The sequence below is a fragment of the Mesorhizobium sp. M0244 genome (assembly GCF_040321795.1).
Lineage (GTDB): Bacteria > Pseudomonadota > Alphaproteobacteria > Rhizobiales > Rhizobiaceae > Mesorhizobium.
In genome coordinates this window covers 1-53431 of sequence record NZ_JAMYSE010000032.1, presented here as the reverse complement: position 1 = coordinate 53431, position 53431 = coordinate 1, and the positions used below count along the sequence as shown (strand labels likewise).

The following is a 53431-nucleotide window of genomic DNA, read 5'->3' as shown; positions in this document are numbered from 1 at the left end:
GGATCCCAAAGGCATCGACAATGTGCCGGCCTTCGACGAGCGACAATTCGTCGAGACCAATGTGCCTGGTTCGGGCCATGGCTACGGATGTGCGTGCATGACCGTCGTAACCAACGCCAAGCAGCAAAAGATCACCAGGGTGATCTCGGGCGAAATCCTTCCGCTAGCGCGCTGTCGCAACGACAGATCGCTGCCTAACCCGGACGGATAAGCATGACCAGGAACCAGTGACAGTCAGGAAATGGCGCCTCTTTCCAGGCAGCAATGCCTGGGATAATTGTGCTCCAATCTCTTCTGGATCGAAGGGACGGACCAGCGGTTCGGAGGTGTCATGCGCGTAGTGGTGCTGGGTGGCGGCGTCGTCGGTGTCACGACGGCCTATCAACTGCAACGCGACGGTCACGAGGTCGCGCTCATCGAGCGCAACGCGCAGGTCGCTGCCGAGACGAGCTGGGGCAATGCCGGCATGATCGCGCCCGGCCATTCCTTCGTCTGGTCGTCCCCCAAGGCGCCGATGACCTTGCTGAAATCGCTGCTGCTCAAGGACCAGGCGCTGCGCTTCAAATTCTCGGCCGACCCGCGGCTCTATAGCTGGTCCTGGCTGTTTCTGATGGAATGCACGGCTCCGAAGGCGCGCCGCAACACGCTGCTCAAGCATCGCCTTGCCGCCTACTCGCAGGCTGTCTTGCGCGAGGTCGTCGCGGACGAGGACATCGACTACGACCGCAACGATCGCGGCATCGTCTATTTCCACCGCAGCCAGCAGGCGCTCGACAAGGGCGTCGAGCACATGAAGCTGCTCCAGTCGGACGGGCAAGAAATCGAGGTGCTCGACCGCGACGGCATCGTCGCGCTCGATCCGGCGCTGGCCTCCGCTAAGAACAGCATTGCCGGAGGCATTTACTGTCCGACCGACGAGACGGGAGACCCGGCAAAGTTCACCAGGGCTCTCGCCGCCAAGATCATTGCCAGAGGCGGTGCCATCCACACCGGCACGACGATCATCGGGGTCGAGACCTCAGGCGACGGCATCACCCAGGTGCTCACCGACAAAGGCGCCTTCAAAGGCGACGCCTATGTGCTTGCGCTCGGATCGCACAGCCCAACGCTTGCAGGCAAGATCGGCATTCGGCTGCCGATCTATCCGATCAAGGGCTATTCGCTGACGATCCCGATCGGCAACCGCCCGCTGCCGCCGACCATCGCCTCGGTCGACGAGCACAATCTGGTCGCCATTTCGCGCTTCGGCGACCGCATCCGCGTCACCGCGACGGCGGAGTTCGCCGGCTACGACACCAGTCACAAGCCTGCCGATTTTGCCTTCATGAAGGGCGTGACGGAAGAGCTCTACCCAGAAGGCGCCGATTACGACCGCGCCGAAATGTGGGCTGGTCTCCGGCCAATGACGCCGAACAATCTTCCCGCCTTCGGCCGGCAACGCTTTCGCAACCTCTTCCTCAACACCGGGCACGGCCATATCGGCTGGACCATGTCGCATGGCTCGGCCCGTATCACCGCCGATCTGATCGCAGGCCGGACTCCGGCGATTGCCATGGATGGTCTGCTGAACTGAAAGGGAACGCCATGTCTCTCAACGTTGCCGCCGTTCCGTCTTCCGGATCGACCAATCGCAAACCGGTGGACCTCGGCGTGCTGCCGTCCGAACTCGACGGCGGTCTGGCCTCACGGGCGGCGATCGGCCTCGTGGTGCTGGCCACCGACCAGACACTGGAGCATGAATTCCGTGCGCTGGTGCGCATGCCCGGCGTCGCCTTCTACGAAGCTCGCGTCTTCAGCGACAACGACATCACGCCGGACACGCTGCGCGCCATCGGCCCAAGGATCGCGCCCACCGTCGACCTCATCCTGCCGAGCATCCCGCTCGACGTCGTCGGCTTCGGCTGCACCTCGGCAACGATGGTGCTCGGCGAAGAGGCGGTTTTCGCCGAGATCAGGAGAGCGCGGCCTGGCGTCGCCTGCACCACGCCGGTCACTGCCGCGCTTGCGGCATTCAAGGCTCTCGGCGCCAAGGGCATCGGCCTGCTGACGCCTTACGCGCCTCAGATCAACGAAAACCTCGTCGCCTATTTCAATGGGCGTGGCCTCGACATATCAGCCGTCGCCACGTTCGACCGGCGCGACGACCGCGACGCCGCCCGCATCTCGGTCGCGTCGATCGAGGCCGCAGCCGAGCGCATGGCTGCCACGCCGGGGGTGGATGCGATCTTCATATCCTGCACAAGCCTGCGCGTCGCCGAAGCCGCGGCAAGGCTCGAGCAGCGCATCGGCATCCCGGTCACTTCGAGCAACCACGCCATGGCCTGGCATTGCCTACGGCTCGCCGGGGTGGATGATGTCGTGCCGGCTGGGAGACTGTTTGGGTTGTCGGGCAACTGACGATTATGTTTGGCGAGACCGGCTCGCGGCGCCTCGGTTCTGCAGGCACCGAACCTTCGTCGCAAGCCAGTGTTTCATCCCAGAAACAAAAACCGCCGCTCCTTTCGGTGCGGCGGGACGATCACGGCGTTGCACCAAGCGCGCTGGGCGGGGGGCGGTTAGGCTGCGCCTGGTGAGCGCGGACCGTGAGTATTCATAGGCGCGCCAGCTGCCTTGCGTCTACCAACCGCCAGTTGGAACGATCCCACAATATTTGCGCTGCGTGCTGCAGCCAAACAGCCAGCCGTCTCAAGTTACGACGATAGGTGGCAGACCCCTCGGATATCCCGCCCTGGCATGAACTTAAGATTGCTCTCGCCAAATCTGCAACGAGGATTCGACAGTGTCATTGGCCGAGGCTAGGCTAACCTTCGGGGTACTCTTGGGCCATGTCTCGCATCTCTTCCGTTCGCGTCCTGTTGTTTATTGCATCGGTGCTGCTGGGAGCTACCGCGGCCCATGCTGGTTTGCAGTTCCAAGCCGGGCAGACCGATTCCGGATTCCGCTATATCCTGATATCGGGCGATTTCGCTTCTCAGGACGACCTGTCGGTTTTCGAGGCACTGGCACGGTCCAATGCATCAGTCGCTGTCACGTTCCAGTCGCCAGGCGGCAACATCCAGAAAGCAATGGAGCTCGGCCGCCTCATCCGCAGGCTCGGCCTCAACACGGCTCAGTTCAGGGCCGCCGAGTGCGCCTCGGCGTGCTCCCTGGCCTTCCTCGGTGGCGTCATGCGCTATGCCGATCCGGGTTCCATCGGCGTCCATAAGTCTTCTTTCGGCGGTGACATCCCGATAGGCACCCGGGATGCGGTTTCCGCTGTCCGTTACCGCCGACATCATCACCTACATGATCGAGATGGGCGTCGACCCGACTCTGCTTCAACTTTCGCTTCAATATGACAGTAACGACATTCGCTATCTGTCCATGAGCGAGATGGCGAAATACAGGGTCACCACCTTGGACACTGGAGCAAGCCAGCCGCCAGTCGCCAGCCAGGCACCATCCTTGCCGCCATCGCCTAAGCAAGTGCCGTCTGAGCCTCCTGTCGCCTCGTTGCCGCCGGCTTCCGCGAATCCGTCACTCATGATTCCCCAGGCCCGCTCGGGCCGCATTCTCCGCTCCCAGGGTGCGGCGCCGTTGAAGGCGCTTCCAGAGGTAAAATCCGCCACGCTCACCAATGTGCGAAACCGCAGCGCGGTGGCGATCCTCGGCAATGTCGGGCGATGGTACCGTGTCCAGGCGGACGGTCAGGTCGGCTACATGCATGATACCTGGGTCTACGTCGACCAATATGAGAGCGGCCCCTTCGGACAGCGCCATATCCAGGTCAAGAGTTTCGACAATCTGGCCGAGACTGAGGCCTATGTGCGATCCGCATCGATCCCGCTTGTCGCCTACCTTGCCACCAACGGCTGGTTCGCCATTACGCTACGCGGAACCTACGCGCAGGACGTTGCCAAGAACCTAGCCAGGGTGATGAAGGAAAACGGCGCGATCCCTGACGACGCCTACGTCACTTATGGCAACACCTATGTCCGCAATGTCTGCTGCTGCTAGCCGGCACGTTAGCTACCGTATCGCCATTCCTGATTTGACCTCATCGAGGCGTTGATGAAAAACGAGCAGTTGGTGCTGCCCAAGAGCATGAGAAGCGTGGGACGGACCAGCCGATTATTGTACACCTCTGCAATACACAGTGCGAGTGCAACGAATGAACAAGCTATCTTATTGATCCCGTTGGCAGTCGGGATCGAATGGTGCCCAGAAGAGGACTCGAACCTCCACTCCTTGCGGAACACGGACCTGAACCGTGCGCGTCTACCAATTCCGCCATCTGGGCTGGTGCGCGCTCATTAAGCGGGCGAGGGATGAGTGTCAACGCGCTTTTTTAAAGCATGATCCCGAACCGAAGGTCCGCGTCAGCGAAAAATGGGGAACAGGTTTCGGAAAAGATCATGCTCAATCAAGAAACCCGCTCGCCGGCTCAGTCCTCCAGCACTTCCTTCGACGCCACCGTCGAATCGGCGTTGAGCGTGTAGATGATCGGCACGCCGGTGCCGACCTCGAGCTTGACGATCTCCTCGCCCGATTTGCCGTCCAGCGCCATGATCAGCGCGCGCAGCGAATTGCCGTGCGCCGCCACCAGCACGGTGCCGCCGCGCAGCACATGTGGCTGCAGATCGTGCAAATAATAGGGCCAGACGCGCGCGCCGGTGTCCTTCAGGCTTTCGCCGCCGGGCGGCGGCACGTCGTAGGAGCGGCGCCAGACATGCACCTGCTCCTCGCCCCATTTCTTGCGCGCATCGTCTTTGTTGAGGCCGGAGAGATCGCCATAGTCGCGCTCGTTCAGCGCCGGGTCGCGAATGGTTTCGAGATCGCTCTGGCCGACGGCGTCGAGAATGTGCTGGCAGGTCTTTTGCGCCCGGATCAGCGACGAAGTGAAGGCAATGTCGAATTTCATGCCACGCGCCTTCAGTTTGGCGCCCGCTTGCTTGGCCTCGGCATGGCCCAGTTCGGTCAGATCGACGTCGCGCCAGCCGGTAAATAGGTTCTTCAGGTTCCATTCGCTCTGGCCATGACGCACGAGCACGAGAGTTCTCGACATATTTGCTCCTTCAAATTTTGTGGATCAGCTGGTCAGGCCGAGCACGTCCCGCATCGAATAGAGGCCCGGCTTGCGGCCGCGCGCCCACAGGGCTGCCTTGACCGCGCCGCGGGCAAAGATCGCCCGGTCTTCGGCGTGGTGGGCGAGCGTGATGCGCTCGCCGGTACCGGCCAGCACCACACTGTGGTCGCCGACCACCGAGCCGCCGCGCAAGCTGGCGAAACCGATCGAGCCTGCCTTGCGCACGCCCGTATGGCCGTCGCGCACGCGCACATCGTTGCCGGCAAGCGATACGCCGCGCCCGATGGCGGCGGCTTCGCCGAGCAGCAGCGCCGTGCCCGACGGCGCATCGACCTTGTGCCGATGGTGCATTTCCAGGATCTCGATGTCGAAATCGTCGGCGTCGAGCGCGCGCGCCGCCTGCTCCACCAGCACCGCCAGCAGATTGACGCCGAGGCTCATATTGCCGGATTTGACGATAGTCGCGTGGCGCGCCGCCGCCGCGATCCTGGCATTGTCTTCGGCCGAGCAGCCGGTGGTGCCGATGACATGGGCGATGCGCGCCTGCGCCGCATAGCCGGCGAATTCGACGGTCGCTGCCGGCGTGGTGAAATCGAGCACGCCGTCGGCCTTGGCGAAGGCCGGCAGCGGATCGTCGCCGATCGCCACGTCGAGCCTGCCGACGCCGGCCAGTTCGCCGGCATCCTTGCCGATATGGGGCGAACCGGCCCGCTCGATCGCGCCGGCGACACGGGCGCCCGGTATCGTGTGGATGGCGCGGATCAGCGCCTGGCCCATGCGGCCGGCCGCGCCCACGACCACGAGGCCCATTTCACTAACGGTCGGCGTGTCACTCATGAATGTCTCCCGGCCGCCTTTTTCGCGCGAACATTTTGCGCCGCAGTCTGGATTGGCTTGCCGTCATCGACAAGCCCCAGCCCTTTCCTGCCTTGCACCCGGTGGAACCGCGTATAGACGCTGTGCGGGTCGGCCATCAGCGAGGCATGCGTGCCCTGTTCGACCAGCCGGCCCTGCTCCAACACGATGATATGGTCGGCATTGACCACCGTCGACAGCCGGTGCGCGATGACAATGGTTGTGCGCCCTTCCATGACATGGGTCAGCGCCTGCTGGACGCGGGCCTCGGCCTCGTTGTCGAGCGCCGAGGTGGCTTCATCGAGCAGCAGGATCGGCGCCTGCCGAACGATGGCGCGGGCAATCGATACGCGCTGGCGCTGACCGCCCGACAGCGTCACGCCGTTCTCGCCGACGGGCGTGTCGTAGCCTTGCGGCTGCTGGCGGATGAAATCGTCGGCCGCGGCCTGGTGGGCGGCGCGTTCAATCTCGGCGTCGGTGGCGCTCAGTCGTCCGTAGCGGATGTTGTCGCGGATGGTGCCTTCAAACAGATAGGGCTGCTGCGAGACATAGGCGATCGATCCGCGCAGCGAATGCTTGGTGACCTTTGAAATGTCCTGGCCGTCGATTTCGATGCTGCCCGACTCGACATCGTAGAAGCGCTGCAGCAGCGCAACCAGCGTCGTCTTGCCGGCGCCCGAGGCTCCGACGATGGCGGTCACCTTGCCGGCGGCGGCGACAAAGCTCAGATCCTGCAGGACCGGCGCCTCTTCGACATAGCGGAAAGACACGGTGTTGAAGCGCACTTCGCCAGAGGTGAATTTCGCCTCGGCGGCTGCCGGCACGTCACCCTGCTGCGGCTCGAGGTCGAGAAGCTCGTAGATCATGCGCGCGTTGACCAGCGACTTTTCCATGCCGACCTGCATACGCGCCAGCCGCCTGGCCGGATCATAGGCAAGCAGCAGGGCGGTGATGAAGGCAACGACGGCGCCAGGCGGCTGGCCGCCGACGGTTGCCCGGTAGCCGGAATAGGCGATGACGCCGGCGACGGCGAAGCCGGCCAGCATGTCGGAGATCGGCGTCAACCGTTCGGAGACGCGGGCGATCTTGTTCGACCGCTGCTCGGCGCCGGCGACGAGGCCGCCAATGCGGCGCGACAGCTCGTCCTCCAGGGTGAAAGCCTTGACGATGGCGATGCCTTGCGTCGCCTCCTGCATGGCGCCGATCAGCCGCGAGTTGATCTGCACCGATTCGCGGGTGATGCGCCGCACCCGGCGCATCAGATAGGTGACGGTGTAGATCAAAGGCGGCCCGATCAGCAGCGACATCGCCGAGAGCACCGGGTCCTGCCAGATCATGACGCCGAGCAGCGCGACAAGCGACACGGCATCGCGCGCCAGCGACGTCAGCGTCATCGACAAAAGATCACGAATGCCGTTGACGTTCTCGTTGATCTGCGCGGCGAGCCGGCCCGACCGGGTGTCGTTGAAAAAGCCGACGCCGAGCTTCATCAGATGGTCGAAGATGCGGCGCTGATAGCGCGCCACCAGATTGTTGCCGATCTTGGCCAGCGTCACTGCCTGGCCGTAGCTGGCCAGCCCGCGCAGCATGAAGGCGGCCAGGATCGACACGCTGATCAGCGCGATAAGATCGCCGCGCTGCTTGTAGAAAATCTGGTCGACGACGTCCTTCATGATCCATGCGGTGAAGGCGGTCGTCGCCGCGATCGTCACCAGGCACAGCACGGCAAGAACATAGTACCAGCGGTATTCGCGGCTGTTCTCGGCGATGATGCGGCGGATCACCGCCACGATTTCGCCGGGCCGGACTTTCCCTTTGGTTGGTGCTAGAAGTGTCAATTTGGAGCGCTTTGTGGTTTTGGCTTCGGCCGGCTGCAATTCGGCAACCTCTTAACGCTCCAATGGCGGCTTGCCTATGGCCGAGGACGGCGAAACTTCGTCGCGGCGCAGGTTGCAGCCTAGACCTGCCAGCGCCGCCCCGCCGTCTGCACGCCGAACAGCGACGGATTTCTGGCATAGGCGGCCAGCCCTAAAAGCGCCGCCAGCGGATGGGTGATGACATAGACCGGCATGCTGCGCATCAGGGCGCTGTGCGGCGCCTTGTCCTCGAAGGCGGCGCGGAAATTGCCGGTCCGCAGCGCCGGCAGGATTTTTTGCGCGATGCCGCCGGTGAGGAAAACGCCGCCGCGGCTCATGAACACCAGAGCGAGGTCGCCGGCGGTGCGCCCCAGGCAGGTGACGAAGATCGACAGCGCCTCTTCGGCTACCGGATCGGTCTTTGCCAGCGCCGCGGCGGTGATCTCGGCCGGCGTGGTGAACGGCGACGGCTTGCCGTCCGCCTTGGCCACCGCCCGGTAGGCATTGACCAGGCCGCGTCCGGACAGGATCTGTTCGCCGGAGATGCGGCCCTCGAGCTTCTCGATATGCGGAAAGACCTGGAAATCGCGCGGCGAGCGCGGTCCGATATCCATATGGCCACCCTCGCCGGGCACCGGTATCCAGTGATGCAGCGCATAGACCAGCCCGGCGACACCGAGCCCGGTTCCCGGACCGAGCACCACCCGCCCGGAATTCGGTTCCGGCGCGTCACCGCCGATCTTTTCCATATGCTCTTCGCCGAGCGCGACGACAGCCAGCGCCTGTGCCTCGAAATCGTTGAGCACCACGACATCGCTGAGGCCGAGACTGGCGAACATTTGTCTCGGTTTGACGATCCATGGGCAATTGGTGAGCGGGATCTCGTCGCTGTCGACAGGGCCGGCTACCGCCAGCACAGCCGAATTCGGCCGGACCGACGAGCGGTCGAGCACGGCCGCCTGGATCGCCTCATCGATCGTGTTGAAATTGGCGGTCTGGACGATGGTCGGCTCGCCGGCCTCGGAATTCGCGTCGAGCACGATCGAGAAGCGCGCATTGGTGCCGCCTATGTCGCCGATCAGGATCGGAAACCGCAACAGAGTGTCGTCGTCGCTTACGCCTGGCATGCTCTCGTCCGTTCCCACTCCTGTTGACTAGCGCATGACCTTGGAAAGGGAAATGGGTTTTCGAATTGGACGATGCACGGATGCAAACGGCGAACACGCAATCCGCGTCAGTGTCCCGGTCGTGGCCGCGGCAGCGGAATGCCGATCTCGGGGGTCGCCACAAAGGCATTCGCCGAGGCCGGAAGCGCTGCCGCGCCGGCTGCGACGGTCGGCTGCGGCGGAGGTTCTGCCGCGACAGCGGGTGCGGCCGCGATCGGCACGCCGTCGCCATAGTAGGTGACTGCTTCCACCGAGGCCGGAGCCGGCGCGTCGAGCACGAACTGGCATTGTCTGGGCAGGTTCGCCATCGTCATCACGTCGCGTGCCTTCGGCTTGTCCGGGTTCTTGTTGGGGCGCCACGGCTCCTCGGTGAACCACCAGGCCAGCGCCTGGTCGCACCCATCGCCCGGCGCCGTCGCTTCCTGCGCCCTGCAGTCGGGTGATCCAGCCTGGCAGCCGATGCGAATGTGGAAGTGGTAGTCGTGGCCCCAGAACGGCCTGACCTTGCGCAACCAGCTGCGGTCGCGCTTGACCGTGTCGCAGAGCTTCTTCTTGATCCCTGGATTGACCAGGATGCGCTCGACTTCGGGATAGCTCGCGGCGCGCTTCAACAGCCGCGTATGCATCGGCGTCCACACGCCGTCCTTCACCAGGTGGGTTTTTTCATCGACCATTAAGCTAGCGCTGATGTTTTCGCGCTCTTCTGTCGAGAGCTTGCGGTCGGGCATCGGCGTCAGCCAGATGTCGGCGTCGAGGCCGATCTGGTGCGAGGCATGACCGGTCAGCATCGGACCGCCGCGCGGTTGCGAAATGTCGCCGATCAACAGACCCGGCCAGCCGTCGGCGGCGGCGTCGCGTGACAATTTCTCGATCAGCGCGATCATTGCCGGATGGCCCCAGCGGCGGTTGCGCGAAGGCCGCATCACCTCCCAGTGCCGGCCATCCATGGGAAGCGCGACGCCGCCGGAAAAACAGCCCTTGGAATAGAAGCCGATCGATTGCGGCGCAGCGAGCGCCGGTAGCTCTTTGGCGCCGAACAGGGCTTTTGCCCGTTGCTCCGCGCCCGCCGGCTGCTCTGCCAGTGCCGTCAAGCTGGCGACGGCCAGTGCTGCCGAAAGCAGGCGCGCTCCTCCGGACAAGGATCGCTTCAACATCTTCACCAAGCGGGACCCCTCCCTGATTTGAATCACATCATACCACGGCTCGCGCAACGCATCGATCACGACCGCTTCATCGGGCTGCGCGCCTCGCCGTCGCGCCAGTCGCCGCTGGCCCACATGGCATCGAGGGCCGAGCGATAGTCGGGAAAGCGAAAGCGATAACCGGCCGCTTTGATCGCCGCGTTGGCGACACGCTTGTTCTCGCCATAGAAGGACCGCGCCATGGGCGAAAGTTGGGCGGTCTCGAACGGGATTTCCGGCGGCGGCTCGATGCCCATCAGAGAGGCGGCATAGGCGACGACGTTCTGGGGCGGCGCCGGTAGATCGTCGGTGACGTTGAAGATGCCGCCGCGATTGCCTTCGGCGAGATGCCAAAGCGCACCGGCAATATCGTCGCAATGGATGCGGTTGAACACCTGGCCCGGCTTGACCAGCCGCCGGGCGGTGCCGTTTTCCAGATTGACCAGGGCGTTGCGGCCCGGTCCGTAAATGCCGGAAAGCCGCAGAATCGCCACTGGCACGAAAATCGTCTTACTGCCAAATTTCAGCCATTGCCGTTCGGCCTTTACCCGCATGATGGAGCGCTTCGATACAGGCCGGCAGTGGGATGTTTCGTCCACCCAATCGCCGCCATGATCGCCATAGACACCGACAGTGGAGAGATAGCCGACCCATTCGAGCGCCGGCATCCATTGTTCGATCGGCTCGCTGAATGTTCCAAGAATGGGATCACCAGCCTCGTCCGGCGGAACGGAAATGATGAGGTGCGTCACCGCACTGATCTCGTCCAGGATACCGACCGTATTTTCGAACAGAATAGGCGTGATGCCGGCCTCCCTCAGCGCTTCGAACTTCTCCTGAGAGCGCGTGGTGCCGACGATCGTTGTACCTGGATCCTTGTTCGCCCGTGCGAACGCCATGCCTGAATAGCCAGCGCCAAATATCAGCACCTTCTTAATTGTCATACGCGCATCTCAGCCTGCATTTGGGGGTCTCGTGACGCAAAATGCCACTCGTTTCTCACAGCCTCGTCGGTCTCTGTTTTCACGGCAGAAATGGCACGTTCAGCGAATTCGGTCCCCGGCACAAGCCGCGACAGTGCCCATACAGCCGCCCCGCGAACCAGGGGCGAGGCATCGCCGAGCAGCGTGCGAACGGCGTCGGCAAGCGACAAATCGCCGGAATTGCCGGCGGCGGTCAGCACGTTGCGGATAAAACGGTCGCGGCCGATGCGCTTGACCGGCGAACCCGAAAAAAACGCGCGGAAGGCGGCGTCGTCCAGACGCAGCAGCTCGGCGAGCCGCGGTTCGCGCAGATCGTCGCGGGCGGCAAGCTTCGCCTCCGAGGCGGCTTGGGCGAACTTGTTCCATGGACAGGCAGCCAGGCAGTCGTCGCAGCCATAGATGCGATTGCCGATCCTTTCGCGGAACTCATGCGGGATCGGCCCCTTGTTCTCGATGGTGAGGTAGGAAATGCAGCGCCGCGCATCGAGCCGGTAGGGCGCGGGAAAGGCGTCGGTCGGGCAGACGTCGAGACAGGCGCGGCAGGAGCCGCAATGGTCGTCCTCGGGCCCGTCCGGCACGAGCTCGGCCGTCGTGAAGATGGTGCCGAGGAACAGCCAGGAGCCGTGCGCGCGGCTGACCAGATTGGTGTGCTTGCCTTGCCAGCCGAGGCCGGCGGCTTCGGCCAGCGGCTTTTCCATCACCGGCGCGGTGTCGACGAACACTTTCACGTCGCCACCGGTGCGCGCCACGATCTTGCCGGCGATCGCCTTCAGCCGGCCTTTCATGACGTCATGGTAGTCGCGGTTCTGCGCATAGGCCGAGATCGCGCCGCGGTCGCGCTTTGCCAGGATTTCGCGCGGGTCGTGGTCGGGGCCGTAATTCATCGCCAGCACGATGATCGAGCGGACCTCCGGCCAAAGTGCCGTCGGTTTGCCTCGCCGCTCGAGCGTTTCGGCAATCCAGCCCATCGAGCCGTGAAAGCCGTCGGCAACGAATTCGGCCAGCCGCGCCGGCGCCTGCGGGATCGCATCGGGCGTGGTGACGGCAACGGCGTCGAAGCCGGCGTTCCGCGCCTCGCGGTCGATCAGCGCGCGCAGCTTTGCCGCGTCAGAAATCGAGGTCCGCATAATGTGACACCGGCGACAGGCCGCGCACCCGGTCGGACAGGAGCGGCCGGAACGAAGGCCGTGATTTCACCCTGGTATACCATTCGCGCGCAGCGGTGTGTTCGCGCCAGTCGATCTCGCCGAGATAGTCGAGCACCGACAGCGTCGCCGCCGCCGCGAGATCGGCATAGGTGACCTTGTTGCCGGCCAGCCAATGACGGGTGCCGGCCAGCCAGTTGGTGTATTTCATATGCTGGCGGATGTTGGCGCGGGCGGCGCGGATCGCCGCCGAATCGGGCGAGCCGCCGCCCGCCGTTTCCGGCATGACCGGCTTCAGCACGCGCTCGCGAACCAGATGCCGGGTGACCTCGCTTTCCGCCTTGTTGAGATACCAGTCGGTCAGCCGGCGGATTTCGGCGCGCTCCATCGGGTCTTCGGCGAATAGCCGCTTGTCGCGCTTCAGCACGCCGCGCGTCTCATCGAGATATTCGGCGATGACCCCTGCGCCGACGATCGGCACGTCGCCCTCGGCGAGCAGGATCGGCAGCGTGCCGGCCGGGTTCAGCGCCAGGAACTCCTTGCGCCGCGTCCACGGCTTCTCTTCGATCAGCGCCAGTTCCTCGCCATACTCGCCAAAGGCGAGGCGGACGAAGCGGCAGCTGGCGAACATCGGATGGTGGAAAAGCGTCAGCATGGTCCCGCGATAATAGAGCGCACTGGCAAATTGCCGGCTGCGCCGGTAAGTCTTGATCGCCCGATTCACCGGGCTGTCAGGGTGCTGCGACCTATAGGGGGAGTTCCGCGCTGTGACAAGCAAGCCCTTTTCTCAAGCCCTCACCCCAACGCCGAGGTTGCCATGGAAAGCCAGACCGTCGTCGAAGCGCTGCTGCTCGGGCTGCTCGAGGGGTTGACCGAGTTCATTCCGGTGTCTTCGACCGGCCATATCCTGCTCGCCGGCCATTTCCTCGGCTTCCATTCGACCGGCAAGGCCTTTGAGATCCTGATCCAGCTCGGCGCCATATTGGCGATCCTCAGCGTCTATTTCCGCCGTCTCTGGAAGATGCTGCTCGAACTGCCCTACGATCGCCTGACGCGGCATTTCGTCCTTGGCATCCTCATCGCATTCCTGCCGGCGGCCGTCATCGGCGCGCTGGCGCATGATTTCATCAAGACGGTGCTGTTCGAATCGCCGCGGCTGATCTGCATCATGCTGATCATCGGCGGCGTCATCCTGCTGCTGGTCGATCGCATGAAGCCGAAGCCGTACTACCACGATGTCGAGCGGTTTCCGACCAGGCTCTATCTGCAGATCGGGCTGTTCCAGTGCCTGTCGCTGATCCCCGGCACGTCGCGCTCGGGTTCGACCATCGTCGGCGCGCTGCTGCTCGGCGTCGACAAGCGGGCGGCGGCGGAATTCTCCTTCTTCCTTGCCATCCCGACGATGGTCGGCGCCTTCGCCTTCGACCTGTTCAAGAACCGCAACGTGCTGAGCAGCGCCGACCTGCCCATCATCGCCGTCGGCTTCGTCGCCGCCTTCGTCACCGCATTGATCGTCGTGCGCTTCCTGCTCGACTACGTCTCGCGCCACGGCTACGCGCTGTTCGGCTGGTGGCGGCTGGTCGTCGGCATCGTCGGCCTGACAGCACTGGCCATCTGGGGGTGAGCCGGCGCAACCATTCGGAACGGTCGCCCTGGGGAGGCCAAGAGGTGCATCAAGGCGCGCGATCGGTCAGCGCGCTTGCACCTTCCTCCGCGGCGCAATGTGCGCAGCAGTAGATGATGTCATCCTGTTCGACGCCATGTCCGATGATCCGGCATCCGCAATGCGGACACGTCGGAGCAAGTTTCTGGATCGCGCATTCGAAGCTGTCGAAAGTGTAGGTCACCTCGGCCATCGTCACTTTGAAAGCCTTGTCGTAGTCATTCCCGCATTGATCGCATCTGGCCATAGTTCTTTTCCTTCTTTCATTGGCCTCAAGCTCGACCAACCTGTCGCGCGGCGATAGGTTCCCGTCAGGATCATAGGGCCTTCCTAAGCGGGAGACGAGCGCGAGCCTGCGTCGCGGCGCTGTTCGATCAAGCGGATCACCTCGTCGATGTCCCGCGGCTCGATGTCGAGTTCCTTCAGGCCCGGCGCGTCGATTGCTGCCACATTGTCGTGACGCATAAGATCGATCTGGTTGCGCGTTATGGGGGTGGCCGGAAGGAGTTCCGCGACGCCAGCCAAGGCGTTCCACACCGCAAAGGGCACCGGCATCAGCTTGACGTGCATATCGAGCTGTCGGGCGATCTCCCGAAGCAGTTCCTTATAGGTGTAGATGCGCGGGCCACCGAATTCGAATATGGATGAACCCTTGCGGTTTGGCCCGTCGATCAGCCGGCTCACTGCTTCTGCGACGTCTGCCACATAGACCGGCTGAAGCCGCGTGCTACCGTCGCCGAACAGCGGATAGACCGGCAGGAGGCGTATCAGCCTCACAATGGTCGTGAGGAAAGCGTCGTCAGGTCCTGTCATGACGGCGGGACGCACAATGAAAGCGCCGGGAAATGCGCTCTCCACGGCAACTTCTCCGCGCCCACGTGCCCTAATATAATTCGAATCCGATTGAGGATCGGAGCCGATCCCCGAAATCTGCACGAACTTGTCGACCTCGCCATCGCGCGACGCGGCGGCGAGATCAGCCGCGGCTTTCACATGCACGCGTTCAAACGTCTGGACGCCCCGCTCGACATAAAGACTGACAGCATTCACGATCGCCTGTGATCCGGTAATGGCCGACCCGATCGAGGACGCATCCAATATATCCGCCTCGACTGCTTCGGGCATCCTTGTAGTCGAGGAAAAGACCAGGCCCACGCGAGCCGGGTGACGGGATGCGGCACGGACCGTGAAACCCCTTTCCAGGAGCCGCTTCACGATCCTGCGCCCGAGAAAGCCTGTTCCGCCGAACACAGTGACGATCCGTTCCATGTTGAGATCGTCAGGATCCATTTGCCTCGCCATCCCGTGTCTTCGCATGCCTGCCGCGAAGACTGCTCTGGCCGGCATTTGAACCAGCCCGTCGAACATCAGGACGGTTGGAGAACAACGCAGGAACGCTTTTGTTCCAGAGGTCGACAAATGTTCCAGAGGTCGACAAACCGATCGATTGAGCGAAACAGGTGAGTCGCCGGCACATGACGATCCAGGCTGCCGACGAAAAACCCGAATGTCTCCTGCCGGACTGTCCGCTTTTGCGCGGCGCATCGAAGGTCAGCAAATGGCGCTGCTTGTTTGTTCCCATCGACGAGACGATGGGCAATATCCACCCATCTCGGCCATTTGCGGCAGCTGATTGAGTTTTGACCCTAGGGTTCTATTTCCTGTTCACCCTGATCTGAACCGGAGGTCAGCGCAGCAAAACGAGCCCCACTTCGGGAATGGCCTAGTTCCGTCCGTAAAACACGTTCTCGACATGCACCGGCCAGCGCCATGGCAGCACCGCCACCATGTCGAAGCGCACCGACAATTTTCCGTAGTCGGATTGGCGCGAAAGCCAGAAATCGGCGGCACCCTCGATGCGGCGCTCCGATTCGCGGCCGACGGCTTCCATTGCCTCCATCAGCGTGCGGCGCGCCTTGACCTCGACGATCAGCACCAAATCGCCGCGCCGCGCGATCAGGTCGATCTCGCCGAACCTGGTGCGGTGGCGGCGGGCTAGAATCCGGTAGCCCTTCACCATCAGCGCCGCTGCCGCCAGCCATTCGCCGTGATGGCCGCGCCGGTAGGCCTTTTGCCGGCTGGCGCTCGGCCGTTCAACCATCGCCGTCTCCGCTGGCCCTGAGGTCGAGCAGCCGACGATAGAGCGCCTGCTTCTGGCCACCCGTCATCTTGGCGGCTTCCGCCGCTGCCTTGGAGGCCGGCATTTCGGCGGCGAGCGAAAGCAGAAGCCGGTCGATGTCCGCCGGTTCATCAGCGACCGCATCGGCCGGACCGACGCAGATGACGATTTCGCCTTTCGGCGTATCGGCTGCCGCGTAGTGGCTGGCAAGCGACTGCAAGGTGCCGGTCCGCATTTCCTCGAAGGTCTTGGTCAGCTCGCGGCCGATCGCCGCCTTGCGGGCGCCGCCCAGCGCCTCGACCATAGCACTGAGCGTCTCGGCCAGTCGGCGCGGCGATTCGAAGAAGATCAGCGTTGCCGGCACGGCCTTCAGCACTTCCAGCCGCGTCAGCCGCTGCCCGGTCTTCACCGGCAGGAAGCCGGCAAACAGAAAGGCGTCCGAAGGCAGGCCGGATGCCGTCAAAGCGGCAACTGGCGCCGACGGTCCGGGGATCGGCACGACACGAATGCCGCGTTCCAGCGCCTCGCCGACCAGCCGGTAGCCGGGATCGGAGATGAGCGGCGTGCCGGCATCCGAGATTAGCGCCACGCTTTGCCCGGCCAGCAACGCCGCGATCAGCTTCGGCCCGGCCTCGCCGGCATTGTGCTCGTGATAGGCGGTGGTGCGGCGGCGGATGCCGTACCGGTCGAGCAGGACGCGCGAAACACGCGTGTCCTCGCAGGCGACGATATCGGCGGCGGCGAGCGTTTCCAGCGCGCGCAGCGTGATGTCGGCGAGATTGCCGATCGGCGTCGCTACCAGATAGAGCGCCGGCTCAAGCGGCCGGGCGGCGATCTCGGTCTGCCCGATCACATAACTGCGTTTGGCCAATTCGCCGGTCACCTGCACAACTCCATTCGACCCTGTTTGGCACGGCTCACGCCTGGTTGCAAAAGCTTGGGTTGCAAAGGCCCGGGTTACAAAAGCCCGGACTTCCAAAAGGATGCCGACGTGAACCGGCGGCCATGCCTTCGCCACAGTAGGGAACGAAACCGTTGCCGGCGAATTTTACACCTGATCTCGGGAGGAGCAGGATGGACAGCCTGACAATACAGGACGTTTTCGAACCCTATTATGCCGGCCGCAAGCGCTTCGCCCCGCCGAGCGACAAGAGCCTGCCTGCCGAAGCCGCAGATGGCAGAGCCAAGAAGCCGCTCGCATGCCAGCCATTGGCAGAGCGCAAGCCCGCAACCGAAACCGACAACACGACGGAGCACTGACCGGACGATGCCCAATCGCTTCGACATTTTCATCACCCGTCTCGAAACAAAAAGCGCCCGTGATGGCGCAGCATCACATCCCACAGGCGACCAGCACCGTGCCCCGCGCGACAAAAGCGAGATCAAGCAGGCCCGCTCCGGAGAGGTTGCCAGCGAAAAAGATCGCGGCAAACACCGCCACAAGCACGAGGCTTGACCACCGGAAACCTTCGCGATTGGCCGAGACAGTTCTCGAAAGCGCGGTTGCGAATGCTCGGCGATGTATCATTCAACCCAGATACTTTGAGACGCGCGCTTGCAGCAGACCCACCAGAGCCGGGTCCATGAATTCATAATCGTCGGGAATATCGAGGCAGATCACGCGAGCCTTCCTCAGGCTGGTGTTGAATTTCCGTTGCAGTTTGGCTCGATGTGCCTTTTCCATCACGAAGATGATATCGGCCCAGGCGACGAGTTCGTGCGTCAACGGAGTGTCGGCATCGTGATTGGTGCCCGCTGATGCGACCTCGATGTCCCGGCGCTTGGAAAACACCTGCTCCGCAGTCGGGCTGCGCAAGCGATTCTGGCTGCAGATGAAGAGAACGTTCTTCAACGATGCTACCGCGCCAGATCCGCCACCACCGCATCGAGCACGATCATGCCGGCCGGCGTGGCGCGCAGGCGGGCGTTGCCGATCGGTGCCACGAGGCCTTCGTCCTGCAGCACCGAAAGCCGTGCCGTCGACAGGCCGCGCCCGGAGAACGCTTCGTAACGCGAAAGGTCGATGCCTTCCGCCAGCCTCAGCCCCATCAGCAGGAACTCGTCGGCCTCTTCCGATCGCGTCAAGATCTCGCCGCCGGTGACGCCATGGCCCTTGGCCTCGACCAGATTGGCCCAGGTCTCCGGCATTTTCTCGGCGATCGTCACCACGCGGCGGCCGCTCTCGACGAAGCGGCCATGCGCGCCGGGACCGACGCCGACATATTCGCCATAGCGCCAATAGGTGAGATTGTGCCGGCTTTCGGCGCCCGGCCTGGCGTGGTTGGAAATCTCATAGGCCGGCAGCCCGTGCGCGGCGGTGATCTCCTGCGTCAACGCGTAGAGGTCGGCGGCATGGTCATTGTCTGGAATGATGAATTTCCTTGCCGCATGCAATGCGTGGAACGGCGTGCCTTCCTCGATGGTCAGCTGATAGAGCGACAGATGGTCGGCGGCGTGGCCGATCGCCTGCTCGAGCTCCGCCTGCCACGCTTCAGGCGTCTGGCCGGGCCGCGCGTAGATCAGGTCGAACGACAGCCGGGGAAAGATCTCGCGCGCCAGACCGATCGCGTGCAGGGCCTCATCGACATTGTGCAAACGGCCGAGAAAGCGCAGATCCTTGTCGTTCAGCGCCTGCACGCCGAGCGACACCCGGTTGACGCCCGCCGCGCGGTAGCCGCGAAAGCGCTCGGCCTCGACGGAGGAAGGATTGGCTTCCAGCGTCACCTCGATGCCATCAGGCACCGTCCAGTTCTTCGCCACGGCGTCCAGCACCGCGGCCACGGTCTGCGGCTTCATCAGCGACGGCGTGCCGCCGCCAAGAAAGATGCTCGTCACCTCGCGCGGCCCGGTGCGTGCGCGCATGGTCGCCAGTTCGGTTTCGAAGGCGCGCGCAAAACGCTCCTGGTCGACCGGCTGGTGGCGGACATGGCTGTTGAAGTCGCAATAGGGGCACTTGGCCGCACAGAACGGCCAGTGGATGTAGACGCCGAAACCCGGGCGGCGATCGAGCAGCATGGTCATGCGGCGCCCGATCGCGCCAAATCCAGTCTGGCTTGGGCGAATTTCTGGAAAGCGCGGGCGCGGTGCGACAATGCGGTTGGCTGGCCGGGCTTCCAGCCATGCTTTTCCTCCGCGCTCATCTCGCCGAAGGTCTTTTCGAAGCCGTCGGGCAAGAACACCGGGTCGTAGCCGAAGCCGAGCTCGCCGCGCGGCGGCCACACCAGCGTGCCTTCGACCTCGCCGCGAAAATATTCAGCCTCGCCGTCGGGAAAGGCCAGGCAGATGACCGCGACAAAGCGGCCCCTGCGCTGAGCAGGCGCGACCGCGCCGACTTCCTGCAAGGCCACTTCCGTGCGCTGCATGGCCATGCCGAAATCGCGGGAGCCGTCCGGCGCCTCGGCCCAGTTGGCGGTGTAGACGCCAGGCGCGCCGTCGAGCGCATCGACACACAGGCCGGAATCGTCCGAGAGCGCCGGCAATCCGGTGGCTTTGGCGGCGGCCAGGGCTTTTATGAGCGCGTTCTCCTCGAAGGTGGTGCCGGTCTCGTCCGGTTCCGGCAGGCCGTATTCCTTGGCCGACGTCGCCTCGAAGCCGAACGGCGCCATCAGCTCGGCAAATTCGCGCAGCTTGCCGGCATTATGACTGGCGACGACGATCTTCTTCCCGTCAAGCGAATGAACAGTTGGCGAATGAACAGTTGGCGAATGAACAGTTGGCGAATGCATCAGATGCCCCAGATTCTTGGTTCGGCGAATTCGATCGAATTGCCCGAGGGGTCGCGAATATAGATCGAGCGGCCGCCCTGCGGCCACTCCAACTCGCTTTCGATGGCGATGCTCTTTGCTTCCAGATGCGCTTTCCAGCGCACGATCTCGTCGGCGCTTGCGGCAAAGCAGAGATGGCCCTCGCCGACCGCGCCATGTGGCGGCACTGGCAGCCTGGCATCGGGCGCCGGCGGCACTTTGGTCGCTTCGGCGTTGAAGATGAGCAGCACGCCGTCGCCGCAGCGGAAGAAGAGATGCCTGCCGCCGACCTTGCCGAGCAGATCGAGCCCGAGCACGCCGGAATAGAACTCTTCCGCGGCAGCAAGATCCGTCACGTAGAGTGCTGATTCCAGGATTGCGGAAGGAGTCACAGGATCGTCAACCTCATCGTCATAAACTGAAGATCAGTCCACGGCCATCTGCTGCAGGCTGACCAGACGCTGAATGCCTTTCTTGGCCAGCCTCATCAGCGCCGCGAACTGCTCTTCCGAAAACGGCTCGCCCTCGGCCGTGCCCTGGATTTCGACAATGCCGCCCTTGCCGGTCATGACGAAATTGGCGTCGGTGCCGGCCGAGGAATCCTCGATATAGTCGAGATCGATGACCGGCTGGCCATCATGGATGCCGCAAGAGATTGCCGCAACGTGATCCTTCAGCACCTTGCCCAGGCTCGCCATCTGGCGGGCTTCCATCCAGCGCAGGCAGTCGTAGAGCGCCACCCAACCGCCGGTAATCGAAGCGGTGCGCGTGCCGCCGTCGGCCTGGATCACGTCGCAGTCGACGGTGATCTGCTGCTCGCCGAGCGCCTGCAGATCGACCACCGCCCGCAAGGAACGGCCGATCAACCGCTGGATCTCCAGTGTGCGGCCGCCTTGCTTGCCGGCCGACGCCTCGCGGCGCATGCGCTCGCCGGTCGAGCGCGGCAGCATGCCGTATTCCGCCGTCACCCAGCCCTTGCCGGAATTGCGCATCCAGCCCGGCACCTTTTCCTCCAGGCTGGCCGTGCACAGCACATGTGTGTCGCCGAACTTCACCAGGCACGAGCCCTCCGCGTGCTTGGAGACGCCGCGCTCGAAGGAGATGGGGCGCATTTCGTCGAATTGGCGTTTGGAAGGGCGCATTCAGGCTTCTTTCTTTCTTCGGAATCTTGGCCGGCTTGTAGCCGCACGGGGCGTGAGGCGCAAAGGAAAATGGACCGGTTGCGCCGACGCCGCAGAAGTCTATATCTTCGGGCCGGAGGTTTTTGGCTCGAATGACCAAGGCAGTCGATCCCGGTTCGCAATCACACGTGCTCCCGTCGCACGCGCTTCAATCGCCCGCATTTCAATCGCTCGACATACGTTCGCGCGACATCTTCCGGCGCATCGTTGATTCTTATTTGAGGGATGGCGAGCCGGTCGGTTCGCGCAGCCTGTCGCGCATCCTGCCCTCGTCGCTGTCGCCGGCCACCATCCGCAACGTGATGAGCGACCTCGAGCATCTCGGCCTGATCTACGCGCCGCATATTTCGGCCGGCCGGCTGCCGACCCAGGCCGGCCTGCGCTTCTTCGTCGACGCCTTCATGGAGCTCGGCGACCTCTCAGACGAGGAGCGCCGCACCATCGAGGCGCAGGTGCGCGCCTCCGGCTCGGGCGCGACGCTGGAGCATATGCTGACCGAGGCCAGCCAGATGCTATCCGGCATGTCGCGCGGCGCCGGCCTCGTGCTCGCCGCCAAAAACGAGGTGGCGCTGAAGCACATCGAATTCATCCAGCTCGAGCCGACCAAGGCGCTTGCCGTGCTGGTCTCGCAGAACGGCGACGTCGAAAACCGCGTCATCGACCTGCCCGCCGGCATCACCGTCTCGCAATTGCACGAAGCCTCGAACTTCCTCAACGCCCATATTCGCGGCCGCACGCTGGCCGAGGCGCGGGTCGAGATCGCCCGCATCAAGGAAGAGACGAGGGCAGCCCTCGACACGCTTTCGCAGGATCTGGTCGAGAAGGGCCTGGCGGTCTGGGCAGGTGCCGAAAGCGGGGTGCCTGGGCGGCTTATCGTGCGCGGCCGCGCCAATCTCCTGGAAAACGTCACCGCCCAGGCCGACATCGAGCTGCTGCGGCATTTGTTCGAGGATCTCGAAACCCAGGATGGGCTGATCCAGCTCCTCGACCTCGCCGAGGAAGGCCCGGGCGTGCGCATCTTCATCGGTTCGGAAAACAAGCTGTTTTCGCTGTCGGGCTCATCACTGGTGGTGGCACCCTATCGCGACAAGGACGCGCGCGTCGTCGGTGCGCTCGGCGTGATCGGGCCGACGCGGCTGAATTATGCGCGCATAGTACCGATGGTCGACTATACCGCGCAGCTGATTTCGCGCATGCTGCGCTAGGAGCCGCCGCGGCCTGCCGCAAGGAGAAAAAGAATGGCGCTGGAATCGTTCAAGGCCCAGATCAGCCTGCTGCTCGAGGAAATGGTCAACCAGCCCCAGGATCAGCACGAGGTACAGGAGCAATTGCGCGAAAAGCTGGGGGAGATGCGGGCCATGGGCTTGCCGCTGCCGGCCGATCTGGTCGCGCTGGAAAAGCGCCTCGACGACGATTTCTACGCCGCTGGCAAGTAACCGGGGTTCGGCTTCAAATCCTCGTGTGCTGGACGCCCGCTTGGAACGACCGATGCCTCATCCCGTTTGTCCTCTTCGAGGCGAATCCCGAAGGACGATGATGATCCGATCTGGCGGCTTTGCGGCCATTGCCGCTGCTCTCCTTGTTGCGACACCGGCATCCGCCCAGCAGGCGGATCAGAAGGTGCTCAAAGGCGAAGCCGCTTTTGGCGATTGGCACGCCGACAGGCCTGGCATCCGCCGCCTGATCGGGCCGCAAGACATGCCGACAGCCGATCCCGCCCAATCCGCTTCGAACGGCGCCGGCGTGGCGGAACGGCCCGAAAGCGCCAAGCCAGAATTGCCGCCGGGCTTCTCGGCCGAAATGATCGCATCCGGCATCGTCAATCCGCGCGTCGTGCGCGTCGCTCCGAATGGCGACCTGTTCGTTGCCAACAGCCATGCCGACCAGATACGCGTCTATCGTCTCGCCGAGGGCAGCGCCAAGCCCATCGAGAAAGCGATCTTCGCCAAGGGGCTCAGTTATCCATATGGCATCGCCTTCTATCCGCCAGGGGACAAGCCGCAATGGGTCTATGTCGCAAACAGCGACAGCATCGTCCGCTTCCCCTATCGCGACGGCGACCTAAAGGCGTCCGGCAAACCAGAAACCATTGTCGCCAAAATCCCGTCGGGCGGTCACTCGACCCGCGACATCGCCTTCTCGCCGGATGGCAAGACGCTTTATCTGTCGGTTGGCTCCGCCTCGAACGTCGCCGAGGACATAGGCAAGGAGCCGGATGGCGGCCTCGATGCCTGGGCGAAATCAAAGCCGCTCGGTGCGGCCTGGGGCTCCGAGGACGGCCGTGCCGATGTGCTAGCCTTCGACCCGGATGGCAAAAATCCCCGAACTGTCGCCACCGGCCTGCGCAACTGTACGGGCATGACCGTGCAGTCAGCCACCGGCGCGTTGTGGTGCGTCGTCAACGAGCGCGACGAACTCGGCGACAATGTGCCGTTCGAATTTGCAACTGAAGTCAAGGACGGCGCTTTCTATGGTTGGCCTTGGTACTACATCGGCAATCACGACGATCCGCGCCATCAGGGCGAGCGGCCCGACCTCGCCGGCAAGGCCACTGTCCCCGACGTGCTGATGCAAGCGCATTCGGCGCCGATGAACATAGCCTTCTACGACGGCGAGAACTTTCCGGCGGATTATCACGGTGACGCTTTCGTCACCATGCATGGTTCGTGGAACCGCGGCGCCAGGACCGGCTACAAGGTGGTGAGGCTCAAATTCAGGGACGGCAAGCCGACCGGTGCGTATGAGGACTTCATGACCGGCTTCGTGATCTCGAACGACGCCGTCTGGGGCCGCCCGGTCGGTGTCGCCATGGCCAAGGACGGCTCGCTGATCGTCACCGAGGACGGTAACGGCACCATCTGGCGCATCACCTATGGAGACGGTCGCTCTTAACGGGGCCGAATCGTCTCCTGCGCTGGAGTAATCGAATCCGGCCCGAGGGAATTCACCCAACTTCAACATTGTGCGACAAGCTCGAATCATGACGCTCACTGGGTTCCTCGCCTATAGTGCCGCCCTCGGCATTGCCGCAGCCATCCCCGGCCCCGGCGTCACCGCGCTCGTTGCGCGTGCGCTGGGTTCGGGCTTCCGCTCGTCGCTGGCCATGTCGTTCGGGCTGATGCTCGGCGATCTGACCTATCTTACTGCCGTGGTGCTCGGCCTCGCTTTCGTCGCACAAACCTTCGGCATGGTTTTTCTGGCCATCAAATGGCTGGGCGTCGCCTACCTCGCTTTTCTTGGCTGGCGCTTCTGGACGAGCGGCATCACGCCCGAAACGGTGGAGGCGAAGAAAGGCAAGGGCGGCTTGGCATCCAGCTTTGTAGCCGGCCTCGCCGTCACTCTCGGCAATCCGAAGACGATGATCTTCTATCTCGCCATCACCCCGACCATCGTCGATCTGAAGACGATCACGCTGGCCGATTACGGCATCCTTGTCGCGCTCACCATCGTCGTCCTGCTCGTGGTGCTGGTGCCCTATCTGGCGCTGGCTGCCAAGGCACGCTGGTTCCTGAAGTCGCCGCGTGCGCTGAGGGCACTCAACCGCACCGCCGCCGGTTTCATGATCGGGGCGGCAGCAGCAATCGCCGCCCGCCAATAGCGTCTTTCGCCAAGCCGCCCAAGGATTGTCACGCCTTTCCAAAGCGGTGGTATTTCGGCACGAACTTCACTCGGATATTTTCGATCGACAGCCTATCTTGCGCTGCGGATGGCTCTATCTTATGCCCGCCCGACTCTTGCCGCTTGACCTCTGGGAGGAAAACCAATGAACAAGCCCGCCACCCCCACACACGTGCCCGGCCGCGGCCGCATCTACAATTCGATCACCGAGACGATCGGCGACACGCCGCTGGTGCGGCTCGACAAATTCGCCAGGGAGAAGGGTGTCGTCGCCAATCTGCTCGCCAAGCTCGAATTCTTCAACCCGATCGGCTCGGTCAAGGACCGCATCGGCGTGTCGATGATCGAGGCGCTGGAGGCTTCGGGCAGGATTACGCCCGGCAAGACCACACTGATCGAGCCGACCTCGGGCAATACCGGCATCGCGCTCGCCTTTGCCGCCGCTGCCAAGGGCTACAAGCTGATCCTGACCATGCCGGAAACCATGTCGGTCGAGCGCCGCAAGATGCTGGCGCTGCTCGGTGCCGAACTGGTGCTGACCGAAGGGCCGAAAGGCATGAAAGGCGCCATCGCAAAGGCCGACGAGCTGGCGGCAACGCTGCCCCACGCCGTCATCCCGCAACAATTCGAGAACCCGGCCAATCCGGAAATCCATCGCCGCACCACGGCCGAGGAAATCTGGAACGACACCCATGGCGAAGTCGATATCTTCGTTGCCGGCATCGGTACTGGCGGTACCATCACCGGCGTCGGCCAGGTGCTGAAGAAGCGCAAGCCGTCGGTGCATGTCGTCGCCGTCGAGCCGGAAGCCTCGCCGGTGTTATCCGGCGGCCAGCCAGGCCCGCACAAGATCCAGGGCATTGGCGCCGGCTTCGCACCAAAAATCCTCGACACGACGATCTATGACGAGATCGTCAAGGTCTCGAACGAGGATTCGGTCGCCAATGCACGGCTCGTCGCCCGCCTCGAAGGTGTGCCGGTCGGCATCTCGTCGGGTGCCGCCCTGCAAGCGGCGATCGTCGTCGGCTCGCGGCCGGAGAACAAGGGCAAGAATCTCGTCGTCGTCATCCCCTCCTTCGCCGAGCGCTACCTCTCGACGATCCTGTTCGAGGGATTGGGTGCTTAGGTTTTCGACACAGGATCGATTCGTAGCGATCCTTCGCGCCCCCCTCTGCCCTGCCGGGCATCTCCCCCACTTGGGGGGAGATTGGCAGCTTCAGCGCGCCGCTCACTCCTGCAACGTTGGCGATTGGCGAAAGCCGAAATGACGTCCAATCTCCCCACTCGTGGGGGAGAGGTCCAGCAGGACAGAGGGGGCGTTGTCCCGCCGGCATCAACAGGTTTCTGTGGCCGACTCAAGGACGTGTCTCAATCATCCGCCGCCCGTTCGCAAAGCCCTGCCCGTCGGTCCTGCAGGAACCGGCGCACGGCCGGGTCGCGTTCGAGGCCGATAGCCCGGTCATAGGCCTCGCTCGCTTGCGGAACTTTGCCGAGCCTGGCCAGCAGGCCCGCGCGCGCCGCCCAATAGGGCTGGTAGTCGGCAAGCCGCTTGTCGTCGCCAAGCTCATCAAGTGCACTCAATCCTGCCGCCGCGCCGCCGACCTCGGCAATGGCCACCGCGCGGTTGATCGAAACCACCGGCGAGCCGGCAATCACCGACAGCGCGTCATAGAGCTCCTTGATCGCGACCCAGTCGGTACAACCGGTCAGCCGTCGTGTCGTATGGGCGGACTGCACGGCGGCCTCGAGCTGGTAGCGGCCGACAACGCTCTTGGCCGCGGCGCGCCTGAGCAGCGTCTCCGCTTCATCGATCATTGTATCGTCCCACAGTGCAAGATCCTGCTCGGCCAGCGGTACATAATCGCCCGCCGCGTTGCGCCGCGCTGCACGCCGCGCCTCGGCGAACAGCATCAGCGCCAGCAGGCCGAGCGCTTCCGGTTCGTCCGGCATTAACGTGGCCAGCAGACGGCCGAGCCAGATGCCTTCGGTCGCGAGATTACGGCGCAGCGTTTCGGTGCCGGCCGGGTCGGACCAGCCTTCGGCAAACGCCGCGTAGATCGCTTCCAGAACGGTGCCCAGCCGCTCGCCGAGTTCGGCCCTCTCCGGGACGCGGAACGGAATGCCGGTCTCGCGGATGCGGGTCTTGGCGCGCACCAGGCGCTGGCTCATCGTGGCTGGCGAGACAAGAAAAGCCGAGGCGATGGTCGCTGCGTCGAAGCCAAGGACGGTCTGCAGGATCAGCGGCGCTCGCACGCCGGCCTCGATAGCCGGATGGGCGCAGGCAAACATCAGCCTGAGCCGCTCGTCCGGCAGGTCTTCGTCGGCCACGCGTGCCTCCATCTCCTCGGCGATCAGCCTGAGGTGGTCGCGGCCCGCCTCGCTGGTCAGCCGCCGCCGGATTGCGTCGACGCGGCGCCTGCGCGCCACCGCCAGCAGCCAGGCTTCCGGCTTGTCGGGCACGCCCGCCTGTGGCCAACGCTCGAGCGCCGCTGCAAAGGCATCGGCCAAGGCGTCCTCGGCACCGGCCACGTCGCGCGTGCGCGCGGCGAGATAGGCGACCAGCTTGCCGTAGCTTTGCCGGGCGGCCGCTTCCGCCGCCGCCCGCGCCATCTCCGGGCGACCGTCCATCACATGGTCATTTCTCAGATAAGTACTCCGTCATTTCCCAGATCGGCCGCACCTCGACCGTGCCGGTGCTGGCGCCCGGGCAGCGTGCCGCCCAGGCAATGGCCGCGTCGACGTCCTCCGCTTCGATCATATAGAAGCCGGCAAGCTGCTCCTTGGTGTCGGCATAGGGGCCGTCGAGCACGTTGGTCTTACCGTTGGCCATCCGCACCGAGGTGGCGGATTGCGTCGACTTCAACCGGTCGCCGGCAAGCCAGGCGCCCGATTTCTTCAGCGCTTCGGTGTAGGCGACATAGGCGCTCGACATCTGTGTCACCGCGTCTGCCGGCGCGGCTGCCATCCCGGCTTCGTTTCCGTAGATCAAAAGCATGTATCGCATGGTCTTCTCCCGTTTCTCGAAGGCCGCATCGTTGCGAGCCGGACGTATGTCGCGCGGCCCTGCCCGATTTCGACAGGCGCTGGAAAAATCTTTCGGCCGCGATGCGACATCGCGCAAGCGCCTGTGTGTTGCGGCATTGCTTAGCCGTTCGTCTAATCACTGCTATTGCGGGTTGGCATTTCCCGCCCGCCGTCTAAACTTGCCTCGCTTCGCGCCGCAGAGGACGGCACGGCGGCGAATTTTCAGGGAGGAAATCGGATGCTCTATTTCAGGACGAAATTTGTTGCAGCCGGCGTGCTGGCGCTGTCGCTTGGGTTTGGCGCGGCATCGGTCAAGGCGCAGGAATTCATCAACGTGCTGACCGGCGGCACGTCCGGCGTCTACTATCCGCTCGGCGTCGCCCTGTCGGAAATCTACGGCAAGGGCATCGAAGGCGCGCGCACCCAGGTGCAGGCGACGAAAGCGTCGGTCGAAAACCTCAATCTTCTGCAGCAGGGTAAGGGCGAGATTGCCTTTGCGCTGGGCGATTCCGTCAAACTGGCCGCCGAAGGCAATACCGAAGCCGGCTTCCCAGGCAAGCTCGACAAGCTGCGCGGCATTGCCGCCATCTACCCCAACTACATCCAGATCGTCGCCAGCAAGGAGTCCGGCATCAGGACGCTCGCCGACCTCAAGGGCAAGAGCCTGTCGGTCGGCGCGCCGGCTTCGGGCACCGAGCTCAACGCCCGCACGATATTCGCCGCTGCCGGGCTGAAATACGAAGACCTCGGGCGGATCGAATATCTGCCCTTCGCCGAATCGGTGGAGCTGATCAAGAACCGCCAGCTCGACGCCACGCTGCAATCGGCGGGCCTGGGCGTTGCATCGATCCGTGACCTCGCCACCTCGCTGCCGGTCAACATCGTTGCGGTGCCGGCGGAGGACGTCGCCAAGATCGGCTCGCCCTATCTTTCGGTGGTCATCCCGAAAGGCACCTATGAGGGCCAGACCGAGGATGTCGCGACCGCCGCTGTCGGCAATTTCCTGATCACAAGCGCCGATGTCGCCGACGAGACCGCCTACCAGATGACCAAGCTGTTGTTCGAGCATCTCGACCAGCTCACCGCCGCCCATGCCGCCGCCAAAGCGATCGACCCGGCAAAGGCGCTCGACGGCATGCCGGTGCCGCTGCATCCAGGCGCCGAGAGATACTACAAGGAAAAGGGACTGCTGAAGTAGGGCGCTCCCTCCTCCTTGAGGGGAGGGAGCCGACCGCCAGGAACCCCGCTAATGACCGAAACCCCGACCGTTCTTTCCCCCACAGCCCAAGCCCCTGTCGAAGGATTGCCGCCGGGCTTCGGCGAAGGCATCGCCGGCAAGGCGGCTTTTTTCATCGCCATCGCCTTCTCCATCTTCCAGATCTACATCGCCGCCTATGGCAGCCTCCCGAGCCAGGTCGTGCGCGCCATGCATGTCGGCTTCCTGCTGCTGCTCGGCTTTGCCCTGATCGCCAATCTGCGCGCCAAAAGCGTCCCGGCGAAAGCAGTGTTCTGGACGCTCGGTGTGCTCGGCTTCGCCACCGGCCTGTACAATTGGGTATTCTACGCCGACCTCATCCGCCGCTCCGGCTTTCTCACCACGCCGGACCTGATCGTCGGCGCGGTGCTGGTGGTGCTGGTCTTCGAGGCGGCGCGGCGGCTGATGGGGCTGCCGCTTGCCGTCATCGCCTTCATCTTTCTCGCCTACGCATTTGCCGGCAATCATCTGCCGCCGCCTTTCATCCATCGCGGCTATGATTTCGCCCAGCTCGTCGACACCTTCGCCTATGGCACGGAAGGCATCTACGGCACGCCGATCTATGTCTCGGCCGCCTACATCTTCATCTTCGTCGTCTTCGCCGCCTTTCTCGAACGCGCCGGCATGATCGCGCTGTTCAACGATTTTGCGCTTGGCCTGGTCGGCTCATGGCGCGGCGGCCCGGCGCAGGTCTGCGTGCTGTCCTCGGCGCTGATGGGCACCATTTCCGGTTCCGGCGTCGCCAATGTGGTGGCAAGCGGCCAGTTCACCATCCCGCTGATGAAGCGCTTCGGCTTCCGCTCGGCCTTCGCCGGAGCCGTCGAGGCGACCTCGTCGATGGGCGGCCAGATCATGCCGCCGGTGATGGGAGCGGTTGCCTTCATCATGGCCGAGACGTTGAACATCCCCTATGCCGCGGTGGTCAAGGCGGCGATCATCCCGGCGCTGCTCTATTTCGGCGCCTGTTTCTGGCAGGTGCACCTGGAGGCCGGCAAGGCCGGCCTGCACGGCATGGCCAAGGCCGACCTGCCCAATCCGTGGGATGCAGTGAGACGACACTGGCCGCTGGTGCTGCCGCTGGCAGCGCTGATCTACCTGCTGTTTGCCGGCTATACACCGGTCTTCGCCGGCACCATGGGCCTGGCCTTGACCATTGTGCTCATCCTCGGCACGCCGCTGGCGGCATTGATCGGGCCGCTTGCCTTCCGCGTCGTCTTCTGGCTGGCGCTCGGGCTTGCCGCCGCTTCCTTCATGAGGTTCGGCGTCAACATCCTCAGCCTGGTTATCGCCGTGCTGGTTATCGCCTGCCTCACCTCCAAGGGCGGGCGCGAGACGCTGCGCATATGCATCGATTCCCTTGCTGAGGGAGCAAAGAACGCGCTGCCGGTCGGCATTGCCTGCGCCATTGTCGGCATCGTCATCGGCACGCTGACGCTCACCGGCATTGCCTCGACCTTCATCGGCTGGATCATCTCGATCGGCGAGAACAATCTGTTCCTGTCGCTGCTTTTGACCATGCTCACCTGCCTGGTGCTCGGCATGGGCATCCCGACCATTCCCAATTACATCATCACCTCCTCGCTAGCCGGGCCGGCATTGTTGTCGCTCGGCGTGCCGCTGGTGGTCAGCCATATGTTCGTCTTCTATTTCGGCATCATGGCCGATCTCACTCCGCCGGTGGCGCTGGCCGCCTTCGCCGCCGCACCCATGGCCAAGGAAAGCGGCCTCAAGATCGGCATCCAGGCCACCAAGCTTGCCATCGCCGGCTTCGTGGTGCCGTTCATGGCGGTCTATACCCCGGCGCTGATGCTGCAGGACCCCGGTCCGATCGCCGCCCAGTTCGGCTATCCCGTCGAGGTCGCCTATATCGTCATCAAAGCCTGCATGGGCATCGTCCTGTGGGGCGCCGCCGCCGTCGGCTTTCTGGCCCGGCGCATGACCTGGTGGGAACGCCTCGTCGCCTTCGCCGCAGGCGTGCTGCTGGTTGCGGCGCTGCCGCTCACCGACGAGGCGGGCTGGGCGCTGTCTCTTGCCTGGATCGGCTGGCACTGCTGGCGTGCGCGGCAGGCGTCGCTGGCCAGTTCGGCATGAGCCTCTGCATCGTCGCAGCCGGCAAGACGGCGACGCTCACTGTGGCCGCCTTCACGCTCGCCTGGACGCATTCGGTGGAGAAGACCCGGTGGCAGGAAGACTGGAAGGTGCTGCCGTCCGGCCTGCAGCTCGTCGAGGCCCGCATCAAGGGCTCTGGGGCCGGTATGGAGCCGCCGCAAGGCTCGGTGCTGCGCGAAGGTTGGTGGATCTATGCGCCCCAGGTCGGGCCACAGCGGCGCCTGGTGCTCGCCGCCTCGGGCGCCACGGGTGAAGGCTGGACGCTGTGCACGGCTCAGGATTGCCGCGAACTTGGCAAGGCGGCAGGCGAGACGATCTCGCTGGAGCCATGCGGGCCGGAGGGCTCCAGCCAGCCGCGGTAGCGGGCGATCATACCGGCAAGCGGATGCGAGATCTCGACATGGAAGCGGAAGCGGCCGTCCTCCACCGTTTCGTAAGAAGTCGAGCGTGGACCGAGCCACATCGGCAGCGGCAGGCCGAAAAGGCTCCAGCGATGCAAGACCAGCGCCAGCCGGCTGTCCTCGGCAACCAGCGCCATCGCGAAGGTCAGCGGGCCGAAGCGTTCGCACAGCAGGCGCTGCGATCGACCCCGGCCTGCGAACTGTACGCTCGAAAAGCTGTGCCTGCCGAATGTCCGTGTCCAGGTCTCGTCGTCCTTGTCGGTGTCGAAGCGGACATGAACCGGGATGTCCCCGCTTGCCCCGGGGAAGCCCACCATCCAGGCCATTAGCCGGCCAAGAACATTGCGCCCGCGCTCCACGCTCGCACGTCCCTCCGCCGTAATCGTACGGTCATGCATTGCACGAATTGCGTCGGGCAGGCCTTGCCAGGCATCGCCGAGCAGCGCGGCATAAAGCGGCTTGTGCTCGTCCGCGGCCCCGCTCCTGAACCCGGTGTAGATCGTCCGCCCGGCGAACAGAGCCTCATAATCCCGGAGTTCCAGATCGCGCACGGCAGCCCGTGCGCCCGGCGCGGGCCTATGTCCGTCCAATGCCTTGCGGACCAACGCTTCGACCGCCATCGACGGGATCAGCGGCCCGTCATTGCCCTCCGCCAGGAGATGCCACGAGCGCTTGGCGGTGGCGCCCGCCCGATCCGATCCCTCCACCTCGACGAACATGCCGCCGCGATGCTCGCCCCGGCGCAGCCGGTTCGTTGCCTGCTGCATCAGCGGCGCCAGCGGCGAAAGCGAACCGATCAATCCGGCGCGCACCAGCCAGGCGAGGCCGATCAGGGCGCGGTGCAGCGTCTCGGGCGCCGGGCCGGCTCCCATCCAGATCGTCCTCGCCTCGGGCCAAAGTTCGGCCAAGGCGCGCAGGTCCGGAACGTCGACCAGCGAGAACAGCGTGTTTCGAAGCGGCCGCCGGCCCGGCGGCGCGATTGTGTAGCGCAGCTGCTCGGTAAACGGATGGCCTTGTTCGGGACGGCCATTACGAACAAGCCGCACCGGCTGACCGGCGTAACCGGCAATGGCGCGAATGACGTTCTCGCCGACTCCGGCAAAGGGCTACGGCGCGATGCCGCCGCGAATGCTGTCTACCGGCGCCAGATCTGACGACAGGTGACGCACCACTGCCGCCGTCAGCACCGGAAAGCTCGACACTCCGGACAGCACAAAGATCCCGGCGTTTCGCGCCGCCTCGTCGAACGTAGAGACACCGGCGACGAAATCCGAGCCGTCGGCAAGATCGAGATAGTTGACGCGCTGAGCGATGCAGGCCTCGATCAGACGATAGCGTCCTTCACCATAGGCCTGGAACGGACCGCTCGCGTCGACCACAATGTTGGGCCGCAGCGCAGCGAACTGCGCGGCGAGATCGCCATCGCGGTCGAACAACGCCGGCACCAGCCGGGCTTCTGTAGGGGCGCGCTTCTTGCAATAGGCATCGGCCCTGGCAAGCGAACGCCCGGCGACGATCAGGATCAGACGCGGCTCGTCCTCAAGCAGCTCGACGATACGGCCACCAAAGGTGCCATAGCCGCCGACTATAAGAACCTTCATTCGCAGTTCCCCCAAAGTGCCGGCGCGCCACCCGCTCGCTACGTCCGGCGAGGGCAACGAACCCTAGCCGATCAACCTTGCCCTGACCTCGGCGGAAGGGATTTCACAGCTGTCCTTTTTGCCAAACAGGGCGTAGCGGTTCTTTGCGATGCGGTCGTAGAGCCAGTCGCGAAGCTGGCGCGGCAACAGCAGCAGGACCCGCGCCGCCCGCCACGGCCAGCCGAGTTCGGCCATGACGGCAACGAAACTGTCCAGGCGGGTGAAAGCGGCGCCATCGACGATGACGAGATTGGTCTCGTAGCTATCCGTCCGCAGCCCGTATTTCTTGAACAGCATCTCGCCGAGCGGCGACTGCGCCGTTACGAAATGGAAGTGGCCCTTGCGGTCGAGCTTCACCACCATGCGCACAAAGCCCGAGCACAACACGCAGACGCCGTCGAACACGATCAACGGGCGACTTGCATCGAATTCCGGCGGTTCAGGAGAATGGTTCGGCTTGACGGTCACGTGGCGCCTGACAGCTGGTGTCAGATGAAACTAGGCCTGCCGGCGGCTGGATCAAAGCCCGGAATGTTAGAACCTTGGCGTTGTCGCACGCCGTCTGTCGGTCAGCGCAGGGCGCTCGGCGCGATAGGTCGTTGACCGGTTGTCGGCGTCAGGCCGGCAGATCCGGCTGTCGTGACGGCTTTCCGTGGTCATCATCAGTGCACGCTGATCCCAAGCGTGTTGCCGCGGCGCGCGCAGGCGGGGCCTGGGCCGCGCATGTAATAGCGCTCGGGCCGATAGGTCGGCGCGACGAATTCGCGGATGGCGGCAGCATAGCCGGCGATTTGATTCCAGAAGCTCATTTTACTCGGTCCCTGTCCCGTTTCGGATGTCCCTTCCGAATTGCGGGGATCATAGCGTCCAGGCGTGAATAGTCGGTGAACGCGATGTTAATCTCTGGTCGAAAATGCCTTTGTTCATGGCTGGAATGCGGCTGATTCGCGGTGTTTCCGTGCAGTCCGTCGGCATTTCGCCTAGTGTGACTTTTGCATCACATATGTTTCGCCTGATGTCGCCGAGGCGCGGGTTTGTTTCACTTTTGCTGCCACCGCGAAATTTCCGTGCACGCGGCCGGAAAACCAGGAACCGGCCCGTCAGCCCGCACGTTGATTTCCCAGTGCGGGACGACCGGTTCCGCAGGCTGCGGTGCTCAGGTTGAGCCGCAGCCCAAAATCCGAAACAGCAAGAGCAATGGAAAGGCAAAAGCCATGGGCTTCTTTTCGAAAGATATCAAAACACTCGACGATCTCTTCGTGCACACGCTGCGCGACATCTACTACGCCGAAAAACAGATCGAGAAATCGCTGCCGAAGATGATCGACAAGGCGACCAATCCGCAGTTGAAAGCCGGCCTGGAGAAGCACCTCGGCCAGACCAAGGGCCATATCGAGCGTGTCGAGCAGGTGTTCGAACTGCATGGCGTGAAGGCCAAGACGGTCAACTGTCCGGCCATCGACGGCATTCTCGAGGAGGCCGATGAAGTCAGCGGCGACATCGACGACAAGGACGTTCTCGATGCCGCCCTGATCGCCTCCGCGCAAGCGGTCGAGCATTATGAGATAACCCGTTACGGCACGCTGATAGCCTGGGCCAAGCAGCTTGGCCGCAGCGACTGCGCCAATGTCCTGGCCAACAATATCAAGGAAGAGCAGGCGACTGACCGCAAGCTCACCGAGATGGCGGAAAGCAAGATCAACCTGCAGGCCGCCGAGTAAGGCCGCGATCGAGTTCAAGGCAAGCCCGGGCCCGAAAGCTTGGGCTTGCCTTTTGCACCGCCGGAACCTGAACGGACTTTGCTCGTTCTCGGTTGAATGTTGTCGCGCAGGGAGTTTGTCATGGCGCCGCGCCCCGCCTGGAGAGGGTATCTCAAGCTTTCGCTGGTCACCTGCGCCGTCGAACTGACCAATGTCGTCACACACGCCGAGAAAGTCTCGTTCCGCGTGCTCAACCGCAAGACCGGCAACACCGTCAAGCGCGTCTATGTCGATTCGGCAGGCGGCAAGCCGCTCGATGAAGGCGACGAGATCAAGGGCTACGAGATCGGCGACGGCGATTTCGTCCAAATCGAGGAGGAGGAGATCGAAGCCGTGCAGATCGAATCCTCGCATACGATGAGCCTCGATGGTTTCGTCGAAAAATCCTCGATCCAGCAGATCTATCTCGATACGCCCTATTATGTGACGCCGGCGGACGACGTTTCGGAAGAGGCCTTCGCCGTCATCCGCGACGCCATGGCCGCCAAGAAGACGGCGGGCCTTGCCCGCATCGTGCTCTACCGCCGCGAACGTCCGGTGGTCATCGAGCCGCTGGGCAAGGGCCTGCTGCTGACGACGCTGCGCTATGGCGACACGGTGCGCAGGCCGGAGATGGTGTTCGGCGACATCAAGCCGGTGAAGACCGACACCGAGATGATCAGGCTAGCCGAGCACATCATCGATGAGAAACAGGCGAAATTCGACCCTTCCGAATTCGAAGACAAATACGAGAACGCGCTGATCGAGCTGGTCCGCGCCAAGAAGGCCGGCAAGAAGGCACCGAAGACCAAGGCAGAGCCGCGGCCCTCCAACGTCGTCAATCTCTTCGATGCACTGAAGAAGAGCCTCTCCTCGGAGGCCGGCGCGCCGCCAAAGGCCGGGCAGCCGGCAAAAGGTGCCAAACCGAAAGCCGCCCGGCGCAAATCGGCTTAGGATCAGCCCATGGTCGGCCTCGAACAATATCACGCCAAGCGCGATTTCAAGAAAACCGCCGAACCGGCCGGCAAGGTTTCGCGCGGCAAGAAAGCCGAGCCGGGTTGCATCTTCGTCATCCACAAGCATGCCGCCACCAGGCTTCATTACGACCTTCGCCTTGAGTATGGCGGCGTGCTGTGGAGCTGGGCGGTGACGCGAGGCCCGAGCCTCGACCCGCACGAGAAGCGGCTCGCCGTGCATGTCGAGGACCACCCAATCGACTATGCGCCGTTCGAAGGCACTATCCCAAAGGGCCAATATGGCGGCGGCTCGGTCATTGTCTGGGACGAGGGCACATGGGTCCCCGAAGGCGACCCGGCAAAGGCGATGAAGAAAGGCCATATCAACTTCGAACTGCACGGCCATAAGCTGCACGGCGCCTGGCATCTGGTGCGGCTGAAGCCGCGCCCCGGCGAAAAGCGCGACAACTGGTTGCTGATCAAGTCCGACGATGCCGCCGCACGTCCCGGCGAGGATATTCTGCAGGAGGCGCCACAATCGGTGAAATCCGGCCTGACCATCGAGGAGGTCGGCGAAGGCAAGACGGCTGATGGCAAGAAGCCGAGGGTCTGGCAATCCAACAGGCCGGCCACCGGCAAGGCGAAGGCCGTGACGGCAAGGCGGCTCGAATTCATCGAACCGGCGCTTGCCACGCTGGAGCGGGACGCCCCGCCCGGCAAGGACTGGCTTCATGAGGTGAAGTTCGACGGCTATCGCATGCAGGCGCAGCTTGCCGGTACAGAGGTGCGGCTTTTGACACGCACCGGCCTCGACTGGACCGACAAATTCGGTGGCGCGATCGTCGCCGCACTCGGGGGCCTGAAATGCACCGACGCCATCATCGACGGCGAAATCGTCGTGCTGGCGGATAACGGCGTCTCGTCTTTCTCGCTGCTGCAGCAAGATCTGTCGGCAGGCCGGACCGATCGTTTCATCTACTACGTCTTCGACCTGTTGCGTCTCGATGGTGAGGACATCCGTTCCGAGCCGCTGGTCGAGCGCAAGGAAAGGCTGCGCAGCCTGCTCGCCGAAGAGGCCGAGGATTCGGCGCTGCGCTTCAGCGAGCACTTTGCCGAGCCCGGCAAGATCATGCTGGAGCATGCTTGCCGCCTGGGGCTCGAAGGCGTCGTCTCCAAGCGCGCCGATGCGCCCTACCGCAGCGGCCGCGTTCCCTCCTGGGTGAAATCGAAATGCACGGCGCGCCAGGAATTCGTCATCGGCGGCTATATGCCGTCGGACAAGACCGGGCGCGGCCTGCGCTCGCTGCTGGTCGGCTATCACGAGGGCGGCAAGCTGCGCTATGCCGGCCGCGTCGGCACCGGCTTCACGGCCAAAAGCACCAACGAGCTGAAGAAGAGGCTCGATGCGCTGAAGACGACGACCTCGCCCTTCGACAGGGCGGTGCCAAGGGGCAAGGGGCTGGTCTGGGTCAAGCCCGAACTTGTCGGCGAGGTGGAGTTTCGCAGCTGGACGTCGGACCGTATAATACGCCACGCGTCGTTCCAGGGACTGCGCGAGGACAAGCCGGCGGAGGAAGTCGTGCAGGAGAAACCGAAAGCACGCTCAGCTCCGGCAGAGCAGTCCAAGGCAAAGCCCGCCAAACCCGCCGGGACGGCGAAAACCTCGGTCACGCTGTCTCGCCCGGACAAACTTCTGTGGCCTGAGGAGGAGGTGTCGAAGCAGGATCTGGTCGACCATTACGCGCTGGTCTGGCCGCGCATGAAGCAATTCGTCATCAACCGGCCGCTCAGCCTCGTGCGGGCGCCGGACGGCGTTGGCGGCCAGCGCTTCTTCCAGAAACATGCCTCGGCCGGCATGCACGACAAGATCGCCGTGATGAAGGATCCAACCGACGGCGAGGAGATATTGTTCATTCGCGATTTCGACGGTGTCGTGGCCCTGGTGCAGCTCGGCGTGGTCGAAATCCACATCTGGGGGTGCACCACAGACGAATTGGAGAAGCCCGACCAGATTATCTTCGATCTCGATCCGGACGAGGGCGTCGACGTGAAGGCGGTGCGTGCCGCGGCGCTCGATATCCGCGGCCGGCTCGACGAGCTGTCCCTGCCGAATTTCGTCAAGACGTCAGGCGGCAAGGGCTATCATGTCGTCGTGCCGCTGAAGCCGTCGGCAGGTTGGGACGAGGTAAAGGGCTTCGCCCATGAGTTCGCCCGCGCCCTCGAACAGGCCGCACCCGACCGCTACACGGCGACACTGTCGAAGAAGGCGCGCACCGGCAGGATATTCGTCGACTATCTGCGCAATGGCCGCGGCGCGACCACGGTCGCTCCTTATTCGTCACGCGCCAAGAAGGGCGCCACAGTATCCATGCCGGTGACCTGGGCGGAGATCGAGGCCGGATTGCCGCCGAACGCCTTTCCGATCGGCGACAAGACGACGCTGAAGCGACTCGGACAAGCCGATCCCTGGACGGACTTTTTCAAGCAGGCCAAGCTGCTCAAGCGCGGCTAGCGCATCGAAGCGAGCCGTCAGGCGAGAAATGTCTTCTGGAAGGCCTGCTTGCCTACGGGTGAAAAGATCACGGCACGGCTGTCCTTCTCGCGCCGCGCCCATTTCTCAGCGAGAATCTTATCGAGAATGGCGGCGCCCAGCGTGCCGGCGAGGTGCGAACGCCGCACGCTCCAGTCGAGGCAGGCCCGGCACACCGGTCGCCGCGCCTTGCTCTCGACATCGATGCCGATCGCGGCGAAATGTGAGGCGGCTGACGGCCCAAGTCGGATCTCCTTGTCGTCGCGCAGGAGCACTTGTCGAGCGACAAGACGGTCCAGCATCGCCACCGCCTGCTCACCGGCGAGGTGGTCGTAGCAGACCCGTGCCACGCGCATGGCCGCGTCGCGTGGGCCGGGCCGCACCCGCTGCGGCCCGACAGCAGCAGCGACGCCAGTGATCGCCTCGATCATCTCAGCCACCTGCGGCCCGGCGAGGCCGTAATAGCGGTGCCGTCCCTGGCTCGCCACCGTCAGCAGCCCGCCTTCCATCAATTTCGACAGATGCGAGCTGGCGGTTGGCAGCGACACGCTGGCCTCGAGTGCCAGTTCGCTCGCCGTCAGTGCGGTGCCACCCATCAACGCGGTGAGCATGTTTGCACGCGCCGGATCGCCGACCAGGCTGGCGATGCGGGCTATGTCGGGTCCTTCACGCATTGTTCGTTCCTCATCGAAGCATTCTCGTCAGGTAACCATTATTCTCGGCCCGGATCAAGGAGACGACGATGACAAGAACCATTCTCGACGCCGCGCCCGCCGGCCGCTTCGATCGCCGGCCGTTCATCACCTTGCGCCGCTTGCGGCTGCGGCTCCTGGCGCGGTGGTACGACCGCCATTTGCAGCGACCTCGCCGAGATCGACGATCATCTGCTGCGTGACCTTGGCCTCACTGCCGAAGACGTCCGTCGCGAATGCGCGAAATCCTTCTGGCAAGCCTGACTGCGAGGGAAATTGCCTAGCACATCGATCTTCGGAACGTTTCGACCCAACTCGAACTGTGGTCGCAAGAAACTATCCACACGCCAAGGGGGCGAAAATGACCATTACCTGCTTCATCCGCTATGAGATCGATCCGTTCGGCAAAGCGGCGTTCGAGAAATATGCCCGCAATTGGGGGCAGGCGATCCCGCGCTGCGGCGCCGATCTTATCGGCTATTTCGCGCCGCATGAAGGCTCGGCGACCACGGCCTATGCCGCGTATAATATCGACAGTCTGGCGGCCTACGAAGCCTATCGGGCTCGGCTCGCCGCCGATCCCGCCGGCAAGGCGAATTATGAGTTCGCCCGACGGGAAAGATTCATCCTGAAGGAGGATCGCATCTTCCTCAAGCTGGCCTCCGGGCCCCATGCTCCTTTGGTGAAGCCATGATCGCGGTCATTTTCGAGGTCGAGCCGGCGGCGGGCAAACGCGACGCCTATCTCGGCATCGCCGCCGAGCTGCGGCCGCTGCTCGACGGCATAGACGGTTTTCTGTCGATCGAGCGCTTCCAGAGCCTTGCCGATCCGAACCGCATCCTGTCGCTGTCGTTCTGGCGGGACGAGGAGGCGGTGAAGGCCTGGCGCAACATGGAGGAACATCGGCAGGCGCAGAAGGCCGGGCGCAGCGGCATCTTTGCCGGCTACCGTTTGCGCATCGCCCACGTCATACGCGACTACGGCCTGACTGAACGCGCCGAGGCGCCAGCAGATAGCCGGGCGGTGAATGGGTAGGGACTGCTAGGCATTCCCGATCAGCACCCCTGCCGCAAACACCAGCGCGCCACCCAGCACCACCTGAAAGGCGGCGCGCCAGAATGGCGTCTGCATGTAGCGATTCTGCACGAAGGCGATCGTCCAAAGCTCGAAGAACACCACGACCGCGGCGACAATCGTCGCCGTCCAGAAAAGCGGGATGAGATAGGGCAGCGCGTGGCCGAGCCCGCCCAGCGTCGTCATGACGCCGACGGTCAGCCCGCGTTTTGCCGGCGAGCCGCGGCCGGATAGCTTGCCGTCGTCAGAGGCCACTTCGGTGAAGCCCATCGAGATGCCGGCGCCGATCGAGGCGGCAAGCCCGACCAGAAAGGTCTGGAACGTGTCATGCGTGGCAAAGGCCGCGGCAAAGATCGGTGCGAGCGTCGACACCGAGCCATCCATCAGCCCTGCCAGCCCGGGCTGCACGTAGGTCAGGATGAACTGGCGCTGCTCGGCCGCCGCCTCTTCGTCCTTGACCGCGCCCGGTACATGCTTTTGCTCCAGCCGCTGCGCCAGCGTCTCGTGGCCTTGTTCGGCGACCGCCAGATCGTCGAGCAGCTTTCTCGTCGAGGCATCGCCTGTGCGTTTGGCTGCCTCGACATAGAACAGGTAGGCCTGCCGCTCCATGGCCTCGGCTTGGCTGCGCACATGATCGATGCCGAGCGGCCTCACCAGCCAGTCCGGCTTGCGCTCGTAATAGCCCTTCACATGCTCGCGCCGGATCAGCGGTATGCGCTCGCCGAAACGCTTGCGGTAAAGCTCGATCAGCGAGTCGCGATGGCCGTCCTCTTCCTCCGCCATCTCCTCGAACACCTTGGCCGATTGCGGAAAGCCCTCTGCCAGCCCGTCGGCATAGGCGCGATAAATGCGCCCGTCATCCTCCTCGGAGGAGATGGCGAGCGCCAGGATCTCCTGTTCCGAGAGCGATTCGAAGGGACGGCGGCCAAAGCCGAAAACGCGGGAAAGCATGAGAAATTCACCCTAGTTTAGAAGAGTTCTAAACTAGGGCCTCGCACATCCCCGGTCAATCGTGCGCGCTTCACTCATCTGCTCAAACGTACCGACTTCGAAACCGAACAGGCCGTCGTTGCTATCGGCAAACGTTCACCTATATAACCGAATCTGAACCAAGAGAAAGGAACCCGCAGATGCCGGCAAAACAGCACCCGTTTGATCCCAAGCCCGTTCTCGATCTCATCGCCAACATCGAGGCGGACCTGCAGCGCCTGAAAGGCTTGGTCGAGCTGCAGGTCGAAAAATTCGATCCCGCCAATCCGCATAACAAGGCTCCCGACGGCAAGCTGACAGAGGAGGGCGTCGAATGCTGCTATCGTCTGTTCGACGAGGGCAAGTCGCGCTATTCGGTCGCCCAGCAGATGAAGATCTCCTTCGCCGCCGCCACCCATCGCTTTAACACCTGGCGCAAGATGGGCGGCGCCAAACGGCGAAAAACGCTGTTGGGGTGAGCGGTCGGCGAAGCCGATCATTCGACAACGATTTATCGATTGAAGCGACGAATGCCCGGAGCCATAGCGGAGGGCCGGGGAGGCGGTAGGTGACAGGTGCGCGCCCTTTCCTGCCCAAAGACGAATTGTAACGGTCACATTTTTTCATTGGTGCGCGGCCTCCCTTTCCGTGCACCATAGATGGTCTCATTTCTTGCAGGACCTCGCCATGATCTCTCCAGGCATTGCCGATATCCGCAGCGCAGCAGTCCGATTGTCTGGACTGATTGTCGAAACGCCGCTGATCGAATCACCGGAGCTGAACAAGCGCTTTGGCGCCAGAATTCTGTTCAAGCCCGAGACATTGCAGCGCACCGGCTCGTTTAAGTTCCGCGGCGCCTACAACAAGCTCTCCTCGCTCTCAGCGGAAGAACGCAGTCGTGGCGTCGTCGCCTTCTCGTCGGGCAATCACGCGCAAGGCGTCGCTGCCTCGGCGGCGATGTTCGGCGTCAGAGCCGTTATCGCCATGCCCACCGATGCACCGGCGATGAAGGTCGGCAATGTCAGGAAGATGGGCGCGGAAGTGATCACCTTCGACCGGGTCCGCGACGATCGTACTGCCGTCGTCCGTTCTTACGTGGAAAAGGGCATGGTCCTGGTGCCGCCCTACGACGATCCGGCCATCATCGCGGGCCAAGGCACGATCGGCCTCGAATTGATGGCGCAAGCGAAAGCGCTTGGCGTCAGCCTCGATGCGGTGGTGATTCCCTGTGGCGGTGGCGGCTTGAGCAGCGGCATCTCGATCGCGGTCAAGGACGCCTCGCCGGGCACCGCCGTCTGGGCCGTGGAACCCGAGCATTTCGACGACACAGGCCGCTCGCTGATCAAAGGCGCCAGGGTGTCGAACGAGCCCGGCCATGTCTCGATCTGCGATGCCCTTCTCGTCGCCGAGCCGGGCGCGATCACTTTCGAGATCAACCGCAAGAACCTCGCCGGCGCCATCGCTGTTTCCGACAGGGCGGTGGCCCAGGCGATGCGCGACGCGATGGCTTATCTCAAGCTGGTGGTCGAACCCGGCGGCTGCGTCGGCTTGGCCGCGCTGTCGTCAGGCGAGATCGACCTTGCCGGGAAATACATTGCCGTGGTGCTCTCCGGCGGCAATGTCGATTTCAGCACCTATGCCGAGATCATTGCTGCCGGCTAAGATGGCACCAGTTCCAGGTCATGTGCCGTTTCAAAGTGCTCGAGCGTCCATTGCGCATCCAGTCGAACCGGTACCATTCAAAGACTGAGATCAATGAAACTGTTCTTCAGCCGCAATCCCAATCCTCGCCTGGCGGTCGCGGTGGCACGTTATCTCAACGCGAAGGTCGAGTTTGAATTCGCCTCCCCCTTCGCGCCGGGGCAGGCCGAGCGATTTCGTGCGCTCAATCCGAATCTCTCCTTGCCCATACTTGTTGGCCTGGGGAAGAGCCTCTGGGAGGCCGACGCCATAGCCTGCCGGCTTTCGCGCGACGCGCATTCGGATCTCTGGCGCACCGGCAACGACGAGCCCGAAATGATCCGATGGCTTAGTTGGGGCAAAGAGAACTTCGCAAGAGCCTGCGATGTCGTGCATTTCGAACGCGGGACCAAACAGCGCTATGGGCTCGGCCCGATCGATCAGGCGCGGGTTGAGGAGGGCATGAGGGACTTCAGCACCGCCGCTGCAATACTTGAGGCCGAGCTTTCCGAGCGAGAATGGCTGGTCGGAAATTCGGTTTCCTATGCCGACTTTCGAATGGCGACGTTTCTGCCCTTCAACGATGTCGCCCGATTGCCGCTCGATGATTACCCTTCGGTCAGCCGCTGGTATCGCCAGCTTGAAGAAATCGACGCTTGGCGCGACCCCTTCAAAGGACTCAATGCGCCTGAATTGGCGGCGGTCCCGGGTCAGGCCAAGCCTGCATGAATCTCGATCCGAACGATCGTGCATATCGGCACAACCCGATGCGCTTTCAAAGCGCTGCTTCACGACCCGCCAAGGCGAGACCCCGCCCTTTTCTGTTGATCAAAACGGGAAAAAAACGCTAACTGGCTGCCGCGAGGGGCCATGCTGACAGTTGATGAAGTGGGAGCGATCCCGTTGTTTTCGGGTTTGCCGGCGGCCGAGCTGGAGCGGCTGGCGCGGACGGCGGCCGACCTTCATCTCAGCGCCGGAGAGTTCGCGGTTCACGAGGGCGGAGAGGCTGCGCTGTTTGCGGTTCTCGCCGGCAAGATCGAAGTCGTGAAGACTTTCGACGGGATCGAGCGGACGCTCGGCTGGCGTCTGCCGGGAACGATCTTCGGCGAGGTGCCGATTGCGCTGGGCTCGGGTTTTCCAGGCGGCTATCGCGCCGCCGAACCGTCCCGCGTCATGCGCATCGAGGTTCAGCATTATTATTCCATCGCAGCGGTTTCGAAGGACGTCGCCCAGAAGGTCAGCGCGCTTGCCCGTGAGCGGATGGGCGGGCTGCAGAGCATCACCGCCGAGCCGCAGAAGCCGCGCGTGACTTTGGTCGGCCATCGCTGGGACACGGCGTGTGGCGACCTGCGCCGGTTTCTGGCCCGCAACCAGATCTCGTTCACCTGGCTGTTGCCCGACACAGCGGATGCCGAGGCTTTCTGGTCCGCCGCGGGCCGGCCGGCGCACGACGGTCCCGTCGCCCGGCTGGCGGACGGAGAGATCATGGAAAGTCCGGCCGTGCGCGATCTTGCCATTCGCCTCGGGCTGCAGACGCGCCCGCGCGGCACCGAATACGATGTCGCGATCATCGGCGGCGGGCCGGCCGGCCTTGCGGCGGCGGTCTATGGCGCATCCGAGGGGCTGCGTACCATCGTCGTCGAGCGCGAGGCGCCTGGCGGCCAGGCCGGGACATCGTCGCGGATCGAGAACTATCTCGGTTTTCCCAGCGGAATTTCCGGCGACGAACTGGCCAGCCGCGCGCTGCAGCAGGCGCGGCGGCTGGGCGCCGAAATCTTGGTCACCCGCTCGGTCGCCGGCATCGATCCGGCCACGCACGACCTGTTTCTCGACGGCACCGATGTCGTGCGGGCGCGCAGCCTTATCCTTGCGACAGGCGTGACATGGCGCCGGCTCGGCATAGCCGGGTTCGACCGGCTCATCGGCAAGGGTGTCTATTATGGGGCCGCGCGCAGCGAGGCCAACACCACCCATGGGCTGGACGTGTTCCTGATCGGCGCCGGCAACTCGGCCGGCCAGGCGGCGCTGCATTTTTCCGGCCATGCGCGCTCAGTGACGCTGCTCGTGCGCGGCCCCTCCCTTGCAGACAGCATGTCTCACTATTTGATCGAGCAGCTCAGGGCGAAATCAAACGTAAAAGTCCAGCTTCGCTCCGAAGTCCAGGCCGTGCACGGCGAGACTCACCTGACGGCGATCGACATTCTCGATAAGGCCAGCAACGAGGTGAGCCGGCACGATTGCGGCGGGCTGTTCGTTTTCATCGGCGCCAATGCGGAGACCGAGTGGCTGCCGGCCGATGTCGTGCGCGATGCACGCGGCTACGTGCTGACCGGGGACGATGTGAAGAAGGCCGGGGGCTGGTCGCTCGACCGCGACCCCTATCTGCTCGAGACCAGCGCGCCCGGCGTCTTTGCCTGCGGCGACGTGCGCCTGAGCCCGGTCAAGCGGGTTGCGTCAGCGGTCGGCGAGGGCAGCATGGCGATCGCGTTCGTTCACCAATATCTGGCGAATGAAGAGAAGGCGCGCCGCGGCCAAAGCTAGACAGGACCGGCAACGTCCCAAACCGCTGCGCACTTTTGGGCGACATGCATTAATCCAGCGTCCGGCGGAACCGCACCAGTGCTACGCCGGCGAACAGCGCCACGAACACGACCAGCCAGCCGATCTCCGTTGCGACCGCCGGCAGCTCGGCGCCCTTCAGCATCACCGCGCGGATAATGCGCAGGAAATGCGTCAGCGGCAGCACCTCGCCGAAGACCTGCGCCCAGTCCGGCATGCCGCGATAGGGAAACATGAAGCCGGATAGCATGATCGACGGCAGGAAGAAGAAGAAGGTGAGCTGCAGCGCCTGCATCTGCGTGCGGGCGATCGTCGAGATCGTGTAGCCAAGCAGCACCAGCGCCAGGACGAAGATCAGGACCGCCGTCAACAGCAGCGACATCGACCCGGTGAAGGGAATGGCAAACAGCAGCTTCGAGGCCGCCAGCACCACCAGCACCTGCACGGCGCCGACCGCCAGATAGGGCAGTACCTTGCCCAGCATGATCTCGAGCGGGCTGGACGGCATCGCCAGAAGGTTCTCCATCGTGCCGCGCTCGGTCTCGCGCGTCAGCGCGATCGAGGTCATCATCACCATCGTCATCTGCAGGATGACGCCGAGCAGGCCGGGCACGATGTTATATTGCGAGATGCCCTCCGGATTGTAGCGCCGGTGCACCACGACCTGGAGCTGGCCCTTGGCATTTTCGGCCGCCGTCTCCTGCATGCCGCGGGCCCTTAGCAGCGCCTGGTTGGCGACGGTGCCGAGGGTAGAGATGGCGCCGCTGGCGACGGCCGGGTCGGTGGCATCGGCCTCGATCAGGATCTGCGGGCTGTCGCCACGCTCGACCCGCCGGGCAAAATCGGCGGGGATGGTGACGACGAAGGCGACGTCGCCCCGCGCCATCAGGAATTCCGCTTCGGCTGCACTTTGCGCGACACGGTCGAAGCGGTAATAGCCGGTGGTCTGCAACGCCGAAACCATGGCCCGCGTGTAAGGATCGCTGCTCATCGCCACCAAAGCCGCCGGCAGGCTCTTCGGATCGTTGTTGATGGCATAGCCGAACAGCACCAGCTGCATCAGCGGCACCCCCAGCATCATGGCGAAGGTGATGCGGTCGCGCCGCATCTGGATGAACTCCTTGATCAGCAGCGCGCCGAGCCTGGCAAAGGAAAACACGCCGTTTATCCCATTTTTCATCTCATATTGTCCTTCGAGCCGGACATGAACTGGATGAACACGTCCTCCAGGCTGGTCTCGCCGGGGGTCACCGTCACGCCCTTGTGCTCCTTCTCGACATCGGCAAGTGCTGCTTCCAGCCTGTTCTTGTCGGAGCCGACGACATGCAGCGTCGCGCCAAACGGTGCCACCTGGTCGACGCCTGGGCGGCCATGAAGTGCGGCCGCGACCTGATCGAGCTGCGGCCCCTGCAGGACGAACGTGGTCAGCCCGGCATTCCTCACCACGTCCTCGACCGTGCCGGTGGCCAGCATCTTGCCGTAGGAGATGTAGCTGATGCGGTGGCAGCGCTCGGCCTCGTCCATGTAATGGGTGGAGACCAGCACGGTCAGCCCGCCGCTCGCCAGCCGGTGGATCTCGTCCCAGAATTCGCGCCTGGCTTTCGGGTCGACGCCCGCCGTCGGCTCGTCGAGCAGCAGCAGTTTCGGCTTGTGCATGATGCAGGCGGCCAGCGCCAGCCGCTGTTTCCAGCCGCCGGACAAGGTGCCGGCCAGCTGGTTCCTGCGTGATGTCAGGCCGAGTTCCTCAAGCGTCCTGCCGACATGCTCGTCGAGTGGCTTCAGCCGGTAGAGCCGCGCCACGAATTCGAGGTTCTCGCCGATGGTCAGGTCCTCGTAGAATGAGAATCTCTGCGTCATATAGCCGACTTCGCGCTTGATCCTCAGGCTGTCGGTGCGGATGTTGAAGCCCAGAACGGTGCCTTCGCCTTCATCCGGCGTCAGCAACCCGCACATGATGCGGATGGTCGTCGTCTTGCCCGAGCCGTTCGGGCCGAGAAAACCGACGATCTCGCCTTCGGCCACCGCCATCGTCACATGGTCGACGACGGTGTTGTCGCCGAAGCGCTTGACCAGGCCGTGCACGTCGATGACGTTCATTTTCCGATGTCCGCCAGATCGACGTCGACGATCTGCCCGGGCTGTAATGCGCTGGCGTCGCCCTCCGGCCGGGCCTCGACCAGATAGACCAGCTTTTGCCGGGTTTCGAGCGAGTAGATCACCGGCGGCGTGAATTCCGGATCCGGCGACACATAGCTGACGCGTGCCTTCACGCCCGACCCGCAGCCGTCGCAATGGACGTTGAGCAGCGTGCCGACCTTGACCGACGAGAACGCGCTTTCCGGCACATAGACGCTGAGCTTCACCGCGCCGTCCGGCAGCATCGAAATGACCGGTGCCGTCGGCCCGGCCGTGTCGCCCGGATTGCGGATGACGTCGTTGACACGGCCAGGCGAGGGCGCTGTGAGCACGCGCTTCGACAGCCGCCATTGCGCTTGCTCCAGCGCCGATTGCGCCTGCCTGACCTGATTGTCGGCGGCCTTGATCGTCTCCGGCCGTGCCGGCAGCCCGCCGACCGCGAGATTGGCCTCCGCCTGGCCGACCTGCGCGTTGGCCGTCTCCAGAGCCGCGGAAGCCGTGTCGTAGTCGGCCTGCGTGCCGGTGCCGCGTTTGAACAAATCGCTGGCGCGGGTGTATCTGCGTTTGGAGTCGGCGGCTTGCGCCTTGGCCATGTCGACCTGCGCCTTGAGCACCGCGATCTCTTCCGGCCGTTTGCCGACCTGCAGATCGGCGAGTTGCGCCTGAGCTTGCGCAAGGGCCGCCTCGGCTTGCGCGATGGCGATCTTGGCGTCGGCGTTTTCCAGCGTCACCACCGGCGTGCCGGGCGCGACGCGGTCGCCTCGCTTGACCGCAATCGTCTCGACCTGCGCCACCTCGATCGGCGCGAGCAGCACATAATCGCCCTCGACGTAGCCAACGGCGAGCGGTGCTGCCGGCGCGCAGGCGCTGAAAAGCTGGGCGGCAAGCGGCAAAGAACAGAGCAGGGTCATGATCCACGATCCTTCCGGGCAGCCAAATCGCGCCGAGCCAAAATCGCACCGAGATTATCCGTCACCACCGCCGCGATCTTGCCGGCCTCGTCATTGCCGATCTCGCGCCAGCCCATGCGGCGCATAACCGCCTCGCGGCCGATGCGGAAATAGACGACCTGGCCGATCAGCGTGAACACGGTGAGTTTTGTGCGCTCGCTCTCGGCCGGCTCGCCCGTCGCCTGTTCCCAGATCAGGCAGAGCCGGTTATGCGCCGGTTCGAACACGCCGTCATAGATACGGTCGAGCGCGGCGGTTGGATGCGACAGCTCACGCAGGACGAACTGTACAATCTCGCCGGCCTCCGGCCTTGCCGCGATGAAGGCGACCATCCGCTCCAGTGCGACGGATAAATGTGCCCGCGCAGCCTCGGGATCCGCCAATGCCGCGGCCGGCGCTTGCAGATTGCCGATCGCCTGGCCGGCAATGGTCTGGATGGTGTCGACGATGTAGTCGGCCGCTGCGTTGCGGAGTCCTTCCTTGCCGCCGAAATGATAGGCGATCGAGCCGATATTGGCCTTGGCCTCAGCCGCGATCTGGCGCGTCGACGTGCCGTCGAAACCCTGGCGTCCGAACAGCTTCAGCGCCGCGCGCACGAGTGCCGTCCGCGTCATATCTGCGGCGGTCTTGGGTGCCTCATGAGGAAGGCCACTGGCGCTGGGCGATTTGGTCATGGCCAGCAGTTTAATCAATCGAATGATTAAAGTCAACGGCCGGCGGTCAAGCGGCTTGCCAACTTTGGCCGTGCGCGCTTTAGTGCCCGGCCATGGGCAAGGAAATCGAGCGTAAATTCCTGGTCTCAGGTGCGGAATGGCGGGGAATGGTCGAGGCGGACATCCATATCCGTCAATTCTATCTTGTCGCCGAGCCTACCCGCACGGTGCGTGTGCGCATCAGCAATGACGCCTCCGCCAAGCTGACGCTCAAGTTCGGCAGCCAGGCGCGCGAGCGCGACGAATTCGAATATCCGGTGCCTTTGGCGGAGGCGCAGGAGATGCAGGCCTTTGCCATCGGACGTGTCATCGAGAAGACACGCCACCATGTTAGATACCGCGGCTATCTCTACGAAGTCGATGTCTTCGGCGGGGCGCTTGCGGGGCTGGTGATCGCCGAACTCGAGACGCCGGAGGATGTACCGGACGAAATGCTGCCAGATTGGCTCGGCCGCGAAGTCACCGGCGAGCCGAGATTTTATAACGCGTCGCTCGCCCTTGGGGGGATTCCGGAGATCGTCGCATGAGCTTTCGTATCGATCCGCGCATGTCGCTGACCGGCGAGGTCAGGCGCATCCTCACCGAGGAGGTCGGCAAGGCGCTCGTCCATCTGGACGCGGCGCGTGACCGGCCCGAACAGGCGCTGCACAAGTGCCGCAAGCGGCTGAAGAACGCGCGCGCCCTGCTGCGCCTCGTTCGTTCCGGGGGCGAAACATTCTGCTGGGATGAAAACCAATGCTATCGGGATGTCGCTGCCCAGCTTGCCGGTCCCCGCGAGGCGACCGCGCTGATAGAGACCGTCGACCGGCTCGCAGCAGCCTTCCCGGAACAGAGCGCCGAAGGCCGCCTCGATGCGGTGCGCGACAGGCTGGTCGCCCGCCAGCAGATGCTGCATGCCGGTGCCGATCTCGGTGCTGCGATAGATGCTGCGATCGCCGCTTGCCTGGAGAGCATCAGCCGCATCGACAGGCTCGCGCTGCCCGACCAGCCGGAGCAGGCCGCCGACGTGCTTGCTGAAGGCGCACGCACCACTTTGCGCCGCGCCAGGAAAGCGCTGGACAAGGCCGCTTCGCGCGGCGAAGCCGATGATTTCCACGATCTGCGCAAGGCGGCCAAGACGCATGGCATGCATCTGTCGCTGCTCGGCAGGCTTTGGCCGACGCCGATCAAGACCCGGCGCAAGGCCGTCGACGAATTGGGCGAGCGGCTCGGCGAACTGCACGATGTGCTCGTCATGCGCGCGCTTCTCGCTGCCGACGATCACCCGCTCGGTCCCACTGAAGAGACGCGGGTTCTCGGCAAGCTTCTGAAGCGCTCGGAAAAAAGCCTGAAAAAGACCTGTCTCGCCGAGGCGGCCGAGCTTTTCGGCGACAGCCCGAAGCGCTCGACGAGGAAGCTCGCCCGCAAGGTGCGCGAAGATCTCACAGCTGCGCCGCATGAAGACACCGGAGCGCCCGCCGCCGGCTGATCATAGTCTAAGCTGCCGGCCTGTGCTAATCGCCGTCTGGCATGACCGAGCCCGGCGACACGCTTCTGGACCGACTTGGCCACTGGCTTGCCGGTCGGCTGCAGGAGGAATCGTCCGGCTACGAGCCTTACACGCCGTCCGATGCCGAAACGCTGCGCCGCACGCTCGAACCCGGCGACATCCTGCTCATCGAGGGCAACCAAAAGGTCTCGGCGGCGATCAAATACCTCACCCAGTCGACCTGGTCGCATGCCGCCTTCTATGTCGGCGACGCGTTGCTGGAGCCGGAGGACGGGTCGGAGCGGCGCCGGCTGATCGAGGTCACGCTCGGCGAGGGCTGCATCGCCGTGCCGCTGTCGCGTTATCGCACCTATAATACGCGCATCTGCCGGGCCAGCGGCCTGGCTCCCGAGGATCGCGACATTGTGGTCGCCTTCATGATCGGCAGGCTTGGCTTGAGAATACGATCTCAAGAACATATTCGATATGCTGCGCTACTTCCTGCCGACGCCGCCGGTCCCGGTGCGCTGGCGCCGCCGCATGCTGGCTTTCGGTTCCGGCGACCCGACACGCGCCATCTGCTCTTCGCTGATCGCCGAGCCCATGGCCAGATCCGCTACCCGATCCTGCCCGAGATTACCCGCCCGCCCGGTCGCGCGTCGGCCCAAACGAGCTATTCGCGCAAGGAAATCCTGCACATCCGCCACCACTCGCTCTACACGCCGCGCGATTTCGACCTGTCGCCCTATTTCCGCATCGTCAAGCCGACGCTGGAATACGGCTTCGACTATCGGCAGATGGTCTGGGACGAGAAGCCGAAGATTGCCGATATCGAGACAAAAGCCGCAGAGTAGCGGCTAGCCGACAGAGGCCGCGCCTTTGCGGCAGTGAGTCGGTTGGTGCCCCGTGAGCGGCGTCGCGTGGATGCGGGCTGACCGGCACAGGAAACGGCGCCCCCGTTCATGCAGGCGTCGAAGCCGGATGGCGCCTCACGAGGTCGTTCGAGACTGTTTCGATGATCTCGCCGGAAAGCGTCGGATCGGGCACGACGCGGGAGAGGATGATCGATCCGACCATTTCAGCGAGAATGGCGATCGCGGCACTGCGCTTGGCCTTTCGGTCACTTGCGGGCACTAGTGTGGTGAGCAGCTCGATATAGTTGCCGACGATGCTTCCGAAGAAGGATCGAAGCGCTGGATCGTCGCGCCGGGCCGCATCGGCCGCGAGTGCCGTGAGGCTGCACCCGTGCCCCGGATCATCACGATGATAGTCCGAGACGTAGTACCGCACGAGCGTCTCTAGCGGCGTGTCGGGAGTGGCGTCCATGCGCTGACGGAGATCATCGTTTATGCTGGCATAGGCGCGTTTCACGGCCTGAACGACGAGGTCGTTCTTCGACTTGAACTGTCGGTAGAAACCTCCATGGGTAAGCCCTGCAGCGTGCATCAGGTCGGCGATGCCGATGCCGTCGATCCCTCGTTCGCGCAAGAGCATCGCGGCGGTGTCGATTACCCGCTCGCGATTCTGCTCGACCGTCTCCTTGCGTACCTTCACGACGGCACCCCTCGCTATTGATGATGAGCGACATATAAGACGCGACGCGACGTTTGTCATCCGGCCTCGATGCAAGACACGCGATGGTCGCTTGACAATGATGATGGTTGTCAAATCGCGCGCAACCGATGAAAAGGTTGCGCTCATAACCGGCGCCTGGGGCGGCATCGGGCATGCGGTCGGGCTTGCGCTCATCCGCGCGGGCTATCGGGTATTCGGCACCAGCCGTCGGGCTCCGCCCAATGAGGTACGTCAGGGCATCCAGATGATCCGCTGCGACGTGACTGACGACGCGTCAGTCAAGCATGCGGTCAAGGAGGTCGTCGCTCGTGCAGGTCGGATCGACGTGCTCGTCAACAATGCCGGCCGGAGCTTGATCGGCGGCGCCGAGGAATCATCGGTGGGTCGGGCCCAGAAGCTGTTTGATGTAAATGTCTTCGGCATCCTTCGCATGACCAATGAAGTCCTGTCCATCATGCGCAGCCAGGGCAAGGGCCGGATCATCAACATCAGTTCGGTGGCCGGTTTCCTGCCCGGACCGTTCACGGCTCTCTACAACGCCACCAAACATGCCGTCGAAGGCTATTCCGAGTCGCTTGATCACGAACTTCGTACATTGGGGATCCGCGTTTCCGTGGTAGAGCCCGCATTCACTCGCACCGGGCTGGAAGAGAACGCGGAACAACCTGACCGGATTTCGAGCGTCTATGAAAAGGGGCGCACAGCGATGAATTCGACCTGGCGCAAGGGCATCGCAGGCGGCGACCCGGTGGAAGCCGTGGCCGACAAAGTGGTGCAGGCAGCCACCGAAAAGACGCCGCGAATTCGGTACACGCCTGGAAAGACGGCAGGCCGTCTCCGCTTCATGCGACGCTTTGTTCCCGAAAAGTCCTTTGAGAAGAGCTTTCGCAAGCAGATGAACCTGCCTGCTTGATATCTGAATCGCTGCGTCGCCAGGCAACCAAATAAGCGAGAGCCAACGATGAAGTACTATCTAGCCAAGTTTATTCCGCCTCGCTCCGACTTCCTGGCGACGATGAGTGCCGATGAAGGCGAATTGATGAAGCAGCATGGTGCCTTTCTGGATCGGCTCCTCGGCAAGGGGACAATCGTCGCCCATGGCCCGGTGCTCGATCCAGCCGGTGGCTATGGTCTGTCGCTCTACCAGGTCGACGATGACCAGGACATGAGGCGATGACTTCGGAGGATCCCATCACACAGGGCGGCACCGGGCACTATGAGGTTCATCCAATGCTTCATCTAAGGACACGCGGCTAACGCCGTTCGACTGTGCCCTCGTGCATTGTCTAGATGTTTGATCTCAGGCTTTAATGGCGCACCATTGTCGTCCGAATCAAAGGACGCGCTATGGGACAGATTCTACACGGCCGCGCCACGACGACAGAG

62 protein-coding genes, 1 tRNA gene and 1 pseudogene (1 of these 64 cut by a window edge) are annotated in these 53431 nt (G+C 63.7%); 31 read left to right on the top strand and 33 right to left on the bottom strand.

Annotated features, from left to right (window positions below):
- The 4 genes from NKJ08_RS19715 to NKJ08_RS19700 form a co-directional block, all read left to right on the top strand.
- Nucleotides 1-211, top strand: the 3' portion of a protein-coding gene (locus tag NKJ08_RS19715; protein WP_352528593.1) for a DUF4087 domain-containing protein. It extends 161 nt beyond the left edge of the window; only the last 211 of its 372 coding nucleotides appear in the window; the start codon falls outside the window, past its left edge; it ends in the stop codon at nucleotides 209-211.
- Nucleotides 212-331: 120 nt separating this feature from the next.
- On the top strand, nucleotides 332-1573 hold the full coding sequence (locus tag NKJ08_RS19710; protein WP_352528595.1) for a D-amino acid dehydrogenase: 1242 nt from the start codon (nucleotides 332-334) through the stop codon (nucleotides 1571-1573).
- Nucleotides 1574-1584: 11 nt separating this feature from the next.
- A complete protein-coding gene (locus NKJ08_RS19705; RefSeq protein ID WP_352528597.1) occupies nucleotides 1585-2397 on the top strand; it encodes a maleate cis-trans isomerase family protein in 813 nt (270 codons plus the stop codon).
- A gap of 428 nt (nucleotides 2398-2825) precedes the next feature.
- Complete coding sequence (locus tag NKJ08_RS19700; RefSeq protein WP_352528599.1) at nucleotides 2826-3338, top strand: hypothetical protein; 513 nt, start codon at nucleotides 2826-2828, stop codon at nucleotides 3336-3338.
- Nucleotides 3339-3353: 15 nt separating this feature from the next.
- Here NKJ08_RS19700 and NKJ08_RS19695 read toward each other — a convergent pair whose 3' ends face one another.
- Entirely contained in the window at nucleotides 3354-3524 is a 171-nt protein-coding gene (locus NKJ08_RS19695) for a hypothetical protein (protein WP_352528601.1), read from the bottom strand.
- Here NKJ08_RS19695 and NKJ08_RS19690 point away from each other — a divergent pair.
- A complete protein-coding gene (locus tag NKJ08_RS19690) occupies nucleotides 3523-3996 on the top strand; it encodes a hypothetical protein (RefSeq protein ID WP_352528603.1) in 474 nt (157 codons plus the stop codon). The two genes, NKJ08_RS19695 and NKJ08_RS19690, sit on opposite strands and share 2 nt — an antisense overlap.
- A gap of 198 nt (nucleotides 3997-4194) precedes the next feature.
- Here the strand turns inward: NKJ08_RS19690 and NKJ08_RS19685 are convergent.
- The 9 genes from NKJ08_RS19685 to NKJ08_RS19645 form a co-directional block, all read right to left on the bottom strand.
- A tRNA-Leu gene (locus tag NKJ08_RS19685) sits at nucleotides 4195-4279 on the bottom strand.
- A gap of 144 nt (nucleotides 4280-4423) precedes the next feature.
- Entirely contained in the window at nucleotides 4424-5044 is a 621-nt protein-coding gene (locus tag NKJ08_RS19680; RefSeq protein ID WP_352528605.1) for a 2,3-bisphosphoglycerate-dependent phosphoglycerate mutase, read from the bottom strand.
- A 24-nt stretch (nucleotides 5045-5068) separates the two neighbouring features.
- Nucleotides 5069-5902, bottom strand: coding sequence for a 4-hydroxy-tetrahydrodipicolinate reductase (gene dapB / locus NKJ08_RS19675; protein WP_352528606.1), 834 nt, complete (start codon nucleotides 5900-5902; stop codon nucleotides 5069-5071).
- Nucleotides 5899-7758, bottom strand: coding sequence for an ABC transporter ATP-binding protein (locus NKJ08_RS19670; RefSeq protein WP_352528608.1), 1860 nt, complete (start codon nucleotides 7756-7758; stop codon nucleotides 5899-5901). The genes dapB and NKJ08_RS19670 overlap by 4 nt, the downstream gene beginning before the upstream one ends.
- 119 nt (nucleotides 7759-7877) lie before the next feature.
- A complete protein-coding gene (locus NKJ08_RS19665; protein ID WP_352528610.1) occupies nucleotides 7878-8903 on the bottom strand; it encodes a glucokinase in 1026 nt (341 codons plus the stop codon).
- Nucleotides 8904-9010: 107 nt separating this feature from the next.
- Entirely contained in the window at nucleotides 9011-10096 is a 1086-nt protein-coding gene (gene mepA, locus NKJ08_RS19660; protein ID WP_352782859.1) for a penicillin-insensitive murein endopeptidase, read from the bottom strand.
- A 65-nt stretch (nucleotides 10097-10161) separates the two neighbouring features.
- Nucleotides 10162-11067, bottom strand: coding sequence for an SDR family NAD(P)-dependent oxidoreductase (locus NKJ08_RS19655; RefSeq protein WP_352528612.1), 906 nt, complete (start codon nucleotides 11065-11067; stop codon nucleotides 10162-10164).
- A complete protein-coding gene (gene queG, locus NKJ08_RS19650; protein ID WP_352528614.1) occupies nucleotides 11064-12233 on the bottom strand; it encodes a tRNA epoxyqueuosine(34) reductase QueG in 1170 nt (389 codons plus the stop codon). The genes NKJ08_RS19655 and queG overlap by 4 nt, the downstream gene beginning before the upstream one ends.
- The gene (locus NKJ08_RS19645; RefSeq protein WP_352528700.1) at nucleotides 12214-12906 is read right to left on the bottom strand and encodes a glutathione S-transferase family protein; all 693 of its coding nucleotides are present in this window, start codon (nucleotides 12904-12906) and stop codon (nucleotides 12214-12216) included. The genes queG and NKJ08_RS19645 overlap by 20 nt, the downstream gene beginning before the upstream one ends.
- A 162-nt stretch (nucleotides 12907-13068) precedes the next feature.
- Between NKJ08_RS19645 and NKJ08_RS19640 the strand changes: the two genes are divergently transcribed.
- Nucleotides 13069-13875: an undecaprenyl-diphosphate phosphatase gene (locus NKJ08_RS19640; protein ID WP_352528616.1), complete on the top strand. Its 807-nt coding sequence runs from the start codon at nucleotides 13069-13071 to the stop codon at nucleotides 13873-13875.
- Between the two features lie 49 nt (nucleotides 13876-13924).
- On the opposite strand, the gene NKJ08_RS19635 is transcribed toward NKJ08_RS19640, so the two are convergent.
- Both NKJ08_RS19635 and NKJ08_RS19630 read right to left on the bottom strand, forming a co-directional pair.
- Nucleotides 13925-14161, bottom strand: a complete 237-nt coding sequence (locus tag NKJ08_RS19635; protein WP_502896079.1) for a metallothionein — start codon at nucleotides 14159-14161, stop codon at nucleotides 13925-13927.
- An 83-nt stretch (nucleotides 14162-14244) separates the two neighbouring features.
- Nucleotides 14245-15204 carry a complex I NDUFA9 subunit family protein gene (locus NKJ08_RS19630; RefSeq protein ID WP_352528618.1) on the bottom strand — a complete coding sequence of 320 codons (960 nt, stop codon included), beginning with the start codon at nucleotides 15202-15204 and terminating at the stop codon, nucleotides 14245-14247.
- Nucleotides 15205-15389: 185 nt separating this feature from the next.
- Here NKJ08_RS19630 and NKJ08_RS19625 point away from each other — a divergent pair, with 185 nt between their 5' ends.
- Nucleotides 15390-15551, top strand: a complete 162-nt coding sequence (locus tag NKJ08_RS19625; RefSeq protein WP_352528708.1) for a hypothetical protein — start codon at nucleotides 15390-15392, stop codon at nucleotides 15549-15551.
- Between the two features lie 86 nt (nucleotides 15552-15637).
- Here the strand turns inward: NKJ08_RS19625 and NKJ08_RS19620 are convergent, their stop codons facing one another.
- Both NKJ08_RS19620 and rsmI read right to left on the bottom strand, forming a co-directional pair.
- Nucleotides 15638-16015 (bottom strand): YraN family protein, encoded by a 378-nt coding sequence (locus tag NKJ08_RS19620; RefSeq protein ID WP_352528620.1) that lies wholly within the window; start codon nucleotides 16013-16015, stop codon nucleotides 15638-15640.
- Nucleotides 16008-16916, bottom strand: coding sequence for a 16S rRNA (cytidine(1402)-2'-O)-methyltransferase (rsmI, locus tag NKJ08_RS19615; RefSeq protein ID WP_352528622.1), 909 nt, complete (start codon nucleotides 16914-16916; stop codon nucleotides 16008-16010). The genes NKJ08_RS19620 and rsmI overlap by 8 nt, the downstream gene beginning before the upstream one ends.
- 191 nt (nucleotides 16917-17107) lie before the next feature.
- Between rsmI and NKJ08_RS19610 the strand changes: the two genes are divergently transcribed.
- Nucleotides 17108-17293: a hypothetical protein gene (locus NKJ08_RS19610; protein ID WP_352528624.1), complete on the top strand. Its 186-nt coding sequence runs from the start codon at nucleotides 17108-17110 to the stop codon at nucleotides 17291-17293.
- A 7-nt stretch (nucleotides 17294-17300) separates the two neighbouring features.
- On the top strand, nucleotides 17301-17489 hold the full coding sequence (locus NKJ08_RS19605; RefSeq protein ID WP_352528626.1) for a hypothetical protein: 189 nt from the start codon (nucleotides 17301-17303) through the stop codon (nucleotides 17487-17489).
- A 72-nt stretch (nucleotides 17490-17561) separates the two neighbouring features.
- On the opposite strand, the gene NKJ08_RS19600 is transcribed toward NKJ08_RS19605, so the two are convergent.
- From NKJ08_RS19600 to rph, 5 genes are read right to left on the bottom strand one after another with little or no spacing between them, the layout of a single operon-like run.
- Entirely contained in the window at nucleotides 17562-17885 is a 324-nt protein-coding gene (locus NKJ08_RS19600) for a low molecular weight protein tyrosine phosphatase family protein (protein ID WP_352528628.1), read from the bottom strand.
- A gap of 5 nt (nucleotides 17886-17890) precedes the next feature.
- Nucleotides 17891-19054 carry a radical SAM family heme chaperone HemW gene (gene hemW, locus NKJ08_RS19595; protein WP_352528630.1) on the bottom strand — a complete coding sequence of 388 codons (1164 nt, stop codon included), beginning with the start codon at nucleotides 19052-19054 and terminating at the stop codon, nucleotides 17891-17893.
- Nucleotides 19051-19758, bottom strand: a complete 708-nt coding sequence (rdgB, locus tag NKJ08_RS19590; RefSeq protein ID WP_352528632.1) for an RdgB/HAM1 family non-canonical purine NTP pyrophosphatase — start codon at nucleotides 19756-19758, stop codon at nucleotides 19051-19053. The genes hemW and rdgB overlap by 4 nt, the downstream gene beginning before the upstream one ends.
- Nucleotides 19758-20168 (bottom strand): VOC family protein, encoded by a 411-nt coding sequence (locus NKJ08_RS19585; protein WP_352528634.1) that lies wholly within the window; start codon nucleotides 20166-20168, stop codon nucleotides 19758-19760. Before NKJ08_RS19585 ends, rdgB begins: the two co-directional genes overlap by 1 nt.
- A gap of 33 nt (nucleotides 20169-20201) precedes the next feature.
- Nucleotides 20202-20918, bottom strand: coding sequence for a ribonuclease PH (gene rph, locus NKJ08_RS19580; RefSeq protein ID WP_352528636.1), 717 nt, complete (start codon nucleotides 20916-20918; stop codon nucleotides 20202-20204).
- Between the two features lie 131 nt (nucleotides 20919-21049).
- Here rph and hrcA point away from each other — a divergent pair, with 131 nt between their 5' ends.
- From hrcA to cysK, 5 genes are all read left to right on the top strand, one after another.
- Nucleotides 21050-22162, top strand: coding sequence for a heat-inducible transcriptional repressor HrcA (gene hrcA / locus NKJ08_RS19575; RefSeq protein ID WP_352528638.1), 1113 nt, complete (start codon nucleotides 21050-21052; stop codon nucleotides 22160-22162).
- 33 nt (nucleotides 22163-22195) lie between these two features.
- Nucleotides 22196-22393, top strand: a complete 198-nt coding sequence (locus NKJ08_RS19570) for a hypothetical protein (RefSeq protein ID WP_352528640.1) — start codon at nucleotides 22196-22198, stop codon at nucleotides 22391-22393.
- A 100-nt stretch (nucleotides 22394-22493) separates the two neighbouring features.
- Nucleotides 22494-23849, top strand: coding sequence for a PQQ-dependent sugar dehydrogenase (locus NKJ08_RS19565; RefSeq protein WP_352782856.1), 1356 nt, complete (start codon nucleotides 22494-22496; stop codon nucleotides 23847-23849).
- Nucleotides 23850-23937: 88 nt separating this feature from the next.
- Nucleotides 23938-24555, top strand: coding sequence for a LysE family translocator (locus tag NKJ08_RS19560; RefSeq protein WP_352528641.1), 618 nt, complete (start codon nucleotides 23938-23940; stop codon nucleotides 24553-24555).
- A 165-nt stretch (nucleotides 24556-24720) separates the two neighbouring features.
- Nucleotides 24721-25701 carry a cysteine synthase A gene (cysK, locus tag NKJ08_RS19555; protein WP_352528643.1) on the top strand — a complete coding sequence of 327 codons (981 nt, stop codon included), beginning with the start codon at nucleotides 24721-24723 and terminating at the stop codon, nucleotides 25699-25701.
- Between the two features lie 242 nt (nucleotides 25702-25943).
- Here cysK and NKJ08_RS19550 read toward each other — a convergent pair whose 3' ends face one another.
- Entirely contained in the window at nucleotides 25944-27203 is a 1260-nt protein-coding gene (locus NKJ08_RS19550; protein ID WP_352528645.1) for an RNA polymerase sigma factor, read from the bottom strand.
- Nucleotides 27204-27210: 7 nt separating this feature from the next.
- Nucleotides 27211-27579, bottom strand: a complete 369-nt coding sequence (locus tag NKJ08_RS19545; RefSeq protein ID WP_352528647.1) for a YciI family protein — start codon at nucleotides 27577-27579, stop codon at nucleotides 27211-27213.
- Nucleotides 27580-27837: 258 nt separating this feature from the next.
- Here NKJ08_RS19545 and NKJ08_RS19540 point away from each other — a divergent pair, with 258 nt between their 5' ends.
- The 3 genes from NKJ08_RS19540 to NKJ08_RS19530 are packed head-to-tail and all read left to right on the top strand — an operon-like array spanning nucleotide 27838 to nucleotide 31325.
- The gene (locus NKJ08_RS19540; RefSeq protein WP_352528649.1) at nucleotides 27838-28797 is read left to right on the top strand and encodes a TAXI family TRAP transporter solute-binding subunit; all 960 of its coding nucleotides are present in this window, start codon (nucleotides 27838-27840) and stop codon (nucleotides 28795-28797) included.
- 51 nt (nucleotides 28798-28848) lie between these two features.
- On the top strand, nucleotides 28849-30945 hold the full coding sequence (locus NKJ08_RS19535; RefSeq protein WP_352528651.1) for a TRAP transporter permease: 2097 nt from the start codon (nucleotides 28849-28851) through the stop codon (nucleotides 30943-30945).
- Entirely contained in the window at nucleotides 30942-31325 is a 384-nt protein-coding gene (locus NKJ08_RS19530) for a DUF1850 domain-containing protein (RefSeq protein ID WP_352528653.1), read from the top strand. Before NKJ08_RS19535 ends, NKJ08_RS19530 begins: the two co-directional genes overlap by 4 nt.
- On the opposite strand, the gene NKJ08_RS19525 is transcribed toward NKJ08_RS19530, so the two are convergent.
- The 4 genes from NKJ08_RS19525 to NKJ08_RS19510 form a co-directional block, all read right to left on the bottom strand.
- A complete protein-coding gene (locus NKJ08_RS19525) occupies nucleotides 31238-32410 on the bottom strand; it encodes a DUF4166 domain-containing protein (RefSeq protein ID WP_352782821.1) in 1173 nt (390 codons plus the stop codon). The two genes, NKJ08_RS19530 and NKJ08_RS19525, sit on opposite strands and share 88 nt — an antisense overlap.
- A gap of 60 nt (nucleotides 32411-32470) precedes the next feature.
- Nucleotides 32471-32965: a saccharopine dehydrogenase NADP-binding domain-containing protein gene (locus NKJ08_RS19520; RefSeq protein WP_352528657.1), complete on the bottom strand. Its 495-nt coding sequence runs from the start codon at nucleotides 32963-32965 to the stop codon at nucleotides 32471-32473.
- A 63-nt stretch (nucleotides 32966-33028) separates the two neighbouring features.
- Nucleotides 33029-33472 (bottom strand): thiol-disulfide oxidoreductase DCC family protein, encoded by a 444-nt coding sequence (locus NKJ08_RS19515; RefSeq protein ID WP_352528659.1) that lies wholly within the window; start codon nucleotides 33470-33472, stop codon nucleotides 33029-33031.
- 194 nt (nucleotides 33473-33666) lie between these two features.
- Entirely contained in the window at nucleotides 33667-33813 is a 147-nt protein-coding gene (locus tag NKJ08_RS19510) for a hypothetical protein (protein ID WP_023718851.1), read from the bottom strand.
- A 405-nt stretch (nucleotides 33814-34218) separates the two neighbouring features.
- Here NKJ08_RS19510 and NKJ08_RS19505 point away from each other — a divergent pair, with 405 nt between their 5' ends.
- The 3 genes from NKJ08_RS19505 (at nucleotide 34219) to ligD (ending at nucleotide 38211) form a co-directional block, all read left to right on the top strand.
- Nucleotides 34219-34725 carry a YciE/YciF ferroxidase family protein gene (locus NKJ08_RS19505; RefSeq protein WP_352528661.1) on the top strand — a complete coding sequence of 169 codons (507 nt, stop codon included), beginning with the start codon at nucleotides 34219-34221 and terminating at the stop codon, nucleotides 34723-34725.
- 120 nt (nucleotides 34726-34845) lie between these two features.
- On the top strand, nucleotides 34846-35697 hold the full coding sequence (gene ku, locus NKJ08_RS19500; RefSeq protein WP_352528663.1) for a non-homologous end joining protein Ku: 852 nt from the start codon (nucleotides 34846-34848) through the stop codon (nucleotides 35695-35697).
- Nucleotides 35698-35706: 9 nt separating this feature from the next.
- A complete protein-coding gene (gene ligD / locus NKJ08_RS19495) occupies nucleotides 35707-38211 on the top strand; it encodes a DNA ligase D (protein ID WP_352528665.1) in 2505 nt (834 codons plus the stop codon).
- Between the two features lie 17 nt (nucleotides 38212-38228).
- On the opposite strand, the gene NKJ08_RS19490 is transcribed toward ligD, so the two are convergent.
- Together NKJ08_RS19490 and NKJ08_RS19485 are read right to left on the bottom strand one after the other, a co-directional pair.
- Nucleotides 38229-38903 carry an ArsR/SmtB family transcription factor gene (locus NKJ08_RS19490; RefSeq protein WP_352528667.1) on the bottom strand — a complete coding sequence of 225 codons (675 nt, stop codon included), beginning with the start codon at nucleotides 38901-38903 and terminating at the stop codon, nucleotides 38229-38231.
- 126 nt (nucleotides 38904-39029) lie between these two features.
- Nucleotides 39030-39179, bottom strand: a complete 150-nt coding sequence (locus NKJ08_RS19485; RefSeq protein WP_352528669.1) for a hypothetical protein — start codon at nucleotides 39177-39179, stop codon at nucleotides 39030-39032.
- Nucleotides 39180-39282: 103 nt separating this feature from the next.
- Here NKJ08_RS19485 and NKJ08_RS19480 point away from each other — a divergent pair, with 103 nt between their 5' ends.
- Complete coding sequence (locus NKJ08_RS19480) at nucleotides 39283-39615, top strand: NIPSNAP family protein (protein ID WP_352528671.1); 333 nt, start codon at nucleotides 39283-39285, stop codon at nucleotides 39613-39615.
- Nucleotides 39612-39956, top strand: coding sequence for an antibiotic biosynthesis monooxygenase family protein (locus tag NKJ08_RS19475; protein ID WP_352528673.1), 345 nt, complete (start codon nucleotides 39612-39614; stop codon nucleotides 39954-39956). The genes NKJ08_RS19480 and NKJ08_RS19475 overlap by 4 nt, the downstream gene beginning before the upstream one ends.
- 6 nt (nucleotides 39957-39962) lie before the next feature.
- On the opposite strand, the gene mbfA is transcribed toward NKJ08_RS19475, so the two are convergent.
- Nucleotides 39963-40946, bottom strand: a complete 984-nt coding sequence (gene mbfA / locus NKJ08_RS19470; protein ID WP_352528675.1) for an iron exporter MbfA — start codon at nucleotides 40944-40946, stop codon at nucleotides 39963-39965.
- Between the two features lie 179 nt (nucleotides 40947-41125).
- On the opposite strand from mbfA, the gene NKJ08_RS19465 reads away from it, so the two are divergent.
- The 4 genes from NKJ08_RS19465 to NKJ08_RS19450 all read left to right on the top strand — a co-directional run bounded on the left by NKJ08_RS19465 (nucleotide 41126) and on the right by NKJ08_RS19450 (nucleotide 45185).
- Nucleotides 41126-41443 carry a hypothetical protein gene (locus tag NKJ08_RS19465; protein WP_352528677.1) on the top strand — a complete coding sequence of 106 codons (318 nt, stop codon included), beginning with the start codon at nucleotides 41126-41128 and terminating at the stop codon, nucleotides 41441-41443.
- Nucleotides 41444-41651: 208 nt separating this feature from the next.
- Nucleotides 41652-42626 (top strand): threonine/serine dehydratase family protein, encoded by a 975-nt coding sequence (locus tag NKJ08_RS19460; protein ID WP_352528679.1) that lies wholly within the window; start codon nucleotides 41652-41654, stop codon nucleotides 42624-42626.
- Nucleotides 42627-42719: 93 nt separating this feature from the next.
- A complete protein-coding gene (locus NKJ08_RS19455) occupies nucleotides 42720-43373 on the top strand; it encodes a glutathione S-transferase family protein (RefSeq protein WP_352528681.1) in 654 nt (217 codons plus the stop codon).
- A gap of 141 nt (nucleotides 43374-43514) precedes the next feature.
- Nucleotides 43515-45185, top strand: a complete 1671-nt coding sequence (locus tag NKJ08_RS19450; protein WP_352528683.1) for an FAD-dependent oxidoreductase — start codon at nucleotides 43515-43517, stop codon at nucleotides 45183-45185.
- Nucleotides 45186-45234: 49 nt separating this feature from the next.
- Here the strand turns inward: NKJ08_RS19450 and NKJ08_RS19445 are convergent, their stop codons facing one another.
- Genes NKJ08_RS19445 through NKJ08_RS19430 form a run of 4 tightly spaced genes read right to left on the bottom strand, consistent with a single transcriptional unit; the run spans nucleotide 45235 to nucleotide 48963 of the window.
- The gene (locus NKJ08_RS19445) at nucleotides 45235-46371 is read right to left on the bottom strand and encodes an ABC transporter permease (protein ID WP_352528706.1); all 1137 of its coding nucleotides are present in this window, start codon (nucleotides 46369-46371) and stop codon (nucleotides 45235-45237) included.
- Nucleotides 46372-46379: 8 nt separating this feature from the next.
- Entirely contained in the window at nucleotides 46380-47300 is a 921-nt protein-coding gene (locus NKJ08_RS19440) for an ABC transporter ATP-binding protein (RefSeq protein ID WP_352528685.1), read from the bottom strand.
- On the bottom strand, nucleotides 47297-48250 hold the full coding sequence (locus tag NKJ08_RS19435; protein ID WP_352528686.1) for an HlyD family secretion protein: 954 nt from the start codon (nucleotides 48248-48250) through the stop codon (nucleotides 47297-47299). The genes NKJ08_RS19440 and NKJ08_RS19435 overlap by 4 nt, the downstream gene beginning before the upstream one ends.
- A complete protein-coding gene (locus tag NKJ08_RS19430) occupies nucleotides 48247-48963 on the bottom strand; it encodes a CerR family C-terminal domain-containing protein (protein WP_352528687.1) in 717 nt (238 codons plus the stop codon). The genes NKJ08_RS19435 and NKJ08_RS19430 overlap by 4 nt, the downstream gene beginning before the upstream one ends.
- A gap of 92 nt (nucleotides 48964-49055) precedes the next feature.
- Between NKJ08_RS19430 and NKJ08_RS19425 the strand changes: the two genes are divergently transcribed.
- From NKJ08_RS19425 to NKJ08_RS19415, 3 genes and pseudogenes are all read left to right on the top strand, one after another.
- Entirely contained in the window at nucleotides 49056-49529 is a 474-nt protein-coding gene (locus tag NKJ08_RS19425; RefSeq protein ID WP_352528688.1) for a CYTH domain-containing protein, read from the top strand.
- Entirely contained in the window at nucleotides 49526-50470 is a 945-nt protein-coding gene (locus NKJ08_RS19420; RefSeq protein WP_352528689.1) for a CHAD domain-containing protein, read from the top strand. Before NKJ08_RS19425 ends, NKJ08_RS19420 begins: the two co-directional genes overlap by 4 nt.
- A 41-nt stretch (nucleotides 50471-50511) precedes the next feature.
- A pseudogene (locus NKJ08_RS19415) lies at nucleotides 50512-51324 on the top strand (C40 family peptidase).
- Between the two features lie 106 nt (nucleotides 51325-51430).
- Here NKJ08_RS19415 and NKJ08_RS19410 read toward each other — a convergent pair.
- A complete protein-coding gene (locus tag NKJ08_RS19410) occupies nucleotides 51431-52024 on the bottom strand; it encodes a TetR/AcrR family transcriptional regulator (protein ID WP_352528690.1) in 594 nt (197 codons plus the stop codon).
- A 103-nt stretch (nucleotides 52025-52127) separates the two neighbouring features.
- On the opposite strand from NKJ08_RS19410, the gene NKJ08_RS19405 reads away from it, so the two are divergent.
- Together NKJ08_RS19405 and NKJ08_RS19400 are read left to right on the top strand one after the other, a co-directional pair.
- Nucleotides 52128-52958 carry an oxidoreductase gene (locus NKJ08_RS19405; RefSeq protein WP_352782854.1) on the top strand — a complete coding sequence of 277 codons (831 nt, stop codon included), beginning with the start codon at nucleotides 52128-52130 and terminating at the stop codon, nucleotides 52956-52958.
- Between the two features lie 48 nt (nucleotides 52959-53006).
- Nucleotides 53007-53222: a YciI family protein gene (locus tag NKJ08_RS19400; RefSeq protein ID WP_352528694.1), complete on the top strand. Its 216-nt coding sequence runs from the start codon at nucleotides 53007-53009 to the stop codon at nucleotides 53220-53222.
- Nucleotides 53223-53431: the final 209 nt, after the last annotated feature.

Bases quoted from the DNA above. Each gene is read 5' to 3' on its own strand.
- NKJ08_RS19710 (WP_352528595.1), top strand. From the start codon at position 332: ATGCGCGTAGTGGTGCTGGGTGGCGGCGTCGTCGGTGTCACGACGGCC.
- NKJ08_RS19705 (WP_352528597.1), top strand. From the start codon at position 1,585: ATGTCTCTCAACGTTGCCGCCGTTCCGTCTTCCGGATCGACCAATCGC.
- NKJ08_RS19700 (WP_352528599.1), top strand. From the start codon at position 2,826: ATGTCTCGCATCTCTTCCGTTCGCGTCCTGTTGTTTATTGCATCGGTG.
- NKJ08_RS19690 (WP_352528603.1), top strand. From the start codon at position 3,523: ATGATTCCCCAGGCCCGCTCGGGCCGCATTCTCCGCTCCCAGGGTGCG.
- NKJ08_RS19695 (WP_352528601.1), bottom strand. From the start codon at position 3,524: ATGAGTGACGGATTCGCGGAAGCCGGCGGCAACGAGGCGACAGGAGGC.
- NKJ08_RS19680 (WP_352528605.1), bottom strand. From the start codon at position 5,044: ATGTCGAGAACTCTCGTGCTCGTGCGTCATGGCCAGAGCGAATGGAAC.
- dapB (WP_352528606.1), bottom strand. From the start codon at position 5,902: ATGAGTGACACGCCGACCGTTAGTGAAATGGGCCTCGTGGTCGTGGGC.
- NKJ08_RS19665 (WP_352528610.1), bottom strand. From the start codon at position 8,903: ATGCCAGGCGTAAGCGACGACGACACTCTGTTGCGGTTTCCGATCCTG.
- mepA (WP_352782859.1), bottom strand. From the start codon at position 10,096: ATGTTGAAGCGATCCTTGTCCGGAGGAGCGCGCCTGCTTTCGGCAGCA.
- NKJ08_RS19655 (WP_352528612.1), bottom strand. From the start codon at position 11,067: ATGACAATTAAGAAGGTGCTGATATTTGGCGCTGGCTATTCAGGCATG.
- queG (WP_352528614.1), bottom strand. From the start codon at position 12,233: ATGCGGACCTCGATTTCTGACGCGGCAAAGCTGCGCGCGCTGATCGAC.
- NKJ08_RS19645 (WP_352528700.1), bottom strand. From the start codon at position 12,906: ATGCTGACGCTTTTCCACCATCCGATGTTCGCCAGCTGCCGCTTCGTC.
- NKJ08_RS19640 (WP_352528616.1), top strand. From the start codon at position 13,069: ATGGAAAGCCAGACCGTCGTCGAAGCGCTGCTGCTCGGGCTGCTCGAG.
- NKJ08_RS19635 (WP_502896079.1), bottom strand. From the start codon at position 14,161: ATGGCCAGATGCGATCAATGCGGGAATGACTACGACAAGGCTTTCAAA.
- NKJ08_RS19630 (WP_352528618.1), bottom strand. From the start codon at position 15,204: ATGGATCCTGACGATCTCAACATGGAACGGATCGTCACTGTGTTCGGC.
- NKJ08_RS19625 (WP_352528708.1), top strand. From the start codon at position 15,390: ATGACGATCCAGGCTGCCGACGAAAAACCCGAATGTCTCCTGCCGGAC.
- NKJ08_RS19620 (WP_352528620.1), bottom strand. From the start codon at position 16,015: ATGGTTGAACGGCCGAGCGCCAGCCGGCAAAAGGCCTACCGGCGCGGC.
- NKJ08_RS19610 (WP_352528624.1), top strand. From the start codon at position 17,108: ATGGACAGCCTGACAATACAGGACGTTTTCGAACCCTATTATGCCGGC.
- NKJ08_RS19605 (WP_352528626.1), top strand. From the start codon at position 17,301: ATGCCCAATCGCTTCGACATTTTCATCACCCGTCTCGAAACAAAAAGC.
- hemW (WP_352528630.1), bottom strand. From the start codon at position 19,054: ATGACCATGCTGCTCGATCGCCGCCCGGGTTTCGGCGTCTACATCCAC.
- rdgB (WP_352528632.1), bottom strand. From the start codon at position 19,758: ATGCATTCGCCAACTGTTCATTCGCCAACTGTTCATTCGCCAACTGTT.
- rph (WP_352528636.1), bottom strand. From the start codon at position 20,918: ATGCGCCCTTCCAAACGCCAATTCGACGAAATGCGCCCCATCTCCTTC.
- hrcA (WP_352528638.1), top strand. From the start codon at position 21,050: ATGACCAAGGCAGTCGATCCCGGTTCGCAATCACACGTGCTCCCGTCG.
- NKJ08_RS19570 (WP_352528640.1), top strand. From the start codon at position 22,196: ATGGCGCTGGAATCGTTCAAGGCCCAGATCAGCCTGCTGCTCGAGGAA.
- NKJ08_RS19565 (WP_352782856.1), top strand. From the start codon at position 22,494: ATGATCCGATCTGGCGGCTTTGCGGCCATTGCCGCTGCTCTCCTTGTT.
- NKJ08_RS19560 (WP_352528641.1), top strand. From the start codon at position 23,938: ATGACGCTCACTGGGTTCCTCGCCTATAGTGCCGCCCTCGGCATTGCC.
- cysK (WP_352528643.1), top strand. From the start codon at position 24,721: ATGAACAAGCCCGCCACCCCCACACACGTGCCCGGCCGCGGCCGCATC.
- NKJ08_RS19550 (WP_352528645.1), bottom strand. From the start codon at position 27,203: ATGGACGGTCGCCCGGAGATGGCGCGGGCGGCGGCGGAAGCGGCCGCC.
- NKJ08_RS19545 (WP_352528647.1), bottom strand. From the start codon at position 27,579: ATGCGATACATGCTTTTGATCTACGGAAACGAAGCCGGGATGGCAGCC.
- NKJ08_RS19540 (WP_352528649.1), top strand. From the start codon at position 27,838: ATGCTCTATTTCAGGACGAAATTTGTTGCAGCCGGCGTGCTGGCGCTG.
- NKJ08_RS19535 (WP_352528651.1), top strand. From the start codon at position 28,849: ATGACCGAAACCCCGACCGTTCTTTCCCCCACAGCCCAAGCCCCTGTC.
- NKJ08_RS19530 (WP_352528653.1), top strand. From the start codon at position 30,942: ATGAGCCTCTGCATCGTCGCAGCCGGCAAGACGGCGACGCTCACTGTG.
- NKJ08_RS19520 (WP_352528657.1), bottom strand. From the start codon at position 32,965: ATGAAGGTTCTTATAGTCGGCGGCTATGGCACCTTTGGTGGCCGTATC.
- NKJ08_RS19510 (WP_023718851.1), bottom strand. From the start codon at position 33,813: ATGAGCTTCTGGAATCAAATCGCCGGCTATGCTGCCGCCATCCGCGAA.
- NKJ08_RS19505 (WP_352528661.1), top strand. From the start codon at position 34,219: ATGGGCTTCTTTTCGAAAGATATCAAAACACTCGACGATCTCTTCGTG.
- ku (WP_352528663.1), top strand. From the start codon at position 34,846: ATGGCGCCGCGCCCCGCCTGGAGAGGGTATCTCAAGCTTTCGCTGGTC.
- ligD (WP_352528665.1), top strand. From the start codon at position 35,707: ATGGTCGGCCTCGAACAATATCACGCCAAGCGCGATTTCAAGAAAACC.
- NKJ08_RS19490 (WP_352528667.1), bottom strand. From the start codon at position 38,903: ATGCGTGAAGGACCCGACATAGCCCGCATCGCCAGCCTGGTCGGCGAT.
- NKJ08_RS19480 (WP_352528671.1), top strand. From the start codon at position 39,283: ATGACCATTACCTGCTTCATCCGCTATGAGATCGATCCGTTCGGCAAA.
- NKJ08_RS19475 (WP_352528673.1), top strand. From the start codon at position 39,612: ATGATCGCGGTCATTTTCGAGGTCGAGCCGGCGGCGGGCAAACGCGAC.
- mbfA (WP_352528675.1), bottom strand. From the start codon at position 40,946: ATGCTTTCCCGCGTTTTCGGCTTTGGCCGCCGTCCCTTCGAATCGCTC.
- NKJ08_RS19465 (WP_352528677.1), top strand. From the start codon at position 41,126: ATGCCGGCAAAACAGCACCCGTTTGATCCCAAGCCCGTTCTCGATCTC.
- NKJ08_RS19460 (WP_352528679.1), top strand. From the start codon at position 41,652: ATGATCTCTCCAGGCATTGCCGATATCCGCAGCGCAGCAGTCCGATTG.
- NKJ08_RS19455 (WP_352528681.1), top strand. From the start codon at position 42,720: ATGAAACTGTTCTTCAGCCGCAATCCCAATCCTCGCCTGGCGGTCGCG.
- NKJ08_RS19450 (WP_352528683.1), top strand. From the start codon at position 43,515: ATGCTGACAGTTGATGAAGTGGGAGCGATCCCGTTGTTTTCGGGTTTG.
- NKJ08_RS19440 (WP_352528685.1), bottom strand. From the start codon at position 47,300: ATGAACGTCATCGACGTGCACGGCCTGGTCAAGCGCTTCGGCGACAAC.
- NKJ08_RS19435 (WP_352528686.1), bottom strand. From the start codon at position 48,250: ATGACCCTGCTCTGTTCTTTGCCGCTTGCCGCCCAGCTTTTCAGCGCC.
- NKJ08_RS19430 (WP_352528687.1), bottom strand. From the start codon at position 48,963: ATGACCAAATCGCCCAGCGCCAGTGGCCTTCCTCATGAGGCACCCAAG.
- NKJ08_RS19425 (WP_352528688.1), top strand. From the start codon at position 49,056: ATGGGCAAGGAAATCGAGCGTAAATTCCTGGTCTCAGGTGCGGAATGG.
- NKJ08_RS19420 (WP_352528689.1), top strand. From the start codon at position 49,526: ATGAGCTTTCGTATCGATCCGCGCATGTCGCTGACCGGCGAGGTCAGG.
- NKJ08_RS19405 (WP_352782854.1), top strand. From the start codon at position 52,128: ATGGTTGTCAAATCGCGCGCAACCGATGAAAAGGTTGCGCTCATAACC.
- NKJ08_RS19400 (WP_352528694.1), top strand. From the start codon at position 53,007: ATGAAGTACTATCTAGCCAAGTTTATTCCGCCTCGCTCCGACTTCCTG.